The 57,252-nt window shown below is 50.4% G+C and carries 57 protein-coding genes and 6 tRNA genes (1 of these 63 only partly in view); 22 read left to right on the top strand and 41 right to left on the bottom strand.

Annotated features, from left to right (window positions below; genetic code table 11):
* Positions 1–508, bottom strand: the 5' portion of a protein-coding gene (gene ccmA / locus ACCI49_RS12835) for a cytochrome c biogenesis heme-transporting ATPase CcmA (protein ID WP_371839406.1). Its footprint begins 161 nt before the window's first position; 508 of the gene's 669 nt are visible here — the first part of the coding sequence; it begins with the start codon at positions 506–508; its stop codon lies beyond the left edge, outside the window.
* A 316-nt stretch (positions 509–824) separates the two neighbouring features.
* Here ccmA and ACCI49_RS12830 point away from each other — a divergent pair, with 316 nt between their 5' ends.
* Entirely contained in the window at positions 825–1,532 is a 708-nt protein-coding gene (locus tag ACCI49_RS12830) for a 2OG-Fe(II) oxygenase (RefSeq protein ID WP_371839405.1), read from the top strand.
* Between the two features lie 869 nt (positions 1,533–2,401).
* Here ACCI49_RS12830 and ACCI49_RS12825 read toward each other — a convergent pair.
* Positions 2,402–2,584, bottom strand: a complete 183-nt coding sequence (locus ACCI49_RS12825) for a PA3496 family putative envelope integrity protein (RefSeq protein ID WP_371839404.1) — start codon at positions 2,582–2,584, stop codon at positions 2,402–2,404.
* A gap of 444 nt (positions 2,585–3,028) precedes the next feature.
* On the opposite strand from ACCI49_RS12825, the gene ACCI49_RS12820 reads away from it, so the two are divergent.
* Positions 3,029–3,104: transfer RNA gene (locus ACCI49_RS12820), tRNA-Arg, on the top strand.
* 34 nt (positions 3,105–3,138) lie between these two features.
* Here the strand turns inward: ACCI49_RS12820 and ACCI49_RS12815 are convergent.
* The 5 genes from ACCI49_RS12815 to ACCI49_RS12795 form a co-directional block, all read right to left on the bottom strand.
* A complete protein-coding gene (locus ACCI49_RS12815) occupies positions 3,139–3,276 on the bottom strand; it encodes a hypothetical protein (RefSeq protein WP_371839403.1) in 138 nt (45 codons plus the stop codon).
* A gap of 146 nt (positions 3,277–3,422) precedes the next feature.
* A complete protein-coding gene (gene hdeA, locus ACCI49_RS12810; RefSeq protein WP_371839402.1) occupies positions 3,423–3,842 on the bottom strand; it encodes an acid-activated periplasmic chaperone HdeA in 420 nt (139 codons plus the stop codon).
* 655 nt (positions 3,843–4,497) lie between these two features.
* A complete protein-coding gene (locus ACCI49_RS12805; protein ID WP_371839421.1) occupies positions 4,498–6,384 on the bottom strand; it encodes an aconitate hydratase in 1,887 nt (628 codons plus the stop codon).
* A gap of 427 nt (positions 6,385–6,811) precedes the next feature.
* A tRNA-Ser gene (locus tag ACCI49_RS12800) sits at positions 6,812–6,899 on the bottom strand.
* A 140-nt stretch (positions 6,900–7,039) separates the two neighbouring features.
* Entirely contained in the window at positions 7,040–7,606 is a 567-nt protein-coding gene (locus ACCI49_RS12795; protein WP_371839401.1) for a nitroreductase family protein, read from the bottom strand.
* Between the two features lie 241 nt (positions 7,607–7,847).
* Between ACCI49_RS12795 and ACCI49_RS12790 the strand changes: the two genes are divergently transcribed.
* Positions 7,848–9,242, top strand: coding sequence for an adenylate/guanylate cyclase domain-containing protein (locus tag ACCI49_RS12790; protein ID WP_371839400.1), 1,395 nt, complete (start codon positions 7,848–7,850; stop codon positions 9,240–9,242).
* A gap of 38 nt (positions 9,243–9,280) precedes the next feature.
* On the opposite strand, the gene cyoD is transcribed toward ACCI49_RS12790, so the two are convergent.
* The 15 genes from cyoD to msrB form a co-directional block, all read right to left on the bottom strand.
* Positions 9,281–9,601: a cytochrome o ubiquinol oxidase subunit IV gene (gene cyoD, locus ACCI49_RS12785; protein WP_371839399.1), complete on the bottom strand. Its 321-nt coding sequence runs from the start codon at positions 9,599–9,601 to the stop codon at positions 9,281–9,283.
* Positions 9,594–10,226 carry a cytochrome c oxidase subunit 3 gene (locus ACCI49_RS12780; RefSeq protein ID WP_371839398.1) on the bottom strand — a complete coding sequence of 211 codons (633 nt, stop codon included), beginning with the start codon at positions 10,224–10,226 and terminating at the stop codon, positions 9,594–9,596. The genes cyoD and ACCI49_RS12780 overlap by 8 nt, the downstream gene beginning before the upstream one ends.
* 8 nt (positions 10,227–10,234) lie before the next feature.
* Positions 10,235–12,304 (bottom strand): cbb3-type cytochrome c oxidase subunit I, encoded by a 2,070-nt coding sequence (locus tag ACCI49_RS12775; RefSeq protein WP_371839397.1) that lies wholly within the window; start codon positions 12,302–12,304, stop codon positions 10,235–10,237.
* On the bottom strand, positions 12,301–13,335 hold the full coding sequence (locus ACCI49_RS12770; RefSeq protein WP_371839396.1) for a ubiquinol oxidase subunit II: 1,035 nt from the start codon (positions 13,333–13,335) through the stop codon (positions 12,301–12,303). Before ACCI49_RS12770 ends, ACCI49_RS12775 begins: the two co-directional genes overlap by 4 nt.
* Before the next feature lie 515 nt (positions 13,336–13,850).
* On the bottom strand, positions 13,851–14,399 hold the full coding sequence (locus ACCI49_RS12765; RefSeq protein WP_371839395.1) for a hypothetical protein: 549 nt from the start codon (positions 14,397–14,399) through the stop codon (positions 13,851–13,853).
* A 14-nt stretch (positions 14,400–14,413) separates the two neighbouring features.
* Positions 14,414–15,835, bottom strand: a complete 1,422-nt coding sequence (locus tag ACCI49_RS12760) for a DcaP family trimeric outer membrane transporter (protein WP_371839394.1) — start codon at positions 15,833–15,835, stop codon at positions 14,414–14,416.
* Positions 15,836–16,206: 371 nt separating this feature from the next.
* Positions 16,207–17,037, bottom strand: coding sequence for an NADPH-dependent 7-cyano-7-deazaguanine reductase QueF (gene queF / locus ACCI49_RS12755; protein WP_371839393.1), 831 nt, complete (start codon positions 17,035–17,037; stop codon positions 16,207–16,209).
* 10 nt (positions 17,038–17,047) lie between these two features.
* Entirely contained in the window at positions 17,048–17,821 is a 774-nt protein-coding gene (locus ACCI49_RS12750) for an ABC transporter permease (protein WP_371839392.1), read from the bottom strand.
* A complete protein-coding gene (locus ACCI49_RS12745; RefSeq protein ID WP_371839391.1) occupies positions 17,818–18,753 on the bottom strand; it encodes an ABC transporter ATP-binding protein in 936 nt (311 codons plus the stop codon). Before ACCI49_RS12745 ends, ACCI49_RS12750 begins: the two co-directional genes overlap by 4 nt.
* Positions 18,754–19,070: 317 nt before the next feature.
* A tRNA-Gly gene (locus tag ACCI49_RS12740) sits at positions 19,071–19,146 on the bottom strand.
* 39 nt (positions 19,147–19,185) lie between these two features.
* Positions 19,186–19,261, bottom strand: a tRNA-Glu gene (locus ACCI49_RS12735).
* 119 nt (positions 19,262–19,380) lie between these two features.
* Positions 19,381–19,456, bottom strand: a tRNA-Gly gene (locus tag ACCI49_RS12730).
* Between the two features lies 1 nt (position 19,457).
* Positions 19,458–19,533: transfer RNA gene (locus ACCI49_RS12725), tRNA-Glu, on the bottom strand.
* A gap of 135 nt (positions 19,534–19,668) precedes the next feature.
* Positions 19,669–20,475 carry a DUF1499 domain-containing protein gene (locus tag ACCI49_RS12720; RefSeq protein ID WP_371839390.1) on the bottom strand — a complete coding sequence of 269 codons (807 nt, stop codon included), beginning with the start codon at positions 20,473–20,475 and terminating at the stop codon, positions 19,669–19,671.
* Positions 20,472–20,885: a peptide-methionine (R)-S-oxide reductase MsrB gene (gene msrB, locus ACCI49_RS12715; protein ID WP_371839389.1), complete on the bottom strand. Its 414-nt coding sequence runs from the start codon at positions 20,883–20,885 to the stop codon at positions 20,472–20,474. The genes ACCI49_RS12720 and msrB overlap by 4 nt, the downstream gene beginning before the upstream one ends.
* Positions 20,886–21,013: 128 nt before the next feature.
* Here msrB and ACCI49_RS12710 point away from each other — a divergent pair, with 128 nt between their 5' ends.
* Both ACCI49_RS12710 and ACCI49_RS12705 read left to right on the top strand, forming a co-directional pair.
* A complete protein-coding gene (locus ACCI49_RS12710) occupies positions 21,014–22,228 on the top strand; it encodes a pyridoxal phosphate-dependent aminotransferase (protein ID WP_371839388.1) in 1,215 nt (404 codons plus the stop codon).
* Positions 22,228–22,629 carry a hypothetical protein gene (locus ACCI49_RS12705; RefSeq protein WP_371839387.1) on the top strand — a complete coding sequence of 134 codons (402 nt, stop codon included), beginning with the start codon at positions 22,228–22,230 and terminating at the stop codon, positions 22,627–22,629. The genes ACCI49_RS12710 and ACCI49_RS12705 overlap by 1 nt, the downstream gene beginning before the upstream one ends.
* Before the next feature lie 23 nt (positions 22,630–22,652).
* Here the strand turns inward: ACCI49_RS12705 and ACCI49_RS12700 are convergent, their stop codons facing one another.
* The 5 genes from ACCI49_RS12700 to ACCI49_RS12680 are packed head-to-tail and all read right to left on the bottom strand — an operon-like array spanning position 22,653 to position 27,284.
* Positions 22,653–23,591: a class I SAM-dependent methyltransferase gene (locus ACCI49_RS12700; RefSeq protein ID WP_371839386.1), complete on the bottom strand. Its 939-nt coding sequence runs from the start codon at positions 23,589–23,591 to the stop codon at positions 22,653–22,655.
* Positions 23,592–24,740 carry an ATP-NAD kinase family protein gene (locus ACCI49_RS12695; RefSeq protein ID WP_371839385.1) on the bottom strand — a complete coding sequence of 383 codons (1,149 nt, stop codon included), beginning with the start codon at positions 24,738–24,740 and terminating at the stop codon, positions 23,592–23,594.
* The gene (locus ACCI49_RS12690) at positions 24,731–25,861 is read right to left on the bottom strand and encodes a 4-phosphoerythronate dehydrogenase (RefSeq protein ID WP_371839384.1); all 1,131 of its coding nucleotides are present in this window, start codon (positions 25,859–25,861) and stop codon (positions 24,731–24,733) included. Before ACCI49_RS12690 ends, ACCI49_RS12695 begins: the two co-directional genes overlap by 10 nt.
* Positions 25,858–26,751 (bottom strand): 5'-3' exonuclease, encoded by an 894-nt coding sequence (locus tag ACCI49_RS12685; RefSeq protein WP_371839383.1) that lies wholly within the window; start codon positions 26,749–26,751, stop codon positions 25,858–25,860. The genes ACCI49_RS12690 and ACCI49_RS12685 overlap by 4 nt, the downstream gene beginning before the upstream one ends.
* Positions 26,748–27,284 carry an elongation factor P hydroxylase gene (locus ACCI49_RS12680; protein ID WP_371839382.1) on the bottom strand — a complete coding sequence of 179 codons (537 nt, stop codon included), beginning with the start codon at positions 27,282–27,284 and terminating at the stop codon, positions 26,748–26,750. Before ACCI49_RS12680 ends, ACCI49_RS12685 begins: the two co-directional genes overlap by 4 nt.
* A 341-nt stretch (positions 27,285–27,625) precedes the next feature.
* On the opposite strand from ACCI49_RS12680, the gene ACCI49_RS12675 reads away from it, so the two are divergent.
* Entirely contained in the window at positions 27,626–28,312 is a 687-nt protein-coding gene (locus ACCI49_RS12675) for a hypothetical protein (RefSeq protein WP_371839381.1), read from the top strand.
* A 100-nt stretch (positions 28,313–28,412) separates the two neighbouring features.
* On the opposite strand, the gene tusA is transcribed toward ACCI49_RS12675, so the two are convergent.
* Complete coding sequence (gene tusA, locus ACCI49_RS12670; RefSeq protein WP_371839420.1) at positions 28,413–28,643, bottom strand: sulfurtransferase TusA; 231 nt, start codon at positions 28,641–28,643, stop codon at positions 28,413–28,415.
* A 113-nt stretch (positions 28,644–28,756) separates the two neighbouring features.
* Here tusA and ACCI49_RS12665 point away from each other — a divergent pair, with 113 nt between their 5' ends.
* Entirely contained in the window at positions 28,757–29,044 is a 288-nt protein-coding gene (locus ACCI49_RS12665; RefSeq protein WP_020414711.1) for an antibiotic biosynthesis monooxygenase family protein, read from the top strand.
* Here ACCI49_RS12665 and ACCI49_RS12660 read toward each other — a convergent pair.
* The 4 genes from ACCI49_RS12660 to ACCI49_RS12645 form a co-directional block, all read right to left on the bottom strand.
* The gene (locus ACCI49_RS12660) at positions 29,019–29,657 is read right to left on the bottom strand and encodes an alpha/beta family hydrolase (protein WP_371839379.1); all 639 of its coding nucleotides are present in this window, start codon (positions 29,655–29,657) and stop codon (positions 29,019–29,021) included. The two genes, ACCI49_RS12665 and ACCI49_RS12660, sit on opposite strands and share 26 nt — an antisense overlap.
* Positions 29,650–29,874 carry a YheU family protein gene (locus tag ACCI49_RS12655; protein ID WP_371839377.1) on the bottom strand — a complete coding sequence of 75 codons (225 nt, stop codon included), beginning with the start codon at positions 29,872–29,874 and terminating at the stop codon, positions 29,650–29,652. Before ACCI49_RS12655 ends, ACCI49_RS12660 begins: the two co-directional genes overlap by 8 nt.
* Positions 29,875–29,953: 79 nt before the next feature.
* The gene (locus ACCI49_RS12650) at positions 29,954–30,766 is read right to left on the bottom strand and encodes a class I SAM-dependent methyltransferase (RefSeq protein WP_371839375.1); all 813 of its coding nucleotides are present in this window, start codon (positions 30,764–30,766) and stop codon (positions 29,954–29,956) included.
* Between the two features lie 22 nt (positions 30,767–30,788).
* On the bottom strand, positions 30,789–31,088 hold the full coding sequence (locus tag ACCI49_RS12645) for an MTH1187 family thiamine-binding protein (RefSeq protein WP_371839374.1): 300 nt from the start codon (positions 31,086–31,088) through the stop codon (positions 30,789–30,791).
* 131 nt (positions 31,089–31,219) lie between these two features.
* Between ACCI49_RS12645 and ACCI49_RS12640 the strand changes: the two genes are divergently transcribed.
* The 4 genes from ACCI49_RS12640 to mnmC all read left to right on the top strand — a co-directional run bounded on the left by ACCI49_RS12640 (position 31,220) and on the right by mnmC (position 34,883).
* Positions 31,220–31,750 carry a glycine cleavage system transcriptional repressor gene (locus ACCI49_RS12640; RefSeq protein WP_371839373.1) on the top strand — a complete coding sequence of 177 codons (531 nt, stop codon included), beginning with the start codon at positions 31,220–31,222 and terminating at the stop codon, positions 31,748–31,750.
* Positions 31,751–31,844: 94 nt separating this feature from the next.
* Positions 31,845–32,315, top strand: a complete 471-nt coding sequence (trmL, locus tag ACCI49_RS12635; RefSeq protein ID WP_371839372.1) for a tRNA (uridine(34)/cytosine(34)/5-carboxymethylaminomethyluridine(34)-2'-O)-methyltransferase TrmL — start codon at positions 31,845–31,847, stop codon at positions 32,313–32,315.
* 17 nt (positions 32,316–32,332) lie between these two features.
* The gene (gene fldB / locus ACCI49_RS12630) at positions 32,333–32,872 is read left to right on the top strand and encodes a flavodoxin FldB (RefSeq protein ID WP_371839371.1); all 540 of its coding nucleotides are present in this window, start codon (positions 32,333–32,335) and stop codon (positions 32,870–32,872) included.
* Positions 32,873–32,885: 13 nt separating this feature from the next.
* A complete protein-coding gene (gene mnmC / locus ACCI49_RS12625; RefSeq protein WP_371839370.1) occupies positions 32,886–34,883 on the top strand; it encodes a bifunctional tRNA (5-methylaminomethyl-2-thiouridine)(34)-methyltransferase MnmC2/FAD-dependent 5-carboxymethylaminomethyl-2-thiouridine(34) oxidoreductase MnmC1 in 1,998 nt (665 codons plus the stop codon).
* Here mnmC and ACCI49_RS12620 read toward each other — a convergent pair.
* The gene (locus tag ACCI49_RS12620; RefSeq protein WP_371839369.1) at positions 34,869–35,531 is read right to left on the bottom strand and encodes a DUF502 domain-containing protein; all 663 of its coding nucleotides are present in this window, start codon (positions 35,529–35,531) and stop codon (positions 34,869–34,871) included. The genes mnmC and ACCI49_RS12620 overlap by 15 nt on opposite strands.
* 9 nt (positions 35,532–35,540) lie before the next feature.
* Between ACCI49_RS12620 and ACCI49_RS12615 the strand changes: the two genes are divergently transcribed.
* A complete protein-coding gene (locus ACCI49_RS12615) occupies positions 35,541–36,353 on the top strand; it encodes a glutaminyl-peptide cyclotransferase (protein WP_371839368.1) in 813 nt (270 codons plus the stop codon).
* Here ACCI49_RS12615 and ACCI49_RS12610 read toward each other — a convergent pair.
* Positions 36,334–36,765 (bottom strand): hypothetical protein, encoded by a 432-nt coding sequence (locus tag ACCI49_RS12610; protein WP_371839367.1) that lies wholly within the window; start codon positions 36,763–36,765, stop codon positions 36,334–36,336. The genes ACCI49_RS12615 and ACCI49_RS12610 overlap by 20 nt on opposite strands.
* Before the next feature lie 151 nt (positions 36,766–36,916).
* Between ACCI49_RS12610 and recQ the strand changes: the two genes are divergently transcribed.
* Together recQ and ACCI49_RS12600 are read left to right on the top strand one after the other, a co-directional pair.
* Complete coding sequence (recQ, locus tag ACCI49_RS12605) at positions 36,917–38,719, top strand: DNA helicase RecQ (RefSeq protein ID WP_371839366.1); 1,803 nt, start codon at positions 36,917–36,919, stop codon at positions 38,717–38,719.
* Between the two features lie 100 nt (positions 38,720–38,819).
* A complete protein-coding gene (locus ACCI49_RS12600) occupies positions 38,820–40,331 on the top strand; it encodes a CoA-acylating methylmalonate-semialdehyde dehydrogenase (protein WP_371839365.1) in 1,512 nt (503 codons plus the stop codon).
* A gap of 436 nt (positions 40,332–40,767) precedes the next feature.
* Here the strand turns inward: ACCI49_RS12600 and ACCI49_RS12595 are convergent, their stop codons facing one another.
* The 3 genes from ACCI49_RS12595 to djlA all read right to left on the bottom strand — a co-directional run bounded on the left by ACCI49_RS12595 (position 40,768) and on the right by djlA (position 43,228).
* Positions 40,768–41,610, bottom strand: coding sequence for an OmpW/AlkL family protein (locus ACCI49_RS12595; protein ID WP_371839364.1), 843 nt, complete (start codon positions 41,608–41,610; stop codon positions 40,768–40,770).
* Positions 41,611–42,051: 441 nt separating this feature from the next.
* Positions 42,052–42,363 (bottom strand): BolA family protein, encoded by a 312-nt coding sequence (locus tag ACCI49_RS12590; protein WP_371839363.1) that lies wholly within the window; start codon positions 42,361–42,363, stop codon positions 42,052–42,054.
* An 82-nt stretch (positions 42,364–42,445) separates the two neighbouring features.
* A complete protein-coding gene (gene djlA, locus ACCI49_RS12585; protein WP_371839362.1) occupies positions 42,446–43,228 on the bottom strand; it encodes a co-chaperone DjlA in 783 nt (260 codons plus the stop codon).
* 239 nt (positions 43,229–43,467) lie between these two features.
* On the opposite strand from djlA, the gene ACCI49_RS12580 reads away from it, so the two are divergent.
* Positions 43,468–44,094, top strand: a complete 627-nt coding sequence (locus ACCI49_RS12580; RefSeq protein ID WP_371839361.1) for a hypothetical protein — start codon at positions 43,468–43,470, stop codon at positions 44,092–44,094.
* Positions 44,095–44,163: 69 nt separating this feature from the next.
* Here the strand turns inward: ACCI49_RS12580 and ACCI49_RS12575 are convergent, their stop codons facing one another.
* Positions 44,164–45,051, bottom strand: a complete 888-nt coding sequence (locus ACCI49_RS12575; protein WP_371839360.1) for a LysR family transcriptional regulator — start codon at positions 45,049–45,051, stop codon at positions 44,164–44,166.
* Positions 45,052–45,158: 107 nt separating this feature from the next.
* Here ACCI49_RS12575 and ACCI49_RS12570 point away from each other — a divergent pair, with 107 nt between their 5' ends.
* Entirely contained in the window at positions 45,159–45,812 is a 654-nt protein-coding gene (locus ACCI49_RS12570) for a hypothetical protein (RefSeq protein ID WP_371839359.1), read from the top strand.
* A gap of 458 nt (positions 45,813–46,270) precedes the next feature.
* Here ACCI49_RS12570 and ACCI49_RS12565 read toward each other — a convergent pair whose 3' ends face one another.
* The 3 genes from ACCI49_RS12565 to ACCI49_RS12555 are packed head-to-tail and all read right to left on the bottom strand — an operon-like array spanning position 46,271 to position 49,684.
* A complete protein-coding gene (locus ACCI49_RS12565) occupies positions 46,271–47,587 on the bottom strand; it encodes a sodium ion-translocating decarboxylase subunit beta (protein ID WP_371839358.1) in 1,317 nt (438 codons plus the stop codon).
* 16 nt (positions 47,588–47,603) lie between these two features.
* Positions 47,604–49,394 carry a sodium-extruding oxaloacetate decarboxylase subunit alpha gene (oadA, locus tag ACCI49_RS12560; protein WP_371839357.1) on the bottom strand — a complete coding sequence of 597 codons (1,791 nt, stop codon included), beginning with the start codon at positions 49,392–49,394 and terminating at the stop codon, positions 47,604–47,606.
* A 56-nt stretch (positions 49,395–49,450) separates the two neighbouring features.
* Positions 49,451–49,684: an OadG family protein gene (locus ACCI49_RS12555; RefSeq protein WP_020414687.1), complete on the bottom strand. Its 234-nt coding sequence runs from the start codon at positions 49,682–49,684 to the stop codon at positions 49,451–49,453.
* 481 nt (positions 49,685–50,165) lie between these two features.
* Between ACCI49_RS12555 and ACCI49_RS12550 the strand changes: the two genes are divergently transcribed.
* The 6 genes from ACCI49_RS12550 to ACCI49_RS12525 all read left to right on the top strand — a co-directional run bounded on the left by ACCI49_RS12550 (position 50,166) and on the right by ACCI49_RS12525 (position 56,327).
* On the top strand, positions 50,166–51,170 hold the full coding sequence (locus ACCI49_RS12550) for a tRNA dihydrouridine synthase (protein WP_371839356.1): 1,005 nt from the start codon (positions 50,166–50,168) through the stop codon (positions 51,168–51,170).
* A 537-nt stretch (positions 51,171–51,707) separates the two neighbouring features.
* Complete coding sequence (locus ACCI49_RS12545; protein ID WP_371839354.1) at positions 51,708–53,006, top strand: gluzincin family metallopeptidase; 1,299 nt, start codon at positions 51,708–51,710, stop codon at positions 53,004–53,006.
* A 190-nt stretch (positions 53,007–53,196) separates the two neighbouring features.
* Positions 53,197–53,466, top strand: coding sequence for a helix-turn-helix domain-containing protein (locus ACCI49_RS12540; protein WP_371839353.1), 270 nt, complete (start codon positions 53,197–53,199; stop codon positions 53,464–53,466).
* A 3-nt stretch (positions 53,467–53,469) separates the two neighbouring features.
* Positions 53,470–53,958 (top strand): IS30 family transposase, encoded by a 489-nt coding sequence (locus ACCI49_RS12535; RefSeq protein ID WP_371839419.1) that lies wholly within the window; start codon positions 53,470–53,472, stop codon positions 53,956–53,958.
* Positions 53,959–54,447: 489 nt separating this feature from the next.
* A complete protein-coding gene (locus ACCI49_RS12530) occupies positions 54,448–56,013 on the top strand; it encodes a VCBS domain-containing protein (protein ID WP_371839352.1) in 1,566 nt (521 codons plus the stop codon).
* 14 nt (positions 56,014–56,027) lie between these two features.
* On the top strand, positions 56,028–56,327 hold the full coding sequence (locus tag ACCI49_RS12525) for a hypothetical protein (RefSeq protein WP_371839351.1): 300 nt from the start codon (positions 56,028–56,030) through the stop codon (positions 56,325–56,327).
* Positions 56,328–57,252: the final 925 nt, after the last annotated feature.

Here is a 57,252-nt window from a genome sequence, read left to right as displayed (position 1 = left end):
CCGCCACCCCGGCAACATCCAGGGCTGCTAGGGGCTCATCGAGAATCCATAGGCGCGGCGCCAGCGGCAGGAACATCCGCGCTAGAGCCACACGGCGATTCTGGCCGGCGGAGAGGCTGTGGCACAAGCTGTCCTCAAAACCATACAGTTCCACCCTGTCCAGTGCCTGCAGGGCAGACTCGGGATCCGCTCCATACCAGGTGAGGTTCTCCAGAGGAGTCAATCCTGCCCGTACCCCACCCCGATGGCCGATGTACAAAAGGGACTCGCGCATCTCCCGCAAAGCCCTAGGGAATGGATTGCCACACCACAGGATCTCGCCGCTAAAATCGCTGTTACTGCCGATTAGGGTACGCAACAGCGTAGTTTTACCTGCACCATTACAGCCTTTCACTTGAATCGCTGCACCGCGGCAGAGTGAGAAGTCAAGGCCCTCAAACAAACGCCGACCGTCCCTTTCACAGGCAAAGTCGCGCACTTGCAATACAGCTGGGGACTTGGGAGTCACAGACATTGCTTAGATAAAACCGCTTTGACGAAAATCTGAACGGCATTATACCGGCACTTGCGCCAATTGCATGGTATTCAACACAACCGTTTCCATGCGCTCTTGATCTCGCGCAAGGCAGCGCACAATTTAAGCAACTTCTTGGACGCTGGTATTGGCCCCAACGCTTACCTTTGATATTTTCGCTGGGTCGTGAGGCGGCACCTGGTGCCGTTAGCCCGTATGGAACTGGGCAAAAACTCTGCGGTCGACATCATCAATAAAAATCGATGTGAATCGGTGGCAACACCGAACCAGCCTGTAAGGATGCACAATAATGACTAGCCCCGCTGCTGACGCCGACCGCTGGCTTAAGGCCAGCGCCCTAACCGGCGAAGACACACTGATCAACCGCCAGCCTTTCCCTTTTTTCGTTGCCAGGAATGTTTTGACTGAGGAAATGATGCCCTCTTTCCTGGATGACTTCCCTCGCCTAAAAGGTCCCGGCTACCTCCCCCATGAGAAAGACGAGTGCGGAGCTTCCGTAAACACTTTAATCGCGGAATTTACCGATCCAGATTTTGCCGATGCCATAGGGGAAAACCTGGGTATTGAAAAACTCTCACAATACCCGACTTATGTCTCCATCAGCCGCACCTTGAAAAAGCGCCACGGCAGGATACACACCGATGGCAAATCAAAGATTGCCACCGCCCTGCTCTACCTCAACCCCGAATGGACCGTTGACGGTAACGGTTGCCTGCGTTTCCTCAAGCGCATAGACGACTTTGAAGATACCGTTGCACCTGAAGTATCGCCTGTCTATGGCACTCTGGCCGCCTTTAAGCGCGCAGATAATTCTTTCCACGGCCACTTACCCTTTGAAGGGCAACGGCTGGTTATCCAGGTTGCGTGGCTCGTAAGCGCTGCGGACAAGGAACGCAAAGCCAAGCGGGGCAAACTGTCCCACAAGCTCAAGCAGCTTTTCGGATGGTTTGGAGGCAAACAAAGTGAGGGCGGGAAAGGCAGCGCCACCCCCACGTAAACGGTTATAGCTAGAGTGGCCCATTACCCGGGGCCGCTCTGCTATTCAATTGCAAATACTACATTGAATATCTACGTATCAATGCGATAGGTACAACTCCTTGCCTATTATGGTAGAGTCGAAGCTTTTTCTTTAAACACCCGAAGCGTTTTAAGGATGCGTAGCTGCAGACAGGGCACCTTTAAATATTACGTTTTCTATAATTTTATCGCCCTGAAGCCCCCATGAGCCGGCGCTGACGGATACCAAGAAATTAGTTTATAGAGGTGCCCATTAGATAATGGCAAAAAAAAGGGGACCAAACTGTGCGGCGTTTTTTGGTTCAGTCCACTCACAGGTAGTATTTAGAATTTGATCTGACAGCCACCAATTTTTAGAGGCTGTTTTATCAACTCAAGCTCAGTTTACGAGCATTTTCTTGGAGATATTCTTTCCATCTGCCAGCACAAACGATGCATGAATCAATATCTGAATACATAAGGAGCCTTTGATTAGTTCCGCAATGACTCTGCGAAACTTGAAGACTGCAGTTGTTAGGCTTAGCTTGCCGCAAATAACTTTAGTCCATTGCTGGAACTAGGGTCTTTAAGACCTCCGTGGCGGAGCAATCGAAGCCATTCCCCGCTCGTACGGCTTATTGAAAGACCTAAACATTCCTGTAAAGCCGCGCATTATTGATGGTGAACAGTTCCGGCTAGAGAGGTATCACGTACTACTGGGTCAGAAGGAAAGAATACACTGCACTCGAGACGCGCTGTGAATACATCCCTGTAAGCTCGCAATCGGTATCCATGTCTCATACGGTCCCGAGCGCAGTGTATTCTTTCCTTCCCTTTACTAATTATTCAGAGAATCCCGAAAATGGGTTTTTAATTTTCAAACTCATAGTCCATTAACTCTCGCCTCAAGCGCATCTCCTCCAGTTTATCCTCCACCATCCGACGCGCATCGCGCGGTGGCTGTGACGTAGCTTGCTTTAGTACTTCAGTTGCAATTTGTGGAATATCCACACTGTCAAATTCCATGTATTTTTCGTTAACGTTACCGCTCATACGAAACTCCATAAACTTGATCCGCGAAAGCAAAAATATCCTTATTGCACCCAAGGTGCACTCGCAGATTAGCCATGTAAAACATTCGTGGTCAAGCAAAAATTTACACCTAAACAATGACAGAATTACTTCAATCAACACCAATTATCTAGCATGCAAAAACATCCGCCAAAGAGGCATTTCCCAGTAGGGACCTAACAAGTTCAATGAGAAATTTTGTAAAAAAATTTCGAAAATCACCAAAATACAAACAACGGGTAACGGGGTAACTGAAGGAGAAGTATGTTACCAAGGGTGACAGGCAATAAAGCAGACATCAAAGAAAGCGGAAAAAGTACTGGAAAAGCCTTCTGGTTAGGATGACATGACATTTGCTGCCGTACAGGATAAAATGGCCGCCCTTCGCACCCACAGCCAGCCATATATAGTCTGGCCAAAGTGCATGCCCCCGTCGGTTAACAGGATAAACCACGGACCTCCTAAGTCCGGACTGGTGGTTCGAGTCCACCCGGGGGCGCCATTTCCAGCCACTCTTTGCGGGCTGCAGGGAGGACCTACAAAGGAAAGGCCTTGGCTGAGTGCATAAACAGCGCCAAGAAGAGCCCCATTAACAGCACTCCACCCCAAAACATCCTGGCCGAACGGTTAATACTCCGACCACGCTTTGCTTCTTCCCGAACAGTCTTTCCCATAGCGCAACTCCATTTGACTTGCTGTTTACACGGCAACGATAGCAGCTACAACCCTAGCCAGCATAGGTAAATGCTGACAGACCATCTTCCAAGCTTCAAGATAGACAAAGCCCCGCAAGAGCCGGGCTTTGTCCAGCTCAGTGCGATTACTGCTTCTGTTTTTGCTTCTGCTGCGTATTACCAGGGTTATTAGTACCGCTACTGGTACCGCCCTGCATATTCATCTTCTTATTTGCCTTATCCTTGTCGTGATGACGCCCCATTTTATGCCACTCACCCTTAAATTTGGCCCAGAAGGACTCCTTGGGTGCCTGGGTACAAGCGGTAATAATCATCGGCGTCACCTTCTCTGTGCCCTCGACATCCATAACAGCGGCATCTTCCTTACCGCCCTTCGCATAGCCCGTCGCCCAGTAAACGGCCTTGGGCTTAAACTCATCATCGATCGCCAAAAAGTCCGCACAGGTCCAGTCCTTCGCTGGCTTCTTGGAATGGCTATCCGCGAAGGCAGCAGAAGCAGCAAGACTGGCAATTACCAAAGGAAGGATGTACTGCTTGCTTTTCACAATAAGATCTCCAAGGTTTCCAGGGATGTACCCCTGTGAATCAACTGCAGGTAATGTGCAATCCGCTCGCTACCCAGGATCTGGCCGGCTGAGACCAGCCGTTCATGCCTGAAGACACAGTAAGCGATGGGTAATTGGTATACCCGGTCTCAACACCAGTCCTATGACAGCGGAAACGCTAGCCAGGGCGCCCCTCTAAAGACTGCCTGACCCATTGAAAGCATAGACGCTTTTTTCATTTTTTGGCTTTGCAAGCTCATTTCCACAAAATTGTTACGAGGACTATTGAAGGAACAGTTGATACAGGCATCTGATAGAAAGAAAGTGGGGTAGCATCTTCTGCAGTGGGCTGGGATAAATATCAGATCTTCATGGGAATTTGGTTCAACATCAAAACTTATCTCACAATATGCGTCACCACAAATTACCCGTGTTACTAATTCTTATTTGACCATAAATCAAACTCGCCTTTTGGAACTGAACTACTAAAAAAGAAGGAAGGAAAGAATACACTGCGCTCGGGACCGCATGAGGCATGGATGCCGATTACGAGCTTATAGGGATGTATTCACAGTGCGTCGCGAGTGCAGTGTGTTTTTTCCTTCTGACCCAGTAGTGCTAAAGATCATAATGCCGCTAAAATAGCATTTAACCCTCAATGGGCGAATCCACCCTCATTAATATAATTAATCCTACCTCCAAACTTTATTATTTCCACTTCCCTATCAGACAACTCATTCCTCAGCCATACAGTTTTATTCTTGGTAAGATTTCTAAGCTCTAAAAACCCATTGTCGCCTGTACAGCTTGTGAGATCAAAAAACTGCAGTTTATCTCCCTCATTAAAAACCTCATAATCACCTATTTCTCCCAGAGTAAGTATTAGAATCCCGTGATCAATTAAGTTTTTTCGGTAGCTCATCGTAACACTCTTGGCGATCACACAACGCACACCCAAAAAGCGCAATGTAATAGCCGCATGTTCTCGCCCAGAACCAAACCCCAAGTTCTCACCCGCCACAAGAAAAATATCCTCCTCAATTTCTTGGGCCCGCTCATAAAAAGTATTGTCGATCCGGGAAAACGTATGACGACTCAGCTCCGGAATATTTGACCACAACGGCAATGCCTCAGCACCCGCAGGAATAATATCATCCGTAGTAATATTATCCTCCAGCTTCAATAAAACTGGACCGGTAATAACACTGAGCAATTTACCCAGAACAGGCAATGATTTAATATTAGGCCCTTTTCTCAACTCAACTTTTACTGGAATTTCCTGCGGAGCTTCCATTAGCGGCCGCATATCCATTAAATTTTCAGGCTCTTCGAAATCAGGGTAATCCATACCCAAATCCCTGGGATCACTAATTTTTCCAGTAAGAGCACTTGCTGCAGCAGTTTCCGGGCTACACAAATAAACTTGGTCCTCTTTGGTTCCAGAGCGACCAGGAAAGTTGCGTGGTACAGTTCTGAGGCTATTATGGCCACTCGCCGGTGCCTGCCCCATACCAATACAGCCACCACAACCGGTATCATGCAGGTGAGCACCCGCTCCAATTAATTTCTCAAGGTCACCGCTTTTAATCAGCTCATGAAGCACTTGGCGTGAAGAGGGATTAATGTCAAAGGACATATCATCCGGCACATATCGACCACCAACGATACGTGCCGGTATTGAAAAATCACGCAAGCCAGGATTCGCCGAAGATCCTATATAACTTTGAGAGACAGGCCTTCCAATTATCTCTTTTACCTTTACCACCTTATCTGGCCGCGAAGGGCAAGCAATCATTGGCTCGAGTTCAGATAAATCAATAAATTCCTCTTCATCGTAAGTAGCGCCTTCATCAGCACTCAACTCAGTGAAATCTTCCTCCCGAGACTGTTGACGAAGAAAAGACCTAACCTGATCATCAGAAGGGAACACACTGGTAATAGCACCCATCTCATGGCCCATATTGGCGATAACATGTCGATCCATGGCTGTTAAGCTCTCTAAACCAGGACCATGATATTCAACCACTCTATTCCAGCAGCCTTTAACTGTGTACCTACGCAAAAGCTCCAAAATAATATCCTTGGCACTGACCCACGGCTGCAACTTGCCTTCTAAATACACCCCTAAGATTTTCGGCATCACCAATGTAAGCGGACACCCCATCATCGCCAAGGCAACTTCAATTCCACCTGCGCCCATAGCAAACATTGAAAGAGAACCTGCAGCGCAGCTGTGGCTATCAGCACCAAGCAGTGTTTTCCCTGGAATCCCAAAACACGCCATATGTACGGGGTGGCTAATTCCATTTCCCGGCCGTGAATACCAAATACCAAAATTCCGGCAGGCGCTTTGTAGGAAGACATGGTCATCTCCATTCCTATGATCTGCCTTTAAAATATTGTGATCTATATATTGGGCACAAAGTTCTGCCTTTACTAACCGCGCCCCTAAAGCCTCAAGCTCCAACATGACCAATGTACCCGTAGCATCCTCACTAAGAACCTGGTCAATTTTAAGCTGCAACACTTCCCCCGGAGCCATCACTCCGCTCACCAAGTGGCTTTCAATCAACTTTTTAGCAAGGTTCACTCTGCTCATATTCCCCGCCCTAAGACCAATTGGATAAATCCAAAAGCCTTATCTGGAGAGTAAGCTCTTACAATGTAAAACCCCCATTACAGAAAGAATATTGAAGCTTAAAAATACGGGATGGTGCAATCAGATCTATATATAAAGATTGCTTCAGTGATTGATGATCGATTACTGAAATTTTAAATCTGCTAGCAAAATATGCTCAATTTAAACTTTTTTGGGCATTAAAACCCATTCGTTTTACGATCGATAGAAAATCATGGCAACTCTGAAAAAGAGCGTGATTATTAAACTCTTGGAACTAGAGACTAGATTCCCAGCAAATTTCCAAGCAACAACAACGAAAAAGCCCGACATAAGCCGGGCTTTTAAAAGATGGCGGTGAGGGAGGGATTCGAACCCTCGATGCCTTGCGACATACACACTTTCCAGGCGTGCTCCTTCGACCACTCGGACACCTCACCAAATTGTCACCCTCTTTGAGGGTGATCCGCTTTTCAGCGGAGCTCTCTCTTCAGAGAAATCTTCAAGGAAATCAGGAAGATAGCTGCTGTCTCATCGAGAGAGCGCGCACTTTACCCAAATGTTTCTCCATGTGCAAGTCCTATTGTGCACCCCAGTGCGAAAAAAAATCATCTGGCTGCAAATCCGGTGCTGGGCGGGGAGCTTTCTCCGGGGTCCCACAATAAATGAAGCCATCGATCCGCTCATTCTCAGCCAGGCCCAATCCCTCGGCGACCACGGGGTTACTGGCCAGTGGTCCTGTGCGCCAGTAGACCCCCACACCTTCGGCATAGGCGGCTGTCAACATGGCCTGCACAGCACCGGCGGTGGACATATGCTGCTCCAAGTAGGGTACCTTGGGGTGCTCTTGCAGACGGGTGATAGCCACAATGATCAAAGGCGCACGCAACGGCATAGCCAAAGTGCGCTGACGCTGGGCTTCCGTCTGTGGGACTGCTTCAGCCTGTTCGGCCGCCCGTAGGAAGATCTCTCCCAATCGATTGCGCTCCTGCCCCTCTACCAAAAGAAATCGCCAAGGCCGCAGTCCGGCGTGATCAGCTGCGCGCAAGGCAGCGCGAAAGATATTCTGGCGCTGCCGTTCGTTGGGCGCCGGCTCAATGAGCTTACCCGTTGAAACTCTGTTGTGCAGGGCTGTCAGGGCATCCATCATCTTCTCCAATTAAAGCCTAGCCGCGGAGTGTACCCTAACCGGGTCGGGTAGCGAATACGTGCGCCCGGCATAATAACCCTGCATAAACATTGGTTTTTTAGCAATCTGGCTTTTGGAGGAGTACACTTCGTCAGTAAATCACTGCGCAGCCTGCACGGCACCTGGGGAGAATGGAGCCGCTCGTTCACCTGCTCGCGGTATGTATATTTCTGCTAAACGGACAAAAAGATAACCACAAATGCAGGACCAGCTTGAGGGGAACACAGAGCGGGGCATCAATCCCCATTACTCTACCTATTTTCGCACCCTAATCGGTTTTTCAGCTGCGGGCACCCTGGCAATTACTGTCGATTGGTCCTCCCCCTGGCAATTGGACAAGCTGCTTACCGCTGGCATGATGGTCTTATTAATCGCTTACTGTGCCTTTGCCCAACTCCTGCTTTATAAGTCCCACAATAAAAAAGCCAAAAAGATCCGGCGCTGCCTTACCTTTATCGACACCATTTTTGTCGGTATCACGATAGCCTTAGCCAACTTCAGCATGCTGCCATCACTGTTGTTTGTCACTGTGGTTCAGCTGAATGCCCTGACCCAGGGGGGCGGCCGCAAGTGGTTTGAGCACAATACCGGCCTTCTCGTTGGTGTTGTGCTCGGCTACCTGATGCATAAGCCCGCACTATTGATCAAAGCAGACCTCACCATTAGCACAGTGACCCTCATCGGAATCCTAACTTACTTGTGCGCCTACGCATTTTTTACCCACCGGCAAATCCGCCAACTCAAAGAGGCCAATCACTTACTCACTACAGAACAACGTGTAAGCAAGGTACGCTCCTACAAACTCTCCAAGTACCTACCACAACGCTTGTGGCGCTCAGTAACTACCGGCGATGAAGAAGCCCTGACCACACAGCGCAAGCTATTGACCGTTTTCTTCTCCGACATCAAGGATTTCAGCCAACTTACCGAGGAGCTAGAGGCGGAAACCTTTACGCTCCTACTCAACAATTACCTCTCAGAGATGGCCCGTATTGCCGGCCAATATGGCGGTACTATCGATAAATTTATTGGCGATGCGGTGATGGTGGTCTTCGGCGATGATCAGAGTAAAGGCCCCAAATCCGATGCCCTGCGCTGCGTGGCCATGGCCCTGGCAATGCGAAAGCGGGTACGGGAAATGAAGCAGGAATGGTACAACAAGGGCATTTCACGCCCCCTGCAGGTCCGTATGGGAATCAACACCGGGTACTGCACTGTAGGTATTTTTGGCACGGCCAACTACCAATCTTACACCGTAATGGGTACCCATGTGAACCTGGCCTCACGCCTGGAGGGCGCAGCCCAACCGGGGGAAATTCTGATTAGCCACGAGACTTGGGCCATGATCAAACACACAGTCATGTGCCGTGATAAAGGCCATATCACCGTGAAAGGTATCAGCACACCAGTCAAGGTTTATCAGGTGACTGACCTGCGCAAAAATCTCGGCGGTCAGCAGAGCTACCTGGAAGAACATGCTCCCGGTTTCTCTATGCACTTGGACCTGGATAAAATACGTAATTACGATAAGGGTAAGGTGCTGCAATCCCTGGAGAAGGCAACCGCCAGTCTCAAGAGCAAGGTCATAATGTAAAGTCCGGTAGTCAGTTGACGACCAACAAATACATGTCGCTACATCGTCGTATGCATCCGCACAGCCAGGTTACCCATAATCCAGGCGGTACCCAGCACAATAATCAGCAGAATCAATGTTGAGAAAAGGACCAGGGCCAAGTTGTCCCGCCCCTCCTTTTGTGTTGTAACATTCAAGAAGTATTTGAGCTGCACTACCAGCTGCGCCACCCCGAGCAACCCAACCAGCAAAAGCACACTTTTGTTTTCCCGGCCTACAGCGATAACCGCCCAGAATGCGGCGAGGGTGAGCACCACCGACAGTACATAGCCTGTCAGATAAGCACGCAAATGGGCCGCATAACCGGTTTTATTAGCCATATACCCACCCGCCGAAATAGACCACCGAGAAAATCCCAATCCAGATTAAATCCAGGAAGTGCCAAAAAAGGGCCAGGCGCAGAAAGCGCAGCTTGATAATATCCAGCATGCCCACTTTCCATATCTGTGCAATCAGTACCAGCATCCACAGGCAACCGAAACTGACATGCAAACCGTGTAGGGGTACCAGACCGAAAAAGGCAGACAAGTATCCGCTTCGCTGTGGCACCCCACCCTTCGCTGCCATTTCAGAAAAGTCGTACAACTCCAAGGCCAGGAAGCCAAGCCCCAGTATCAGAGTCACTACCACCCAGAACAAAAAGCTGGCCTGACTACGCTGATGTTTCATGGTGACTGTGGCGATACCCACGGTAAGACTACTGGTAAGCAGCAGCATTGTTTGCGCAAACAGGCTGCCAAAATCAAATAGCTCCCTGGGGCCAGGCCCACCCGCTGTCGCGCCGATCATGGTGATATAAATGGCGAATACGACTCCGAAAAAAATCAGGTCGCTCATCATGAAAACCCAAAACCCAAAGATCACCACATCCGGGTCTTTGTGAATTGCCCCAGGCACTTCACCAGGGCTCACGCTTGGGTTATTGGTGGAAGGGTTTCCGTTCATCTATCAACCTAGTGCTCCAATTTGGCGTACCCAACATTGGCAGGTGTATTTTCAAGGTCTCTGCCAATCGCCCTGCTCTTCTTCACCTGCTTCAACCACTTTTCCACATCACCCCTCACCTGACTCGCTGGGATTACCCGCTCGCTGTCCCAGCGATAGGTTGAGACTATCACCGAAATAATAACGGCCAGGGCAGATACCAACGCCAGCCACCAAATGTACCAAACCAGTGCAAACATTAGGATGCCAGTCACCAAGCAAAGGATAAATCCCAGCGGATTATTCTTTGGCACTTCAATATCCCGGTAAATCTTTGGCGGCTGGTAGGCGCGCCCCTGCTCCTTGGCCTCGGTAAATTCATCCCGATCCGTCACCCGAGGTAATTCTGCAAAGTTATAGGAGGGTGCCGGTGCCGGGATTGACCACTCCAGAGACCGCCCATCCCAGGGGTCTCCCACAGGCACGCGGTTTTTATCGCGGTCACGCAAACTGACATACAGTTGCAACACTATAGTGATCAAGGCACACAGAATCACCATGGCACCAATAAAGGCCACCACCATATACGGCTTGAATGTCAGATCCATATAACTAAAAGAGCGCCGCGGCATACCCAACAAGCCTGCACCGTAAAGAGGGAGAAATGTCAGCATAAAGCCAAGCATCCAGAGAAAAGCCGACCACCGCCCCAACCTGTCATTGAGACGAAAACCAAACGCCTTGGGAAACCAGTAGTTATACCCAGCAAGTAGCCCGAACAACACACCCGGAATTAGCACATTGTGAAAGTGCGCTACCAGAAACAGGGTGTTGTGTACTTGGAAATCCACTGTGGGATTAGCCAGTATCACGCCTGACAGGCCGCCAATTACAAATAAAATCAAAAAGCCGATAGCGTAGATCATCGGTGTAGTAAAACGTATTCGCCCCCGGTACATAGTCGCCATCCAGTCATAGACTTTCACCCCAGTCGGGACGGCAATCAGCATGGTCGCAATACCGAATACTATATTGATCGTGGGGCTCTGACCCATAGTAAAAAAATGATGCAGCCACACGGTAAAACTCAATACAGCAATACTCATAGTGGCAAAAACCAGTGACTTGTAGCCATAGAGCCGTTTTGCGGAAAAGGTGGAAAAAACTTCAGAAAAAACACCGTAAGCCGGCAATACCAACAGATAAACTTCGGGATGGCCAAACAGCCAAAACAAGTTGGCATAGTTCATCATATTTCCACCGAGATCATTGGTGAAAAAATGAAAGTCCAAGTACCGGTCGAAACCGAGCATCAATGCCGCCACACTGAGAGGCGGCATTGCAAATATCATCAGGATGGAAGAGCAGAGTACCGTCCAACAAAACATTGGCATACGGAAAAACTTCATTCCGGCGGCACGACACTTGAGGATAGTGACAGTGAAATTAATACCCGTCAGGGTGGTACCAGCACCTGAGAATACTATGGCCCACACCCAGTAATCGGGACCCACTCCGGGATTAAAGTCCCCTCCAGTATAAGGTGGGTAAGCAGTCCAGCCACCGGTCGAAAATTCTCCCACGACCAGCGAAACCATCAATAGCACCCCAGATGAAACAGTAACCGCCAGACTGATCTGGTTAAGCACAGGAAAGGCAACATCGCGGGCGCCAATCTGTAATGGCATCGCAAAGTTAACCAATCCGACAACAAAAGGCACAGCGACAAAAAATATCATAATCGTGCCGTGGGTACTGAATAGCTGGGCGAAGTGGTCGGCATAGAGAAAGCCATCGGGAGCGGCAGCCTGTTGCGCCCGCATCACCATTCCCTCCAGTAAACCACGGGTCATCATCACTAGTGCGAACACTATGTACATGATGCCGATCCTTTTATGGTCGGTACTGGTAAGCCATTCAGACCAGAGAGTACCCCATACCCGAAACCAGGTCAGCAAGCCAAGAATGACGATAGTAGCAATAATTACGATGCAACCCGCCGTACTCGCGACGACCTCGCTCACCGACGGGTTACTAATAAGTTTACTGAAGACAAGGGAGTCCCAATTCAATTTACCCAACCAGCCGTAATCAATCATGGCTGCGCCCCCTCTGCTTCCTTATCCCGACCAAATTTTTCGGTACCAGGCTGCTCCTCAATACTGATTGGTTTACCGGAGTGGTAGCGCATCACTATGCTTTGAAAGAGTTCGACATCAGGGAGTGTAAAATAAATAGCCTGGGCAGGCATTTGCGCCGTTGCCAATGCACTATGTGCCTCCTTACGGGTTGTACGCCTGGCCAGGCGATTGTAAGTATCCACGTCTAAAGCAATACCCGTGGCACGAACCAGAGCCACCCAGGCCTGAAAGTCGTCGTCGCTCTTGATCAGTACATCAAATTTTTGCTCGGTAAACCCTTTGCCGGTAAACTGGGTATTCTCCCCCTGGGTTTTTCCAGTTTTGGTGGCAATAAAATTTAGTTTGGTGGTCATTCCCGGCATTACATAAATTTGTCCTGCCAGCGCCGCAATTAAAAAAGACTGCATAACCGTGTCACTGGTCAGAGTCATAGATATCGGAGTGTGCACCGGGACGACTAACTCCCCCACCGTGGCAATTTCCAGCTCGGGATATATAAACAGCCACTTCCAGTCTAATCCCACCACTTCCACTCGAACGGGAGGCACTACCCCTTCAATTTCCTTGTACGGATCCAGGCTACTGGTAGCACGCCAAAGCATAACCGAGAGCACCAGAATCACCAGGAAAGGAACGCCCCACATAACTACTTCCAGTGGTCCGTAGGATTCCCACTTGGGCGCATAAATACCACTACCTTTTTTGCGCCGGTATTTAATCAAAATGACCGGAACCAGGATAAAAACAGGTAACACCGCCACCATTGTCAGTGCCGTGGCCCAGAAGAAATGCGTTTTCTGCTCATGGGCTACCGGACCCAGGGGCATCAGGAAGCTTTCCGAGGCATAGGCTAAGTGTGTGCTAAGCACAACGAATAGTATCGAGGCAGGAATGGTAAATATAAGCCGGAGGGGCACGCGGAATAACCACTCCCATAACCACATCCGCTTTAGGAAAAGCCCCTCAGGCGCGTCAACTTTCCAATCCATTGTAAAGCCTACCGACGATAGGATTCCGCTGGCACCCGTCTCAGGCTACCGGTTAGACTAGATTCACCGCTCACACATTACACATAAAAAGGGCTCCGCTTGGCTGTGTGCTTCCTGCACCTGCTGCACGGTACTTTGCGGCTCGTCTCACCAGAATAGCTGAATTACCTAAAAGGCGGAGGGGAAGAATACACTTCACCCGGGACCCTATGAGCCATGGATGCTAATTACGAACACACAGGGATGTATTGACAGTGCGTCGCGTGAGAAGTGTATTCCTTACTTCCGACCCACTAGTAATTGCGCTTCAACGCCACCTACTAAAAAGGGGGAAGTAAAGAATACACTGCGCTCGGGACCGTATGAGGCATGGATGCCGATTACGAGCTTACAGGGATGTATTCACAGCGAGTCTCGAGTGCAGTGTATTCTTTACTTCTGACCCAGTAGTATTTACCAGCTAAAACGGTTTTCTGGCGGACAATTATTTTTTCTGGGTTTGTAGAACTCCAACCCTATAAGACACCACCCTGCATCATTTTCTGAATGACTGTCTCAACATACTCGCGTGCGTCCCCCTCACGGGGTCGGCGTATATCACCGTCGATGTAGTTCACCAGGAAGGTCTCAGTCTGTAGTGACCAATACAGCTCCTCGCTCGGGGCGATATACAGTCGGGTTTCAACTATCGCAACTTGAGAGTTTGGAATATTCCGATTTGGCCGCTTGAACTCAATTAGCTGTGTCACCAATAGAGTGTCGAATTGATGTGCCGCCAGTACTTCGGCAATTTCTTGCATAGATGGAACACCTACCCCTACCTCAAAGTCACTCCATGTGTAGGCTTCCACCTCATAGCGGTTCAGTTCCTCAACCCACAGGTCCTCGACATACAATCCTACGATCGGACGAGGAACCAAAGTGTAAGCCAATACCAGGGTTTTCCCCAGGGGGCGCCCAGCTATATAGGGTGAATGCCAGGTATCAATGACTACCGTTCTAGCCGAGTGGCAGCCATACAGACAAAGGCACACCAGTAGAAAGAAGGCGCCTCTTGAAACCATCGCTCCCCCCCCCCTCAAAACGAGATTCGACTGGTAAATTGAGTGCGCCAAACAGAGCCATAGGCGCCATCCTTATCCTCCCGGGTACCGTAGAGCGCCTCAACTCCAAACAGCCATTGGGGTGTCGGGGTCCATGTCAGGTTGATACTGCTGTATTGGGTTTCCCGGAATGCGAAGCCAGGCTGGAAGTCGAAATTATCCTGCTGTACCAGTCCGTAGGTAACGACGGTATACAAGCATGGCGTCCACCAATGTTGGTAACCGACATACCAGGCAAGTGTGGGAATCGCCTCCAGCCGATTTTCATAAAAATCATAAGAGGCATCCGCAGGAAAATCATTCAGGAGCCCCCCATATCCCGCTCCATAACTGAAAGAGTATGAAAAAAAATCTGGGGCTAAGCGCCCAGGCATATCTATGACACCACTTAAATTTACTCCCCATCCGGTATCCGAAACAGCAGACTGGGGCTCTCCACTGCCGCGTAAATCCCGCAATATGAAACTGCCTTGAAAATTTACGCGGTCGGTCTGGGAAATAACAGAAAATACGGCATCGGGCCAGCGCGAAACTTCTACAGCTCCTTCAAAAACCCGCTCATCCGGCGCCTCCAAAGCCACCTGCAGACTAAGTGTCGGGTGATAAACACGCTGCCAACGCACCATTGGATGACGTAGGGACGGCAATGCATTTGGCCCCTCATAGTCCAAGGTATTTGGCCAGGCAGTGAGATTAGTGAATGTGGACCAATCCTGGCCGAGTAATAGGCTCCCTCCGACGAAGATATCACTCACCCGCCCGTAAGCCTTGCGCAACTGCAATATTGGCTCGGCAGTAGTGAAGTCTCGAAGAAAATCCATTGCCATTTCAGTGCTGATTTTCCGCCCACCCCAGGGGGTCCGCGTCTCAAATTTCAACCTCGATACCTGTACAGAAACATTAGTCTGTCCATCCTCGCCCTCTGCTGCGGTGCGGTCACTGGTAACAATGGCACTAGTGATGAATTCTGCCGGGCTTACAATGGCGCCAGTATCGTAGTTGGCATCCAACTCCGCAAACCCACTAATTTTGACCCGAGTTTCACTCCCAAATACCTGGATAGAACCGGGCCAATCCGTTGGCGCTTCTGCAATTGCAACCTCTAGTTCACTTGGAGAAATTTCAGGAGGGTGGTTTTTTAAGCGCGGCGGCAGAGATGGATCATGCGGGATGGCGCGACGCAGCTCCTCAACTTGTTGGCGCAAGGCATCAAGTGCCGCACTTTGTCTCTGTATCTGCGCTTCCTGCTCCTCCAACTGACGCTGCTGGTCTTCGATAACCTGCAACAACTGGTCGGCCTCGACATAGACTTGCGCAAAAAGCGATTGGGAATAAAGGGCCTGGATCGCGAACACAATCGCAGCAGAAATCGCAGGGGATTGTGTATTGTTATCCATGTCTTCGGCTTGACTCCATTCCCCTCGGGGTCGGCCCGCTCAAACGGAAGTGCTATTTCAGCAGCTGATACATATTTCCCAGAATTTGATTCGGAAAGCGTAGTTCAAGTCCCTGGGGCACTGCTATTTACCAGGAAGTTCACCTCAAAGAAACTAGCGGAAAAGTGAAAAAAATTAGAGCGGCGACACTATCAACCCCACAAACTAACAAATTGAAGGGTTACTAAGGGGCGGAAGTAAAAAAATGCACTTCTCTCGTGACATACTGTGAAAACATCTCAATAAGCTCGTAATCAGCATCCATGCTTCTATTTCATTATCAGGCTAATAATTGGCCCGACAAATGCTGAGCCTGCATCGGCTGGAGAATATTATTGACGGGCAAGACGTGGTGGCAACTGTTTCTCAATGCGGGTGGAACGCAGGGGGTTAATATCCAAACCGCCACGGCGAGTATAACGGGCGGACACCGTTAGCTCGGAAAATTCCGCCAACTGTTGGAGATCACAGAATATTCGCTCCACGCAGTGTTCGTGAAAATCCTGATGCTCGCGGAAAGAAACGATATAGGCCAACAGCGCCTCTCGCTTCAACGCCGGCCCTTTGTACTCGACCACCACCGTGGCCCAGTCTGGCTGCCCGGTAACCGGGCAGTTACTGCGCAACAGATGACTGTAGAGTGTCTCACTGACATCCTCTTCGTCCTCAACCAGGGCGAGCAGGGCCGAGTCCGGCTGGTATTTTTCAACTTCTATATCCAGATGGTCCAGACAGTACCCCTGCGGTTTTTCCACCGCCAAAGCAGCATCTTCCACATCCATCAGGGTAACACCCACACTGGTGCCCACTGCGGCACTTAAATCACGCGCCAGGGTATCCTGCACCAAGCGCCAGGATTCGAACTTACTTTGGTTAAAGGAGTTCAGGTACAACTTGAAGGACTTGGACTCCACCATGCAGGGGCTCTCAGCGGGAAAGCTAAAGCGTACCACCGCCACCTGGGGCTTGCCCCTGGGGTTCAACCAGGAAAGCTCGAACCCCCACCATTCATCCTCGCCAAAGAAGGGCAGGGCTCCGGCCGAAAGCCCCAGTTGCGCTCGGGAGACCGAGCGCTGGATCGGGTGCAACAACTTGGGATTATAAGTGGACTCATAAGTGGTCTCCCGGCCAAGTGGGAGGTTCTGCCAATCTTCTCTACTCATATTCTTCACCTCAATGCCTCAATCGCTTGCCATGGCTCATCAGGTAAAGCCCCCAGCCCGCGAGAAGTGCAATAAATACCAGAACCCCCAAAAAAGCCCAAGCTACATTTATATCCGAAACCCCCAGTATGCCGTATCGAAAGGAATTCACCATGTAGAGAATTGGATTCAGTTTCGACAGCCCCTGCCAAAATGGCGACAGCAACTCAATCGAATAAAAAACACCTCCCAAATAGGTAAGCGGGGTCAAAACAAAAGTGGGAATTATGGAAATGGCATCAAAGCTGTTGGCATAGATAGCATTGATATATCCCGCCAGGGAAAACAACACCGCGGTCAGGAATACAATCGCCACGGTAACCCCTAGATGTTCAACATTGAGTGAGGTAAAAAACATCGCCACAAGGGTAACTATCAGGCCGACAATCAAGCCGCGCGCTACTCCCCCGAGCACATATCCGGCCATCACAGCCCAGTTGGGCGTGGGCGAAACCAGGAGCTCTTCAACACTACGCTGGAATTTCGCGCTGTAAAACGAGGACACCACATTGGCGTAGGAGTTGGTGATCACCGACATCATAATTAACCCCGGAACCACAAACTCCATATAAGGAAAGCCACCCATATCACCGATCCGGCTACCGATCAGGGAACCAAAGATCACAAAATACAGGGACATGGTGATTACCGGTGGCACCAACGTCTGCGGCCAAATACGCATAAAGCGGCGCACTTCCCGACGGAAAATGGTGCTGAACGATACCCAAGTTAATTTACCGCTCACTCGTCCACGCCCTCCATTTTCTCCTCAGACAGCATGGAAATAAACAGCTCCTCAAGGCGGTTGGCACGGTTGCGCATGCTGGTCACGGTAACACCCTGGGCTTTGAGCTCGACGAAAACCTCTGTTAACGACTGTCCTTTTTCAACAGTGACCTCCAAAGAGTGGTTATCTAACAGGCAGCACTCGAATCCTGTGATTTCTGGGGCCTTAGTCAAGTATTCGCTGCAATCGAGAATAAACGTCTCGCGGTTGAGCGTCTTCAACAGGGATTTAATTGAGGTGTTCTCAACAATAGCGCCCTTGTCGATGATCGCAATATTGCGGCACAGGCTCTCAGCCTCTTCCAGGTAGTGGGTGGTGAGAATAATAGTAGTGCCCAGCGCGTTAATCTCCTCCAGGAATGCCCACATAGAGCGGCGCAGCTCGATATCGACTCCGGCAGTGGGTTCATCGAGAATCAGTAGCTTGGGCTCATGTATCAGCGCCCGTGCAATCATCAGGCGGCGCTTCATACCACCAGATAACATACGCGCCTGAGTGGCCCGTTTATCCCACAAGCCGAGTTGTTTCAGGTATTTTTCTGTACGCTCTTCGGCCTGTTTGCGCGGCATTCCATAGAAACCGCCTTGGGTGGCCACGATATCAAACACCTTCTCGAACTGGCTGAAATTAAATTCCTGCGGCACTACGCCCAGCAGGCGCTTGGCTGCAGGGAAATCACTGTCAATATCGATTCCAAAGATCGACACGCTACCCGCAGTTTTGCGTACCAGTGAGCAAATAATGCCTATGGTAGTGGACTTGCCCGCACCATTGGGCCCCAAGAGGGCAAAGAAGTCCCCTGGCTGCACCTCAAAGCTGATGCCCTTCAGGGCCTGGAAGCCGTTCTCATAGGTCTTCTGTAAGTTCTGGATAGATAGCGCGGCTGTCATCTCTCTTCCTTTCACTAGAAGCGCCATTCAACGCGCTTGCCTGGATGATTTCAACTGGGGGAAATGCCGGGATTTGACAGTGTGGCCCAGCCGAGCAGTAGTCGAAAGCCCCGGGCGAACATCTATAGTCCGGGGAGCACTGGCGCAAACGATAGACTAGGGCCTGTTAACACTAATTTGATTGCACTGCCAGAGGCCACTTTTTTGTCCAGCAGGGCAGAGGGAGCGCAGTGTAGTCACCCTACATAAGCGACTAACGAACTAAGAAGCAATATACCGGAAAATTAAAAAGCCGCTCGATTGAGCGGCTTTTTAATTGGAGCGGGAAACCGGGTTCGAACCGGCGACCTCAACCTTGGCAAGGTTGCGCTCTACCAACTGAGCTATTCCCGCGTTTTGGGTTGGCCCCACAGCACTGCTGCCCGGCCATATTGGCATCCCCAAGGGGAGTCGAACCCCTGTTACCGCCGTGAAAGGGCGGTGTCCTAGGCCTCTAGACGATGGGGACAGAAACTTTGCACTACAACCTCTTCGGTCCCGTGCTGCCACGCTGTCCATGGCAGTGCCACTAAAATCAGTGGCTTCGCTTAACAAAACAGCCCTAAAGCTATGCTGCAAAGCAAAATTTGGAGCGGGAAACCGGGTTCGAACCGGCGACCTCAACCTTGGCAAGGTTGCGCTCTACCAACTGAGCTATTCCCGCGTGGCATCCCCAAGGGGAGTCGAACCCCTGTTACCGCCGTGAAAGGGCGGTGTCCTAGGCCTCTAGACGATGGGGACCCAGAATCGCCTCTGTCGTCATCGCTGCGCTTTAAAGTGTAGCTCTGCGTCAGAAGAGGGGCGCATTCTATGTACCGTTCGGAGTGCTGTCAACACCCGAATTAAAATTTTTTCCTTTTATTGTCAGGCACTTACCTAACCCGGTGGATTCCGGGGAGCAGATTTCCGACTCTGGGACAGCGCTCTATTCTCTGCACTGACAGCATGCAGGTGCAACTCTTCCAGGAATTCACGGATGCGCTTTGCATTGGTGCCCAGATCACTCACCCCAACCCGGGAACTGGACCGGACATCCACACGAGAGCCGTCATCACTCTCCGGCCTCACCCGCACGACGATATCATCTGTGAACCCCAGCAGCAGGGTGCGATCCACGGCTTCAAGGTGGCCGCGCTCCGGTTCATAGGAGACGATTTTCCAACCCAGTTCTTCAGCTACCTCCGCGGCCAGCTCAGTGGTCCGCTCGACGGGAAGATGCACATGTAAGGGATAGATATCAGCGTAAACATCGGCCTTCCGTTGCAGCCGTGCCACCGGCTCCCCGGCGTATTCTGCACTGTTCTCCCCAGGCTTACGCAACCCCAGCACCACGCGATACTGGGGTGGGTTGCGGGTATCTGTGGTGATATCGTGGATTCTCGGCACAGTAAAGCTGCCCTTACCCACCGTGATCAGTGGAATGGCCACAGGCAACAGGCCCAGAAGTACTGCCCACAGGGCATTGCTGCGAGTTTCAGCACTATGGCTGCGCATTCCCCAAACAAAGATCAGTAAACTAACCAGCGCAATCGCCAGGGCTAAGGCACCTGCATAGGTAAATACCTTGAAAGCCACACTGAAGTGCAGCAATCCAAATCTCAGCGCAAGCCCGGCCAGAACAATTGCCACGAGCAGCACCCATTGGGTCCACAATAGCCAGCGACTCCAGTGTTTTTCGGTCACTCTTTTTCCTCTTCCCCGCTGTCCTTTTTATCCAGCTGTACTGATAAGGAATTAATACAGTAACGTAAGCCGGTCTCTGTCGGGCCATCGTCAAATACATGCCCAAGATGGCTGTCACACTTGCTGCACAGAATCTCAACTCGCTGCATGCCGAAACTGTTATCGGGAAGCTCTCGCACTATCCCCTCGGCAAACTCAGCATCAAAACTGGGCCAGCCGCAGTAACTCTCAAATTTCGCTGCGGAATCAAATAGAATTTCACCACAACACCTGCAACGATAGACGCCTTCGTCAAAAACATCCCAATATTCGCCAGTATATGGAGGCTCTGTCCCCCCCTTGCGACATACTTCAAACTCCTCATCTGTCAGCTGATCGCGCCAGTAGTTATCGTCTTTTGGTTTTGACATACTCTCTTGTCCCATTTTTACCAGTTCCCGCAGGAGCGGCGCCCGCTGCCAGCGAACTTCCCGGCTTTCGCGTAGCTCGCACGCGGCCCAGGACCGCTCTTGCCAAGCTACAGGACTGCCGAGTTACCATGAAGGACATCCATAAATCTGAAAAACTGCACGGCGTCTGCTATGAGATCCGCGGCCCTGTTATGCAGCAGGCCTACCGTATGGAAGAGGAAGGCCACCGAATTCTCAAACTGAATATCGGCAACCCCGCCCCCTTTGGTTTCGACGCCCCGGATGAGATTATCCAGGATGTCATCCACAACCTCTCCCACGCTCAGGGTTATGTGGAGTCCAAAGGCCTGTTTGCAGCGCGCAAAGCCATTATGCAGGAGAGTCAGACGCTCGGTATTGAAGGGGTAGAAATAGACGACATTTACCTGGGAAACGGCGTCTCCGAGCTGATTTCCATGGCCACCCAGGCACTGCTCAACAACGGCGATGAACTCCTTCTACCAATGCCCAATTACCCTCTGTGGATGGCGGCAACAAACCTCGCTGGGGCCAACCCGGTACTATACCGCTGTGACGAGGAATCAGACTGGTTGCCGGATATCGAGGATATCAAATCGAAGATTACCCCGCACACCCGCGGTATTGTGGTAATCAACCCCAACAACCCTACCGGCGCCATTTACCCGAGGGAACTGCTGGAGGATATCGTCGAAGTGGCACGTAGCCACAAGCTGGTGATTTTCGCCGATGAAATTTACAGCAAAATTCTCTACGACGATGTTGAATTCACTCCGATGGCCAAACTGGCCTCTGATGTGCTCTGCCTGAGCTTCAACGGCCTATCTAAGTCCTACCGTTTAGCTGGTTTCCGCTCCGGCTGGATGATTGTGAGCGGCGCAAAACATCGCGCCAAGGGATTTATTGAAGGCATGGATATGCTTGCCTCCATGCGTCTGTGTGGCAACGTACCCGCAATGTTTGCGATACAGACCGCGCTCGGCGGCTACCAGAGTATTAACGACCTGGTATTACCCGGCGGACGCTTGCGCCAGCAGAGAGACCTGGCCCACAGCATGCTGAATGACATCCCTGGAGTTAGCTGCGTTAAACCCAGCGGCGCTATCTATCTATTTCCCAGACTAAACCTGGATCACCACAAGATCGAAAATGATGAGCAGCTGGTACTGGAGTTCTTACGCCAGGAGAAAATCCTGCTGGTACAGGGCAGTGCTTTCCACTGGGATGCGCCGGATCATTTACGTATAGTTTTCCTGCCGAGGGCAGATGACCTATCCCACGCTATTACCCGCCTGGGCTACTTTCTGGAGCGATATTCCCGCTGATGTTGGACGATTTACATATTCACGATTTTTACCGCGACGCCGGCAGGGTTCTGCTGGCGCTATTCGGCCAGTTTCCCATGCCCGCAACGATTTATATCGAGGATATCGCCGGCCCCGACAGCCCCGATGAATTCGGTTTGCATTCCCCGCGCCATCTGGCCTGCCTGGGAGCAATCAGCTGGCTAAAGCAAAGCGGCTATATCAATTTCTCCCAACTGGTTCGCCAAGAAGCCGCGGAAGAAGTAGTATTAAGCCACCGCGGGTTTCTGTTGCTTATCAATACCGACGCGGATTCCAAGCAGAGCAACGCACAGCTGCTCAATAGTGCGGTGCGTGGTGCTTCATCTACAAAATTACAAACGCTAATGGAACGCCTGATGCGAGAGTTTGCTGCTCACTAAAATACACTAAGAAAATTGCGCCGCTATTTCTGGCGGCGGTATTTAACATGCAACATTTTTAACGCGGCATCCGGATCCCGATCGGGAAAATCCGGATTCTGCGCTAAACGAGTCACTATTTCGTATCCTTTATCAGCGCCGAGGATCAGCTCGCGGAAATGCGCCTCACTATGACGGGGGGAATTGATGACCATCAGCAAATCTGCCTCATCTGCAAGGCAGGCCGGCAATTGTCGTACGAGTTTTTCGTAATTGTGACTTACATCAAAACGGCCTTTCTGGCGTGTAGGCGGATCTACGATACCCAACTGGAAAGGGCCTCGGCGGTCAAAACGCTTGAATTGACGCAGCGCGTCAAATTGCAGGAATTGAATGCCTTTCAGGGACAAGCCATTCACTTCGTGGTTTTCGCGCCCGCGATTTAACACGCCGCGATTCACATCCACATTGACGATTTCAATATCCCCTGCTGCACGAGCCACAGCAGAAAAGGCACAGGTAAAAGCAAACAGGTTCAACATTTTTACAGCCCCCTGTTCCGCCCGGGCACGAACCTGTTCTTCCAACCAAGTGCGCCCCGGTTCTATATCCAGGAAAAACCCAACGTTCTGTCGCTCAAAGGTCAGGGGAAACCTCAGTTCACCACGCTGTGCCATCGGAGCTGCCACAGGCTCACCACACTGCCACTCTATCGGAGCGCCAGTCTGGTAGCGGCGCTGAGTAGCAATACCACGGTAACCGCGCGGCTCTGCCAGTTGCCAGAGCGTTTCGCACAATTCCGCTTCTCCTTCATACTCTTCGAAAAAAGTCACCAGCAGCGCTGGAAAAAAACTGTCGACACAAACCTGCTCCAACCCCTCATAGCAACGGCCACGGCCGTGGAACAGACGACGACTGTCTCTGCCACCCTGTGCTATTTTGGACTCAACCAGCTCCAGTAGCTGCTGCCAATTGGTAGACACTCAAACTTCTCCGTTACTTAATGGGTATAAAATCGCATCCCGGTAGCCGGTAACTACCCGGATAAAGCCGCTCCACTCCCGATCTAATTCCGGCTCACCGCTGTCCACCAACAGGGGGCGTCCTCCAAGTTGAGTTATTTTGGTTTTGGTAGCGACAACCATTAAATTATCACGCCCGACTTCCCGTAGAACTTTTGCGGAAAACTGCTGGTTGCCACGGCCAATCAAATGCCCCTGGCCACCAATAGCAGTGAGCAAGATTTTTATTGGGCCCTGGTGCGCAGCGATCGCCGCCTCGATCTGTGGTGCACCCACATCCGCCTGTTGTAAGGCACTGTCGATCAGCAGATCCACCCCCAACAAAGTACCTTTACAGCCCAGCTCATTCATTATCGCCAGGGTCGTTGAGCCAGGGCCAACAATGTACAGGGTACCGGGGTCCAGCTCTTCAACAATCTCAGCGGCAATGTCTGCCACAGCCAGTTCTTCCACCTCACGCCCGGCATTTTTTACTGCCTGTAAAAAATGCCCCTCCTGGGGCACCAACAATTCGCCGTAATAACGGGTGCTCACTCTACCCTGGCGAAAAGATTGCTCGTCGATATCCCGCACTTCGCGCTCACACAAATCCACCAGCTGACCGGACATGAGGCGTCGTAAAACCTCGCCGCCAGCTTTGGGGGAAATAGCAAAACAAGCGGAATGCATCTTGACTCCGGCAGGAATACCCAGCACAGGGAAATTCTCTCCAAGGGCATTAACCATATTGCGTGCAGTGCCATCTCCACCGATAAAAACAATTAGGTCAGCACCGGCATCGCGAATCGCTTTAGCTGCTTTTTCCGTGTCTGCGGGAGTGGATGGGCTGCTATCGGCAGTCCCCACCTCATTGACAGAGAAACCGAGCGCGCGAGCGGTATCTGCACCCATATCACCGGCAAAACACAAAAGCTCCAATTGCTCGCGAAAAGAGGCTAATGCCTCCAGGGCGATTGCAGCGCGCTTGTGGGATTGGGGCTCGATCCCCGCAGCCAGTGCCTGTGCCACCGTCTCAGCCCCATCACTGCCCTTAAGCCCCGCCGGGCCACCGACACCGGCCCAGGGGTTGATAATCAGCCCCAGTTTTTTTACTTGCTTGTCTAATTGCACTTAAGCCCCAACACCGCTAACTGCTCTTTATCACTTTCACTCAGGTTTTGCGCCGACGAACTGTAATGAGAAAATTCCAGGCGCTTGGGGTATTCTCGGCGCAAACGGTCGAAGGCTTTAGACATGGGCTCAGGGCCTTCCGCCGCTTCACGCAGACGGCAATCATCATTGCGGGGATCATACATTTGCAACAGCAGTTCTGTCTGGGCGCCTCCTGAGACAATTCTATTTTGCGCTGCCTCACATTCCGCACTTTTATCCAACGCAGGTAGTGACAGGTCTAGCGCATTCGACAGTGCCTCTCGAATCATGTGAGTACCCGCAAGCTTGCCGTCCAGGCTATAGCCGGCAATATGCGGCGTGCCCAGGTCAACCAATTTCAATAGTTCAGTATCAATTCCCGGCTCATTTTCCCAGACATCCAGTACTGTGCTAAAACGCCGCTCTTTTTGCAGGAGTTGAAGCAGCGCACGGTTATCTACCACCGCACCCCGCCCGGCACTAATCAGCACCGCTCCATCGCGGATATGTACAAGCTGCTCCGCACCAATCATATGTAAGCTCGGGTAAAGGCCGCTTTTAACCAGAGGGGCATGCAGGCACACAATATCCTGGCTAAGCACCTGCTCCAACGGCGCATAGTCTGGGTTCTCTGGTAGCCAGGGATCGTAAACAGCGCAGGTAGCGCCCAGGTTATGCAGCCGCTTCTGCAGCAGGCCGCCAACATTGCCGCAACCGACAATTCCAAAGCTGCGCCCACGCCAGTCGGCCCCCAGGGCCGCCAGAGCACAGAAGACATATTCCACAACGGAGTTGGCATTACAGCCCGGCGCGGCACTCCAATAAATACCATTGCGCTCCAGCCAGTTGGTATCCAGGTGGTCAGTGCCAATTGTGCAGCTACCAACAAAGCGGACTGGCGTACCTTCCAACAGGCTTTGGTTTACTCGCGTGACCGAGCGCACCAACAGGATATCGGCGTCGGCAAGTTGCTCTCGGGCAAGGGTTCGGCCAGGGTAACGTACCAGTGTGCCCAGATCCCCGAAGTATTGCTCTAGGGCCGGAATATTTTCATCCGCGACGATCTTCAGGCTGGCACTATTCGTTAAACTTTTACTCATGCAAGCTCTCCATCCATACGGCTCAAGGTCCGCTCCATCTTCCCTTTCAGGCCACCGATACCAAACTCTTCTGCCAGGGCCTGGGCCAGATCCAGGTCCACTACTTGCGGGCGTAGATCTGCCACAGTGATACCCAAGGGGATATTCTCTTCCAGGCTGGTGAGGCGCTTGGCCATACGTAACTGCTCTTCAAATTCCTGCAAGCGCTGGGCAAGTCCCTTGGCACCGCGAATAGGTAGTGACGCCACCTGCTCGAGCTGCACCAGGAGCATCTCTATGCCCTCAAAAGCCTCCAGTAGACGCGCCGCTGTCTTGGGACCAACACCTGGGATTCCGGGGATATCGTCACGGCTGTCTCCTACCAGTGCCAGGTAATCGGCAATCTGTGCCGGTTTCACCCCAAATTTTTGCTCCAAGGCTTCACTATCCATATGCCGATCCGCAGCGAAGTCCCAAAGGGAGGAGGCCCCTCTAGCCAACAATTGCCCCAGATCCTTGTCGCGGCTCACAACAATCGGCTTGTGCCTGCGCAGCTTTCGGGTGAGGGTGGCAAGAATGTCGTCTGCCTCATAACGCTCGCTAGAGAAGCTGGCAATTCCCAGGGCCTCCGACATCTCTCGGCACGCCGCCAGCTGGAAGGCCAATGCCTCATCGGGCATAGCGCGACTGCATTTATAGTCCGGGTACAGCTCATTGCGGAAGCAACTGCCCAGAGACTCATCAAAAGCACAGGCTATATGGCGCGGATCTCGCGCTAACATATCCAGCAGGAAATTAGTGAAGCCATAAACGGCTTCGGTGGAGTAACCGCTACGGCTCTCCCAGTTGGGCGGCAGCGCAAAGTAATAGCGGAAAATATAGACGGAGGCGTCAATCAGATAGCTGCTCACGATAACTCCACCAATTGATAGGCATCCTTATCGAGCGGGTCCGGGCACTCAAACTCCTCAGCCAGTGCCAGGGCAAAAGTCCTCGCCCGAGCGTTTGGTCCCTGGGCACAGTAGTCCTGCACCTGCTCCCAGATTGCCTTTTTAAAGGTGTCACTAGGGCCCAAGCCGCTTTTTAGGTTGTCTGCACTGACCCGAAACCTGAAACCACAGGCGCGAGCGAAGACCCACTCCAGCGCCTGAGGCTTGACCTCCACAAGCTCAAATTCAGCCTGCTGCTCACGGCTACGCCCGTCCGCTTCATACCAATAGCCGTAGTCAGGTAGCAGGCGGCGCGCCTCCCCGGCCACACACCAATGGGCCACTTCGTGCAGGGCGCTGGCGGCATAATCCAGGGTAAATTCCACCTGGTGAACCCCCTTTTTCATGGCGGCGGGGCGGTAGTAGGGTTCGGGAAAACCGCCACAAAGTCGGGTATTGAGCCCATTTGGGTCCGCAAAACAGCGATTAAAAACGCCAATTATGCGATCCGCCATAGGTAAACTTGTAGAAACTGAAGCCATTTCTGGGTTAGGAACGGGCAAGGTGTTCTCCGGGGTACCGCAAAGGCGGGGACTATATCAACGCAGACGCCTCGATCAAAGCTGTGCCGCTGTGGAGCCAATTGACAGCGCTGGTTGTATTTCCGCAAATCAACATATACCTTTACTGGCAGGGATGCCGCCTTGGGCACCTGCCCTTTCAGCGAACTCCCGGAGGAGGGATAAAGCAGTCAAATACCCTCCTGATTCAGTCTTCCCTTAGAGATAGGGCATAGGTAGTCGCACCTTTGTCTGAGTGGAGACGGTATACAACCGGCCCTGCCAGGAGGTGTTCCATGACAGACCACAGCATTAACAATGTGGTAGACCTCTTCACCGGCGAGCCGATCGAGACTTCTGCGGACCGGCGCTTTATCCGCCTGTCGCCAGAACTCGACGGCTTGGAAATGCTCTACTCCAACAACTCCAGCGGAACAGATTTCTACAGTCTGAAAGTGCTGTGTTGGGGGCTCAAAGCAAATGGCGAGGTCGTAGGCCTCGTTCCCTGGTTAAACTCAATAGTGGCCTGTCCAGACATCAAGGACCCTTTAGATGGACGCTTTGAGGGCTACTACGATCCCGGCATTGAGGAAATCTTCCACCACCCACCCATTCACAAAGTCGTCGAGCTGGAAACTGCGGCGGAATACTTTGAGTTTGAGAGCAGCAAAGCTGAAGAAGTGCTGCAGGAGATCCCCGATACCATTGGCACCCACGCGGTGTTTATGGATGAGGATCGGGAGAACCTGACGTTAATTGAGGTGATCAGCTGGCGCCTGCACGCCGATGGCGTGATCCATGGCATGCTGATCGACCACGATATCGTTGAGACCACCCCGGTACTGCCGGGTGACCATTGCCTGTACCCCGCACAGGAGAGCGTGGGCTTTCGCTACTTTTTCCAGCACCATATCGCCAACAAGATCAAATCAGAGGACCCGGAGGCATTGGCCGCCATCGCCGCTTTGGTAACGGCGCCATAATCTATTCGACCGACCACTTAGTCGGCAGAGAGTTGTATCCAGGAGTGTGTTGCCGTCCCCGCCATTACGGGCTGGGGCGGCAGCAAAAGATCCCGACCGACTATTCCGCTTTCCTAATCCAGAAAACGAATTCGTCATTCTCCTCAGCGTGTTGAACCAGCTCATAGCCTAGAAATTGGCAAAACTTAGGTACATCCCGCTGGGTGGAGGGGTCTGTGGCAAGCATTTTCAGTACTTCCCCATCGGCGACATTCCGCACCGCTGAGTGCAACATCATTACAGGCTCCGGGCACAAGAGGCCGCGGGTGTCGAGAGTGTGATCAAACTTCATATAGCCAATTGTGCGCAATTTAACGGGCTTCGTCACCCGAAAACTGGCAGTCACCTAAATCCAGGACTGACGCACTAAACTCCTCTAAGGCCCTATCGCGATTTGGGTACACAATGATTTATGTATTGATTGAGCGGGAGATCGCTGCCGAAATGCAGAGTAGCTATGAGGAGGCGGCGCGTAAGGTACTAACCTGCGCCTACCGCACCATAGGCTTTATCGAAGGGCAGACCTATATCGAAAAAGGCAACCCGCTGCGCCGTTTTACCTTGTCGAAGTGGCAATCCGAGCTGCACTGGCAGCACTGGTACACCAGTGAGGAGCGCCGCGCCCAAATGGCTATGTTGAGCCCCTTATTGGTTCAGGAAGAGCGTATTATCGTCCTTGAGACCGCAGCATAAATTGCGCCGCTATTTCCACCGCAGACTGCCAATGCCCTGCTTGAGTAAAACCACTGGCACGGCGTGGCTTAAAGTCGTGATCACCATCCTCCAGCCACTCAACCTCAATAGTGGCTGCTAATCCGTAAGTATTTACTTCTACACGGTTACCTAGACGGTCTCTATCTCCCTGAACAATAAGCATCGGGCAGGAGATCGCCTGTAAATGCTCGGTGCGCAACTTATCCGGTTTGCCCTGAGGATGGAACGGATAGCCCAGGCAGACAACCCCTGCAATCAAACCCTCGGCAAAGGTTTCATCAGCAAGCAGGCTCGCCACCCGCCCCCCCATGGATTTACCACCAATAAATAGGGGTAAGCCTCCCGAAAAACGCTTAATCTGTTCGCGAAAACACTCCTCGAGCTGGGGCATGGTATTAGGCGGGCGCTTACTACCACCGGTGCGACGTTGGGCCATATAGGGAAACTCAAAGCGCATCACCTCTACACCCTGTCCACATAGCCCCTGGGAAAGAGCCTGCATAAATTCACTATCCATGGGCGCGCCAGCACCATGGGCAAACAGAAAGCGGACTTTGGGTGACTGGGGGCTATCTATCAGGTAATCAGACATCGGTGGGCAAATCCTGGGCGAGCACAAGGTTGACGCTCTCCTCACCCGGTTCAAACCAGATGACTACCTCACCGGACTGAAGCTGACGGCGTAAACTCGTAACCTTCTCCGACAACTCCACTTCGCACTCACCATATTCGGTACCTTCGCGAGTGGCGTACTCTTCCAACAAGTTCTGCAGGGTGCTGGCATCCAACTGCTCAAAGGGAATGATCATACAACTATCAAGTAAGATGAGATGGGAGCGGCCTTCACCGCTCCCAATATTGACGATATCAGCGAGGTAGGATTGTGGCTTAGGACTTTGGCTTGCGGAAGCGCAGGGTCATGCGGTCGCTCTCACCAATGGCCAGGTACTTATCCTTATCCTCATCCCCCAGGCGCAGGGAAGGCGGCAGGGTCCAAACACCTTTCGGGTGCTTGGCAGTATCTTTCGAGTTGGCATTTACTTCACTGGCTTCCTCCAGCTCGAAACCCGCCTTCTTGGCCACTTCAATCACATACTCTTGGGTGACATAACCACTCTTGATCATATCCTCCATGCTGGTACCTGGCTTGGCGCGATGCTCAACCACACCCAGAATACCGCCGGGTTTCAGGGCGGCAAAGAAGCTGTCAAATGCCTTATCCTGATAATCGCGGTACATCCAGTTGTGCACATTGCGGAAGGTCACAACGGCATCGGCACTGCCGGCAGGCGCAACTTCACGGCCAGTCTGGGGTGAGAACTCGGTAATGATTACGTTTTTGTAGGCTTCTTTATTGCCCGCGAGCTTTTCCTTAAAGTTTTTCAGGGAGCGCTGGTAATAAGCGGACTCACTGTCTTCGGGGAAATGCGCCGCGTAGAGCTTGCCTTTCTCACTCAGATAGGGACCGAGAATTTCCGTATACCAACCACCTCCGGGAGTAATCTCCACAACAGTCATATCCGGCTCAATTCCCATAAACTTGAGGGTTTCTGCGGGATTGCGGTACTGGTCACGAGCAGCGTACTCCTTGCTGCGCTGGTCCCCCTTGATTACCGAATTCAAGTCGGCAGCCTGGGCTCCAGCGGCCATAGCCAAAGCACCAGCAAGCGCTACCAGGGATTTCTTGATATTGATCGTCATAATCGTTCCTGTGTTGTTATCGTTAATCCAGCTTTGATCGCACGCTGTCGATCTTATCCTGTAATGACTGGTCCCGGTCTATACGAGTTCCCAATTTCAGGCTGGTGGTGATACGCTCAGCACCCATAGCGTGCACCCGCTCATGACAGGCTTTAACTGCTGCCATCACCTCATCCCACTCCCCCTCAATGTTGGTGCCATAGGCATGTAAACGGTGGGTAAGCCCGGCTTCTGCCAACGCTTTCTCGCATTCCGCAACATACTTACTAACGGACACCCCAACACCCATGGGAATCACACATAAATCGGCAAGTACCTTCATCGACAGTCCCTCACTAAGTTACCTTTTACCAGAAATGGAAATAATAGCTTTGAGATTGACCGATAGAGTTATCGGACGAGATCCTATTACAATGCAATCTACACGTCTCTACTGAAGCAAAGGAACTTTACATGCAACAGCATCTCGTTATCTCCATGATTGCTGACGATAAGCCCGGCGTTGTGGAAAAGCTTTCGACAGTCATTGCGGATAACGGTGGCAACTGGGAAGACAGCCATATGGCACACTTCGCAGGGAAGTTTGCCGGCATTCTGCGCGTCGCCGCACCTGGAGACAAAAGCCAGTCCCTAAAAGATGCCCTCGCCACCCTTGCGGAGGACGGCTACAACCTGGTAATCGAAGATGCCGTGGCAATTTCCACGTCACCCCAGCAGACCCTGACCCTGAAGCTGGTGGGGAATGACCGTCCAGGCATAGTGCGCGAAATCTCTCGAGCGCTCACTGCCCACCATATCAATATGGAGCAGCTGGAAACCACTTACGGCAGCACCCCTTGGAGTGGCGAACCGCTATTCAGTGGCGAGTGCACTATCAGTGTGGACGAAGATATGGACCTCGATGGCCTGCGCGATGAACTCGACCAGATTGCCAACGAATTGGGGGTGGAAATCGACTGCGAGGAGATCGCCACCCCTATCTAATTGTGGAATAATCCGCAGCCATACAAGGCTGGGCACTGCCGCCCGGCCCGATTCAGCCAAGCCATATAGCGCCACAACAGGCGACTACCAGCGAATGTTCAAGATTGTTCTGTACCAACCGGAAATTGCCCCCAACACCGGTAATATTATTCGCCTCTGCGCCAATACCGGCGCCGAGTTGCACTTGATTGAGCCCCTCGGTTTCGATATGGACGATAAGCGCCTGCGCCGCGCTGGACTCGATTACAGTGAATACAGCCGCGTGGTTCGCCACCAGGACTGGCAGGCTTTTCTCGACAGCGAAAAACCGGCCAGGGTGTTAGCCCTGTCCACCAAAGGCAGCCATAGCCATACTTCGCTCGAGTATCAAGACGGCGATGCTATTGTCTTCGGCCCCGAGACCCGCGGACTGCCGGCGGAATTTCTGCAGGAAGTAGGCCCGCAAAACACCCTGCGCATCCCCATGCGCGCAGAGAGCCGCAGTATCAACCTGTCCAATGCCGCCGCTATCGTCATCTACGAAGCCTGGCGGCAATTGGACTTTAGTGGCGCCCTCACCAAGTAGTAAGAATTTCAGTTGTTATGCAAAGTTCTCAAGCCCCAATAGGGCTCTTTTACGGCTCCAGCACCTGCTACACCGAAATGGCCGCGGAGAAAATTCGCCGGTGTATCGGGCCACATTGGATTGACCTGCACAATGTGGCCGAGATAGATATCGCTCAGGCAGAGGGTTACGACTTCCTGCTGTTCGGTATACCCACCTGGGATTATGGAGAATTGCAGGAAGACTGGGAGAATATCTGGGACGATCTAGCACAGCTGGACTTGCAGGGCAAAACTGCAGCCCTGTTCGGCCTTGGCGACCAGGAGGGCTACCCCCAGTGGTTTCAGGACGCTCTGGGCTACCTGCACGCTCAACTACAGGCGTGCGGAGCCCGCATGGTCGGCTACTGGCCTGCAGAGGGCTATGAGTTTGAGGAATCCAAAGGCCTTACCCCCGATGGCAGCCAGTTTGTAGGCCTCGCTCTTGATGAGGAGAACGAATTCGACCTCAGCGAAGAGCGCATCCAACGCTGGTGCGAGCAGGTAATGCGCGAGTTTGGCCTGCAAGAAGGAGCCTGAAGGAAGCATAGTTGTGACCAAACCCATTAATAAACACGCGGATATCGAGTGGCGCGAAGGTGGCCAACCCCTGTCCCGCGCCTATGACGATATTTATTTCTCCACTGCCTCCGGCCTGGAGGAAACCCGCTACGTTTTCCTACAACAAAACCTCCTTGCAGAGCGCTGGGCAAACCTCGCAGAAAACAGCACCTTTATTATTGGTGAAACCGGCTTCGGCACTGGCTTGAACTTTCTCGCCGCCTGGGAACTTTGGCAACAAACGGCTCCTCAAAGTGCTCGCCTGCACTTTATCTCTGTTGAGAAACTCCCACTGCGGCCCAAAGACCTGAGCCGTGCCTTGACACTTTGGCCGCAACTGCAAGCATTTTACCAGCAACTTATCGACAACTACCCGCCACTACTGGCTGAGGGGGTGCACAGGTTGCAATTCGGTCGTGTGGACCTGACCCTGGTCATCGGGGAAGCCAGCGAGGCCCTGGGCAATTTATACCTACAACAGGAATCCCGTGATCGATTGGTGGACGCCTGGTTCCTGGATGGCTTTGCCCCGGCCAAAAACCCGGATATGTGGACACCGGAATTATTTGCAAGGTTGGCCGCCCTGAGTAAACTCGGCGCCACCTTTGCCACATTTACCTGTGCGGGGCTTGTTAAACGCGGCCTGCGCGACGCCGGCTTCAAGCTGGGTAAAATGCCCGGCTTTGGCCGCAAGCGGGAAATGCTGTGCGGCTCGCTGGAAAAGCTTCACACCAACGAGGTCTCCACCACACCCTGGCACCTGCCGACAGCAACTCCAAAGCGCCCCCAAACTGCCGCCGTCATCGGCAGTGGCATCTCCGGCGCCACTATCGCCAGGGCCTTAGCCGAGCGGGGCATCCAGGTACAGCTGTTCGAACGGGGAGACTCCCCCGGCAGCGGTGGCTCGGGTAACAACCAGGGTATTCTCTACGGAAAGCTATCCCCCAAACCAGGACCGAATGGCGACTTCAACCTGCACGCCCTGATGTTCGCCCAGCGCTACTATCGCCAGCACTGCCCCCAGCTAGGGCATTTCAGCGGCCTGCTGCAATTGGCCCAGACAGAAAAAGAACAAAGTCTCCAGGCACAAGTCGCAACAGCACTGGAGGCATACCCTGGGCAAACTCTGGCCCGTGCGGTAACTTCAATCGAAGCCAGTGCGCTGGCTGGAGTAAGCCTGCCCTTTTCTGGGCTCTATTTCCCTGACGCAGGCTGGTTGGAACCACAGAAAGTCTGTGGCGCCCTGTTGGAACACAAAAATATTGAAAGGCATCACGCTAGCAATGTAGAACTACTGGAGTACTCAGGTGACAGCTGGCTAGTACAAACTGACAGCAGAAGAATCAAGGCCGAGCTAGTGGTGCTTTGTGGCGCCAATGATATTCGCGGTTTCGCCCCAGCGACTGCCCTGCCCCTACGCCCAATAAGGGGCCAAGTATCTCGGGCACTGGCTACAGAAGCCTCTTCCAACCTCAAAATGGCGCTGTGTGGTGAGGGGTATATCACACCAGAATATGAGGGCCGGCAATGCTTTGGTGCGACATTCAAACTCAAGGAAACTGCTACAGAGTTACGTGACAGCGAACACCGGGAAAACCTGCAAACCCTGGCCGCTCTGCTGCCCGAAATCGCCGAGGACTTCTCAGCCCAAAAACTTAGCGGCCGGGCCGCCCTGCGCGCTGCGACGCCAGACTACCTGCCACTGGCCGGCCCTCTCCCGAAATGGGATTCTCTTGAGAGCACCTATCGCGGCCTACGTAAAAACCGCAAGCTGTTCATCAATAAGCAGGCCGATTACCAGCCTGGGTTATATGTGATGGGCGGATTGGGCTCCCGCGGATTTACCTATGCCCCGCTAACAGCAGAAGTTCTCACTGCCTGGATACTCGGCGAGCCGTTGCCAATCAATGTGGACCTGGTTAAAGCCCTACACCCGGCAAGATTCGCCATTCGCGATCTGGGTAAAAATCGTCACTCAGACGGGACTTGACCCGGCCTGAGTATACCCTTCTTGTTTTCCCGGGAGTTTCGCCGGTGCCGCCAGTAGATTGGCACTGCCGGCGCCACAGGCAACTATAGTTTTCATAGCAGCCTCCACCGTCACCCCCGGCAAAATTTCCACACACTCCGCTGGTACATGGAACACAAAGCCGGAAGTGGGAACCGGTGCAGTAGGTACATAGACTGTCATATCCCCACTGGCATGCTGGGAAGTCACAATGGCGGTGACCGCCAGCGGGTTATCGGCCCCATGAATTCGTACTCTGGCGACGGGCCCTGACAACACTCCTTCCCCGCCACCTCCAATAAACTGCAGCACCAAATCCTTGATAGTGCTATATCCCGGCGCCAAGCGCCCCAGCCAGTGATCCACGTGGTGATGCAGCCAATGGCCGATACTGGTTTTTACCAGCAAGCCAATCAGGAAACAGCTGCTCAAAATCAAGGCTATCACCACAAGCCTCGCAAGGGTATCCTTAAACTCCGTATGGGCCTCCAGCCAGACGACTGCTGGGGCCACAATTTCACTGATTTGCCCGAAAAGCCACTGAAACAGCAGCACAAAGATGGCAATAGGCAACACTACCGCCAGGCCGCCCAGCAGGGTCAAAGTGACAAATGTTTTTACTCTGGTCATAGATTATTGATGTACCGAATTGGAATTCGCAGTTGGACACTGCTACTACTTTCTATCCTGCTGCCGCTGGCGGCAGAGGCGCAACTCCAGTTGACCCCATACTCCATCCTGGAAGAGCGCCTGCGCGGTGGGAATCACTTCACCCAAGGATTTTTCTTTGACGGCCAGCGCTGGTGGGAGAGTAGCGGATTATACCGCCACTCCTGGCTTGCCGAGTATACCGACCCCACAACAAAGCCCGTAAGACGCAAATGGCTGCCCCGAAAACTGTTTGCCGAGGGCCTCACGGTTCTTGGAGACAAGCTCTACCTGCTGACCTATAAAGCGGGTGAGGCACATATATACAGAGCCAGTGATCTGCATCACCTGGAAGTCCTCAGCTACAGTGGTGAAGGCTGGGGACTTACCAGCAATGGTACATACCTGATTATGAGCAACGGCAGTGACGAGCTGACTTTCCGTGACCCGGATACCTTCGAGGTGCTTCGCCGCCTTAAGGTTCAAGGTGGAGGGGAGGAATGGTCCAACCTGAATGAACTCGAATTTGCCAAGGGCCTGATCTGGGCCAATATCTGGCAGGACAGCCGCATTGTTGCCATCGACCCACAAACTGGCGAAGTGCGCGGCGCTATCGATCTAATAGCACTGAGCCCGGACATACGCAGCCATCCGGATACCGTCGCCAATGGTATCGCCTGGGACAAGGCTCGCAACGGACTGTGGGTAACGGGAAAATACTGGAAACAGATCTATCTTATTCGTCCCGAGGGGCTTGGCTTTAAAACGAAAGCAGCCTCAGAAGTCAACGCCAATAGTCAATAACCGTAAGCACACCACCAGCACGGATATAGTCCATGGAAGAAAGCTGCAACTGCAGGCGAAAACCATGTCCGTGACTCTGTAAACTGACGCCATCCAACCCAATCTCCCCATCGTAGAGCAAAGTGGACTGGCCATTCCCATCCCTCCACTGTACCCCTTCCACCTTCCGCATGCCGGGAAGCTCAAGAGTAACCAGAGTGAAGCTCTCAGGTAGTGGCTGCAGCTCCACCTGTGCAATACCTGATGCAGTTGCCAGGGAAAGCGCCAACTGGTTTTCCGGTGCAGAGCGCCAACCCAGGTGGGTATCCGCCACAACTGATTGCGCTAAATTACGCGGGGTACTGGAGGAGCAACCCAGGAGCCCTACTAGAGCAGTCAACCACAACACAAAATACAGGATCAAAGTGCGCATAGCCCTATCCTTAACCAGTCGCTGTGAAAGAGTGGGATTATAAACCGCGAATCACGTCACAAAAGAAAACTGCCATTGCATTTTATTTCAAGGGAAAACCGACAAATAAACCCACCACACAAAACCGCCCCGCAGGGTATACTCCGCCGCCATGAATTCCCCACAACATATTCTCGAGCACGTCTTCGGTTACACCCATTTCCGCGATCCACAGGAAAAGGTAATTAATACACTGATGGCAGGCAACGACGCGCTGGTTTTGATGCCCACCGGCGGCGGCAAATCCCTTTGCTACCAGATCCCCGCACTGGCCAGGTCCGGTTGTGGTGTGGTGATTTCTCCACTGATAGCCCTGATGCAAGACCAAGTGGAAGCGCTGCAGGAGGCTGGCCTTCGCGCAGCCTTCCTGAACTCCTCGGTGCCCTATGACGAAGCCCATTCCATAGAGGAGCAGCTGTTGCACGGCGAGCTGGACCTACTTTACCTGGCACCGGAACGTCTACTGCAACCTCGTACGCTCTCACTGCTACAGCGCATTGAGTTATCCCTGTTCGCAATTGACGAAGCCCACTGTGTATCCCAGTGGGGCCATGATTTCCGCGCCGACTACCTCCAGTTAAACTGCCTGCACGAACAATTTCCCAGGGTGCCGCGCATTGCCTTAACTGCTACTGCCGACAAGCGTACTCGTGCAGAAATTGCCCAACGGCTCGGCTTGGAAGCTGCCCGGCATTTTGTTAGCAGCTTTGACCGTCCCAATATCCAGTATCGCATTGAGCCCAAAGACAACCAGCGCCGCCAGTTACTACAATTTTTGAATAACGGCCAGAAAGACAATGCCGGGGTTATCTACTGCCTATCTCGCGCCAAGGTGGAGAGCACTGCCGAATGGCTGAGCCAGCAGGGCTACCCTGCCCTGCCTTACCACGCCGGCCTGCCAGCAGAAATCCGTGCAGAGCATCAACGCCGCTTCCTCCGTGAGGAAGGAATGATCGTTGTAGCCACCATCGCCTTTGGTATGGGGATCGACAAGCCGGATGTGCGTTTCGTTATCCATTTGGATCTACCTAAAAGCATCGAAGCCTATTACCAGGAGACAGGTCGCGCAGGTCGCGATGGCGAGCCATCCACAGCCCTGTTGCTCTATGGCCTGGAGGACGTGGTGAAGCTCGGACAAATGGTCGAGGCCTCTGAAGGCAGTGAAGAGCACAAGCGTCAAGAACGCGGACGCCTTAACGCCATGTTGGGCCTGTGTGAGATCACCAGCTGCCGCCGCCAATCATTGCTGCGCTATTTCGCTGAGGAGCTGGCAGAGCCCTGTGGTAACTGCGACACCTGTCTTGAACCCCCGGCAACCTGGGATGGTAGTGAGGCAGCAGTTAAACTGCTCTCTTGTGTGTACCGCACTGGCCAGCGCTTTGGCGCCAGTCATGTAATCGACGTACTGCGCGGCTCAGAAAATGAAAAAGTGCGCAAGTTTGCCCACGATCAACTTTCCACCCACGGCATTGGCAAAGACCTTTCCGGTACTGAATGGCGCGCGGTGGTCCGACAACTTATCGTAAGGGGGTACCTTGAGGTTGAGGGGGAATTTCAAGGGCTGAGGCTCACAGAAATCTGCCGCCCGCTCTTGAGGGGTGAAGAGACTTTATTACTTCGCAAGTTACCGCCAAAGGCAGAACGCACGCAAACCCGCAACTCATCCACCCTCGAAGACCTGGGCCCAGCAGACCAGCCGCTATGGGAGGCCCTGCGCAACTGCCGCAAGCAACTGGCCGAAGAGCGCGGCGTACCACCGTATGTAGTATTTCACGATGCCACTTTGCGCAGCATGATAAAAGCACATCCCCAAACGCGAAATGAATTACTGGCAGTATCCGGTGTAGGTGACAGCAAGCTGGAGCGTTTTGGCGATGCCTTTCTCGCCGTTTTGCGTGACTTTCCCAAACAATAAAGCTCTCCACTCATCGGGACTTTTTCCACCTTGGGTTTACCTATGTTAAAAAGGCGGAAAGCAGTAAAAATAAAGCATAATTCCCGAGCGAGAGAAACTTATGAAAATAATCGGACACCTGATTAACGGCGCGCTGATTCATAACGACAGTAAACCAACAAATTCCCAACTATTGGATGTCACCAACCCATCCACGAATGAAGTCATCGGCAAGATCTCACTGGCCAGTAAAGCTACCGTGGAAGAAGCCATCGTCGCTGCAGAAGCCGCCTACCCAGCTTGGCGCAACCTCCCCACTGCCAAGCGTGTACAAATTATGTACCGCCTGAGAGACCTACTGGAACAAAATGCGAGAAAGATCTGCGAGCTGATCACTCAAGAGCATGGTAAAGTGCTGAACGATGCGATGGGGGAGTTGCAACGCGGCATTGAGAATATTGAGTATGTCTGCTCCGCCCCCGAGATGCTCAAGGGTGAACACAGTAAAAATGTTGGTCCAGCCATCGACACCTGGAGTGAATTCCAGCCCTTAGGTGTCTGCGCCGGCATCACCCCATTTAATTTCCCAGCAATGGTTCCCCTGTGGATGTGGCCTATGGCTATTGCTTGCGGCAACACGTTTGTGCTCAAACCCTCTGAGCGAACCCCTTCATCAGCCCTGTTTATTGCCGAACTGGGGATCGAAGCCGGCATTCCAGCGGGCGTTTTAAATGTAGTAAATGGCGGTAAGGAAGCAGTAGATACCCTGCTAACTGACAAGCGCGTCCAGGCTGTAAGCTTTGTAGGCTCCACCCCAATCGCTGAATATGTCTATACCACCGGCACTGCCCACAGCAAACGGGTCCAGGCTTTTGGCGGAGCTAAAAATCACGCAATCATTATGCCGGATGCCGACTTGGACAATACCGTGGCTGCCCTGATGGGAGCCGCCTACGGCTCCTGTGGAGAGCGCTGTATGGCCATTTCAGTTGCTGTCGCCGTAGGTAACGACATAGCTGATGCCCTTGTAACGAAGCTTCAGCAGCAAATCTCTGCACTCAAAGTCGGCGACGGCATGGACAACCAAAACGATATGGGCCCACTGGTAACACCCTCCCATTTAAAGAAAGTGGAAAGCCTTATCGCCAAAGGTATAGAGGAGGGAGCAAAGCTTGTAGTGGACGGCCGGGAATTACAGGTCCCTGGCTTTGAACAGGGCAATTATTTAGGGGCCTGCTTATTCGACCATGTAAAACCAGAAATGGTAATCCATAGCAGTGAAATATTTGGACCGGTCCTCTGTGTTGTTCGGGTAGAAACCATGCAGGAAGCTATGGACATCATTAATGCCCATGAATACGGAAATGGAACTTGCCTGTTCACTCGCGATGGAGAAGCAGCCCGTTATTTTAGTGACAATATTAAAGTCGGTATGGTGGGTATCAATGTCCCCCTTCCCGTTCCCGTCGCCCATCACAGTTTTGGCGGTTGGAAGCGCTCACTCTTTGGCGACTTACATGCTTACGGCCCGGACTCAGTCCGTTTTTATACGAAACGTAAAACCATTACTCAGCGCTGGCCAACGAGCGGTGTAAGAGAAGGGGTACAATTTAGCTTCCCAAGTAATGGATAACGCCTAAATTTCTAAAAAAGCGGAGAGGAAGAGTGCAATTTACTCGGGGCCGCATAAGGCATGGATGTTGATTACAAGCTTACAGGGATGTATTCACAGCGTGTCACGAGAAGCGTTTTCTTTACTTCCAACCTAGGTAACGGAAAATCAAACTCAACCATATCCGCTATTCCCACAGTACATTCGGTAATATTTATTCCGGGTATTCAGTCCGTTTAATTAAACTAATCAGCAGCGGCTGCCCTTCTCTTCAATTTATCCCATAAAAACACAAGGCAGGGCACCTCTAAAAACCGCCTAATTTCCGACAAGAGAAAAGCAACCAACTTAAACTAGGGGCTTCCCCTTAACCCTCAACATTTCTAAGATTATTATCTACCAGTAATTATCGATAAAAAAAGGGCGCCATGCGCCCTTTTTTAAAAAATAAGAATGATTACCAGTGGAAATCAAACTTATAACCTACACCGATATTAAAGACCCAAGGGTCAAATAAATAATCACCACCAAACCTATGACGATAGCTTTGCTGTCTTGGAACATCAGTAAAGAATGTATCAACTTCAATGTCAGTATCAACATCGTAATAGATAACAGCAAGATTAATCAGCCAGCTGCTATCATGACCAAAATTAAAGTCAACACCCAGCTGCCAAGTGTATCCCCAGTTATCACCCAAATTAAGCCGACCAGGCCAATCTTCAGCTCTATTAGTAAATGGGTTAATCCAACCCCAGTGTCTTAGGCGCTCACTACTGAAATCGGTATAGTTAAGACCAACTCCCATATAAGGTTGTATCAGGCAACTAGGGTCCAAGGGATACCAGTTCAGATATGCGGCCGTCATCTGGGGCTCCCAGCGGGCAAAGTTACGGCGACGGCCGTCATAAGGCAGGCCAAACCGATCATGCCAACCACGGCGATGTCCACCTGAATGACGGTCACCATCAGTGTAACTCAATGAAACACCCCAGTGGTCCATTGGCTTCCATTCGGCATTAATAAACCAGCCCCATTCGTCACTTGGGTCGATGTTAGCTCGAAAAGCACCCCATTGACGATTAAATTCAGGATTAATGGGGTCCGGCCAGATGAGCAAACTATCAGCAAAGGTCACATTATCCGAATTCGGAGAAATGTAAGCAGCACCAATACGGATCTTAAACTCCTGGGTGGGCGGGGGAGGTGGGGCATAGCCAGCAGGTCCTGCCGAAGCGACACTAGAGATTGCTAAGGCGAGGGGCGTCATTACGGGGATCAGAATACGCGTCATCTTCATTTGTGGTAACTCCATTGATATTCAGCAGATCAAACAGCAATCAGCCCAATCAATGGTCAGTCTAGTCGCACGAAATTACGGGTGTTGAAAAAACGTTCAAATGTTGGCGTATAAACTTAGATTTATATTTATATGGCGGACAGAAAATCTTCTGGCGCAGAATTTATTGACTTCGAGGCTTAACCAAACGTATTTTTTTGTGCCTAGTTTAATTTTATTTACTGATTTCATTCAGCACCGCAATATTTCCATAGCGACAAATTTCAACTGTAGAAATATGAACAGATTATGAACAACAAAAGCAGACAGCAGTGTGGGGAACAATGCCAGGTTCCGGTGGAACCTGGCGCCATATACAGTACTCGAATAGCTTTTTGGTGCGGCTGAAGTAGAAAGATATTAACGTGAAGGGAAAGCAACGCCATCTTCTGGTGCAGAAAATCAGTTTTGTTTTTTACTTCCACCTTGACACTCTGGGCTTTTAGGAGCTTCTCCCTCCCATTCATCCGGCGCGTATGTGTGGAGTGCAAGGGCATGAATAGGGCCCGCCATTTCATCCGAAAGAGCGGCATAGACTTTCTGGTGCCGCTGAACTTTCCTTATTGACTTAAAGGTTTCGCTGACCAAAACCACTCGAAAGTGCATTTCAGATCCTACTGGCACATTGTGCATGTGGCTTTCACATTGGACATCAATATACTGCGGATTAAAAGTGGCACTCAATTTATCTTTTATCTGCTGTGCAAGACTCATAGAATATCTCGAAAATTTATCGACTGACTGTTTGTAATGTAAATTTTACAAAGCAAACACAAAAGTTATTAATATTTCACAATCAGCTTACAACCTTTGCCTGACGCTTCCGGGTTTCAACAATCGCTTCATAGGCAACAGTGATGCTTTTCATTTGGTCTTCCGCATGGCGCATAAATTCTTCCGGCAACCCCTTGGCAGCTATTTTGTCTGGATGATACTCAGCGGCCTTACGACGGTATGCTAACTTCAAGTCCTTATCAGTGGTATCTGGTGAGCAGCCAAGTACTGCATAATGTTGTTGCAGTTCAGACGCATTACTACCGCTACGATGTCCAAATTCATTTTGCAATGCGGCAAAAAGAGTCTCGTGCAAGCCCAAATCACTAGTGATCCGGCGTAAAATCTGCTCCTCCGCAGCATGTAACTCACCATCAGCGTAGGCAACAGCGAACAATAAGCGGTAAACCATTTCTCGCATTGCCTGATCATGCACCAGCATTCGATACTGTTTGGCGTAGTCATAAATGGTGTACTTATCGCTCTTCGCATTCTCAAAAATACGAATTGCATGCTTACGCTCTTCCGTCCCAAGACGCAGGTTATTCTGAATAAACCCTTCAATCAGCTGAACCTCAGCCTTGGATACCAACCCGTCTGCCTTGGCCATCTTAGCCAGCATTGAAAACAGAGTGACTATAAAAATGGTTTGGGCTCCATCCCGGTTCAGTACCGCCTTGGCTCCGCCAAGGCGCCGTAGGCCTGAACCAAAGGAGCTACCAACCCAGGCGCCCAAGGCTGCCCCAATAGGCCCCCCAAACATAAATCCGAATCCGGCGCCAATACCCGCCCCCAACCAGGACATATACTCTCCTCTGAGCGCGAATCAGCGCTCCTGTATCAGATAGATCTATTTAAAAACGCGAACATAATAACACGAGCAACGGCACGCCACTTTTCAGGAGTGACCAATTGGTCACAAATGAGGCAGCCTTCAAATGGTCAGATCGCTCTTCTCTCTTTCTTATTAAATGCTCAAGCTGCCGCTGCCTTTCTGCCACAATTATGCTTCGAGCATTCTCAACGGAATTGGAGAAAGGCTAAATGAAACTCGGGCAAGTGACACGTTTCTTGCGCCACCTAGCATTAGGCACATCACTATTAATGGTGTTAGCCGGGTGTGGAGACCAAAAAGACCGATCAGATCAGGCCACCAAAGTACAGAGCCAAGACTCTCAGGTTGACAGCACGGGGCACCAGGACTGGGAGACTGTAGTAGAGGTTCTTCTACACCCCAGATGCCTGAATTGCCATCAGCTGGAAATGCCTCTCATTAATGAAGGCTCACCCCATATACCACGCGTGGTGCGAGGTCCCGATAATATGGGCTCGGGAACTATGCGTTGCAGTAACTGCCACTCCAACCAAAACAATCCCGTCACAAACGCTCCCGGTGCACCTGGCTGGGCTATGGCGCCTATCACATTGAACTGGTCACATATGTCGTCGGCACAAATCTGTAATCTGCTTACGACACCCCAGGACAATGGCGGGCGCTCCCCCGAAAACCTGTTGCAGTTTATGAGTCAGAACCCCCTCTCACTTTGGGGGTGGAACCCAGGGGGGAAGCGGCAACCGGTAAACATTCCTCACGAAAAGTTGGTTGAAGCAATGAAGGGATGGATTGCTGCGGGAACTCCTTGCCCCACTGAACACACCCCAACTGATTGAAGTGATCATACCTGAAAAGGCGCAAGGCCAAGATTGGGCCTTGCTTGCTGGTGAAATACCGGCTCACGTTCATAGGGATTCCGCCAGGTGGTCTAACCACCCCCCACGCCCTCCCCTCCAGGCAAATAGTAGGTGTTCAGTGGTATCTTGGCGGGTTCCAGCGACCCTCAACTTTACCGCCCCTATTTCCTCAATAAGCTCTTCTGGAAGGAAGGCAAGCAGCTCCCCCCTCATAACAAAGTAACTGAGCACCCCATAGTCATTAACCACAACCTGGACTTTGCGCGGCAAGAGATCCTCACGCCATCCATCACTGCCTATTCCACGCTCCTCACCACAGAATGGTGATCTCCGAGGTGCTGCAAATGAGTACTCTCGGATAGTCGTAACCGGTACTTCAATCTCAGGCACACCTCTTTTTCTTGCTATCGCCAATGGATGGTTTGGGCTAGCAGCAATACACATTGCTGTCGAACCTACTCTGCGTGTAGAAAAATTAGAGGGCACCTGTGCCGAGATGGCCTCTGTAATCAGTGCCGCGTCAACCTCACCCTGGAGTAACATTCGAAGGGCCAAAGATTCATAGGCTGTAGTGATTGATAGACGGGCTCGGGGTTGCTGCGCCGCTAACTTTTCTTGGATTTTCAACGCCCAATTAAGCTGGAGCATCGCTGGAGCGGCCACTCGACAATCCGGTATGCCAGAACCACCCAACTCCGCTTGGATCTGCCGGGCAGTGGCAACCATTTCAGCCGCACGACTCTGTAGACGCCGCCCATCATCATTGAGCTTCAGCTGCTTGCCAATCCGGTCAAACAAGCGCGTATCAAGCTCCACTTCAAGTCGACGCAAAGCCTTACTAAGCCCACTGGCCGTTGTGTCCAGCCGGTCAGCAGCGCGCTGCAAGTTTTCAGTGGCAGCTATAACCAAAAATTTTTCAAGATCCACTATTTCCATTTTGGAAATAATACCACACAAAAAGGGATCGTTTAGTAACTAATATAACGCTAATATCTCAACCAACCAAATGGTATCAATAGCCAGTAAAGGAAATCATTTTAAAGGTGAAGACAACAACTAAAATCTCAACCCTTCTAAGAGTGGTTTATCTGGTTTTGGCTGCTCCAATAGTGTTTGCTGAAGAAGATAACTCCATAGGTATTCATGGCATGGCTTTAATCCCAGTGGGCGGTGAGCTGATCGCCTCTCATATGCCACTGCATGGTGGCCGCCATAGCTATCAGGTTTTGCTTTCACTAGACACTGATCACCAGTCAAAGATTGAAGCACTTTCAGCTGATGGAAAACTAATCACTTTAGAGCCAGAGCGATTCTCCCTGAACAAACTGAGAAACGGTAACCTCAAAGCATTCAATGCCAGGGTTTTTACTGGCCACTTTGAGCGCGACGGCAAGCCGATCTCCGAGCCTATCAAGTTTACCATTAAGAGAAAGCTCCTGGATCAAGACCTACGCAATCAGACAAGTGGAAACTACATCCTACTTAACCTTGAAAACACCGCCTTACTTATTCATGAAATCGGTTCTGTCGCAAGCTTTGATCAAGTATTAGAAGTGAAAACGAACGGCTCTCTCATAAAAAATGTTTATATTGGGAATACTGAACCACTCAAAGAAAAAAACTGGCCTAAAAAACTCTCAATGGAAGGTATCTCTTTCAAAAAGCAGCTGTATCTGGAAACACAGGATTTTCAGTAAAATGCGTCAACCCGCATTAATTATTCAAAACCTGAGACCTACCACCTGATGGTTACGAGCAAAAATGGGGAAAAAAATAATTTTCCACGCCAACCCGTTAACTTATTAATTTGCCGGATCAACAAATACAATTTTGACTGAATACAAATAATTCCCAAAGGGTCTAATCAGTTGCAGATCAATAGTAAGCCTATCGACTTGCCTGGCAAAATTATACTTGCTGGCTACTCGGACCTACTTTTTATTCAAACAGGAAATACAATTTTTAGAGCAAGCGATCTATCGATTGAACAACCATCAATGTCCACTAAAATATACCGGCACCCCAGGCGCTATTAATCTGGAAATTCACTTTATTATGTCAAAAATAAATTAGTAGCATTCTTTTTAATCGTTCGCTATGGATTAGGCAATAAAAAGGCGAATTCAGGTTCGCCTTTTTATTGCAACAAACTATATCAACTACCAGTAAGACTGCGAACCATACTGATCATCACACCAGCTGCCACCGCTGAACCAATTACACCGGCCACATTTGGGCCCATCGCATGCATCAACAGAAAATTGTGTGGGTTAGACTCAAGCCCAACTTTATTAGACACGCGCGCAGCCATGGGCACAGCAGAGACACCGGCGGAGCCAATCAATGGGTTCACCTTGTGCTTGCTAAACACATTGAGCAACTTGGCCATCAAAACACCTGCGGCAGTACCAATAGCGAAAGCAATAATGCCCAGAGCGAGAATGCCAAGGGTTTTTGGATCCAGGAATTTATCGGCGGCAAGCTTGGATCCGACAGACAGCCCCAGGAAAATTGTAGTTATGTTGATCAGGGCATTCTGAGCAGTGTCGGATAAGCGAGCCACTACACCACACTCTCTCATCAGGTTGCCAAAACAAAACATACCTAACAGTGGAGCCGCCGCCGGCAGAAACAGGGCAACCAGGATCAACAATAGTAGTGGGAAAGTAATCTTCTCTCTCTTGCTCACATGCCTCAACTGCACCATCTCGATGCGACGCTCCTGCTCTGTAGTTAGGGCACGCATAATCGGCGGTTGGATCATAGGGACCAACGCCATATAGGAATAGGCTGCCACGGCAATTGCACCAAGGAGATCTGGAGCTAGCAGGCTCGAGACATAGATGGCTGTAGGACCGTCCGCGCCGCCGATAATCCCGATAGCCGCTGCATCAGCAATTGAGAAATCCATAATCCCAGCTACAGAAAGACCAACCGCCCCAAGCACCGTGGCAAAAATACCAAACTGAGCGGCTGCCCCCAGGAACAAGGTGCGAGGGTTGGCGAGTAGCGGGCCAAAATCCGTCATGGCACCAACCCCCATAAAGATCACCAGGGGTGCCACACCGGAAGCAATAGCTACCGAATAAAAATTGTACAGCATTCCATTGTTGAAACCGGCATCCCGTGCAAACTCTGCTGCCTGGACCTGCACTGCAGCTGGCGCACTACCTAAGGCCTCCTTCAATGTCCCCAAGCTCGCCCCGCTCTCCAAGCCGAGAATCTGCGCCATCTGAGCCAGAACAGTAGCATCTCCCTGGGTCAGTGCTGTCTCTGCAGCAGAAAGTGCTAGATCAGCCCCAGGAATATTTGCCAGGATTCCACCAAAGCCGATAGGAACCAGCAGCAGCGGCTCAAATTTTTTGCGAACTGCAAGGAATAGCAATCCCAGCCCCACAATAATCATGACAAACTGGCCAGGCGCCATTTGAGAAACGCCGGACGATTGCCAAAGACTGATTAAATTATCCACTTGCGACTCCTACCTGCTATGCGATAGACAGCAGGGCATCACCCACCGCCACGGAATCGCCCTCTTTTACTGCCACATTGGCAACATTGCCGCTTCGGGGAGCACTCACCACAGTTTCCATCTTCATAGCTTCCAGAACCAGGATGGCCTGACCTTCATTGACCTGGTCACCTGGTTTCACCATTACCTTGAAGATATTACCTGCGAGCGGCGCATTTACTGGCTCTCCGCCAGTTGCAGATATTGGACTGGTATTAGCAGCAGGAACAGGGCCAATACCATTTACCGGAGCAACACCAGTCAGGTCACCACCATCCGCAACTGTAACCGTGTAACTCTGCCCTTCTACAGTAACTGTATAGACCTCCTCACCTTTATCATTCTTGACCGCACTATTCTCCTTTCCGGTTGGAACCGGCTCAAAAGCATCAGGGTTATTGCGGTTTTTCAGGAACTTCAAACCAATCTGCGGGAAGAGTGCATAGGTGAGTACATCGTCGATTTCACTCTCTCCATTGATGAGTGCAATATCCTGCTCGCCGGCCCTCTCCTGCAGTTCTAAAGTGAGCTTATCCAATTCAGGGGTGATCAGGTCGGCCGGGCGGCAAGTTACTGGGGTTGCTCCATCGAGCACACGGGTTTGCAGCTCTTTATTGACCTCGGCAGGAGTTGAGCCGTACTCCCCTTTTAGAACAGCAGCCGTTTCTTTAGAGATAGATTTATAACGCTCGCCGGTCAGCACATTCAGCACCGCCTGGGTGCCGACAATCTGTGAGGTGGGAGTTACCAGTGGGATATACCCCAAATCCTGACGCACTCGGGGAATTTCTTCGAGAACTTCATCGAGGCGGTCCCCTGCGCCCTGCTCACGCAATTGGTTCTCCATATTGGTCAGCATTCCGCCCGGAACCTGGGCCACCAGGATACGGGAGTCCACGCCTTTCAGAGACCCCTCAAACTTCGCGTACTTCTTGCGCACCTCGCGGAAATAAGCCGCAATCTCTTCCAGCAGGTTGATATTCAGCCCGGTATCGCGCTCAGTGCCCTCCAAAATAGCTACCAAGGCTTCAGTAGGGCTGTGGCCATAGGTCATAGACATTGAGCTGATAGCCGTATCGACATTGTCGATTCCGGCCTCGATACACTTAAGAGCTGTCGCGGTAGAGAGGCCTGTCGTTGCATGGCACTGCATGTGGATGGGGATATCCACTGCCGCCTTCAAGCGAGTCACCAGCTCATATCCCTCGTATGGACGCAAAAGGCCAGCCATATCCTTAATGGCGATAGAGTCCGCACCCATATCCTCAATTTGACGACCCAGGTCTACCCATAGATCCATGGTATGCACTGGGCTCACTGTATAAGAAATAGTGCCTTGAGCGTGCTTATCCTGCTTCTTAACCGCGGCCAGCGCAGTTTTCAGGTTACGCATATCATTCATTGCATCGAACACGCGGAACACGTCCACACCATTTTCCGCCGCACGCTCAACAAATTTTTCAACCACGTCATCCGCATAATGACGGTAACCGAGAATATTCTGGCCGCGGAATAACATTTGCTGAGGCGTATTGGGCATAGCTTTTTTCAGCTCACGAATACGCTCCCAAGGATCTTCGCCGAGATAGCGAATACAGGAATCAAAAGTAGCGCCACCCCAGGATTCCAGTGACCAGAATCCTACTTTATCCAGTTTTTCCGCGATGGGCAGCATATCGTCCAGTCGCAGACGTGTTGCGAACAGTGACTGGTGGGCGTCGCGCAGGACTACATCGGTAATCCCCAATGGCTTTTTAACCTCAGTCATGGGTTATCTCTCTCGGCAGAAATGATTAAATGTTGTTCAGATGCGAATTAATACGGCTAGCGTTTTTTTCTATGTTGTTCGATTGCCGCTTTGATAACAGCATGCAGACGCGCGTTATCGCCTGATGGGGAGTTTGTTGAAGATACGGCCGGCTCGGCCTCGGGAAAATAACGTGTGATAACTCGGGACATAATACTGGTACCAATCACCAGCAATAACAGGAAAGTAAAAACAATCCCCATCCCGAACAGCGTAATATCCAGTCCCTGTTGAAAAAGTAAATCTTGCACTATCTTATTCCCCCTAAGTTTTCAGGCGCGATCAAAACCATCCCCACTCGTGCCTGCCCCTATAATTTTTGCGCCAGCTTGAGGTCAGCCTCGCCCTTACAGGAGTCTTTTCAAACCCTCTATCGCATGTGCCTACCCGTCCCGCAATCTAATTCCCGAGACTTGCAAATACAACCACCCCAAAACTTCCCTGGGCACAATTTACAAAACTATCTACTATCTGAGCCCCATTCAGCAGCATGGAAGCTTGAACAATTTTCTATTATCAATACAAGTTGCTTTTAAAATCAAACACTTAATAGTTTCAGAGGCAACCGTGACGCATTGTTCAACATGCTCAATTTTAGTGCACACCCCCTCCACATAGAGGCTGATCCTCCTAAATAAAACTACGTATGAATGAGTGTTTTTACAAAACCTAACCAACTAGCTGATAGAATATGCGCCAACTTTTAGCCTTCACTTCTCCGTTTTCAACTTTATGACCAGTAAGACAGTTTCCCAGCAGCCAAAGATTTACCAGGCCCCTATGGAGGGAGTTATCGACCACCATGTGCGCGAACTGCTCTCAACTGTCGGAGGCGTCGATGTCTGTGTCACAGAGTTTGTGCGAGTGACAAACACCCGGTTGCCCCGCCGTGTATTTACAAGACTCTGTCCCGAGCTGCTGCAAAATGCCGAAACAACCACCGGCACCCCGGTGCGTCTGCAACTGTTGGGCGGAAACCCGGAAGCTATGGCCGCTAATGCCATAAAAGCCGTCTCTGTTGGGGCAAAAGCTATCGATCTGAACTTTGGCTGCCCGGCAAAGTCCGTCAATAACAGTGATGGCGGTGCCTGCTTATTGCAAAGCCCTCATCGGGTGGAAGCGATTGTTGGCGCTGTGCGCCGAGCCATCCCGGAAAACATCCCGGTTACTGCTAAAATCCGCCTGGGTTTTAATGACAGATCCTCTTATCTGGATAACGCCATGGCGGCAGCCGCGGGGGGCGCCAATGAACTGGCAGTACACGCGCGCTCAAAGGTAGACGGTTACAAGCCACCCGCTTATTGGGAATATATCAGGGAAATTCGCCAACAGTTGGAAATACCTGTTATCGCCAATGGCGATATTTGGACTCTCAAAGAATTTCAGCAATGTCGCGAGGTAACAGGCTGTAGCGCATTTATGTTTGGGCGCAGCCTTTTGGCCAGGCCGGACCTCGGCTTACAGATTAAAGCCCATTGTTCAGGGGAGAACTATATCCCTATGGCCTGGCAGCAAGTATTGGAACTGCTCTGGGGGTACTACCAAACAACCAGGGAAGTCTATCCGGCTAAATACCTGGGCAACCGAATCAAACAGTGGCTGGCATATCTCAAACTCGCCCTTCCTGAAGCTCAATTATTTTTTGACAAAATTAAACGTTTGCGAGAAGCGGAAGACATTGAGAACCTCTTTTTCCAGGAGCGCTGTGGTGGCCTAGAGAAAACTGAGGCTGCTTGAAGTTAATAAAGAGCTCCTGCACGGACGTTAACTTGTTAGCGTAGAAGATTATCAATTTACTCTACAAAGTATTAACTGACGGCTAAGGTGCACTAGCTCAGACTTGATCTGACAGTTACTGGTTTTTCAGAATGTGCTCTGTCAGGTTAAGTTCAGTTTACAAGCTTTTCCTTCCAGATTTTTTTACCATCTTAGCGAAAAAGTCTGGAAGGATTAGACCACTACAGCAGGCTTACTCTTCCTTTAGGTTTCCTCATGAAAAGTATTGGCTCCATTTATTACTTCTATTACTTCTATTACTTCAGCACCATAATTAAATTGAGTCGCTTATCAACCAATCTAATACTGTTAGAACGGTACTATATTTAGTACCCTTTGTAAGCCCTTTACTCGGCGAGAAATAACTTACTGTTGCTTGAGCACAAGGAAATTTCAATTAGGTTTTCTCAAAGAGTTGAACTGGCAGGTCATCCTGAGGTCTAATGAGGGCTTATAACAAAAAGTTGCTTTCTTTTTCTGTTCTCTAAGTAAGAGGGGGTGCAGAGTTTGTTTGTGTGTAGACTTGCTGCTATCGTAATCTTTTTTCTAAATAGTGCTATTGTTACAGCAAATGATGTAAGTATTTTTCTTGAGAAGAACCAAAAAGGTACTTGGTCTGTTACTTATAATTCTTTGAAACCAGTAAAGAGTATAGTGTTTAAAAGATCTCCGGATAATTCACGAGAAAAACGGTGGAAGCCCACTTCCAAGGCGTTTAGGTTTAAATACGATGGTAATATAGAAAAAGTTGCCAGAGTCGATGGCGAGTCGTTTAAGCAGGTTACTTTCCTGTTGGAGGCTACTTATACTTCCTTGCCAAAAGAGTATGCTCCTTTTTCACCATACTCCGATGGAGGGATGTTGTTCCATACTGGTCGTTTCTTTGCTTGTGCTGATATTTGCCTGCCACAGAATAATCAATGGTCTATAAAGGTTAAATCGGCTAAGTCAGATAATATCGTCGTACGGGGACAGATCCATACCGAAAAGGCAGAGTGGGTGGATGGTGATGATGGCATAAAGGTTTATGTTGGTAGAGCTACTCCTCAGCACGATAGTAATTTTGTTAGCGTTATAGATCAAAATCTTCCAGAAGTACTAAAGAGTGAAATCTCATCACAGCTCCCGCTATTAATGAATTTCTTTGCTCTTAACATGAGCGAGCTTGAATATAGGCCAGCCCTCTTTGCATCCTATAGTTCGACAAATGATGGTACTTTTGGACACAAAGGTGGAACCCTTCCCAAGCAGATATTTCTGCATTGGTATGGTGACAAAGCCATTGAAGGTATTAACAATGATGAAGTGTTCTGGTTTTTCTCTCATGAGGTTGCACATTTATTCCAAAGAGAGGGCGCAGATATCAGTGATCTTAAGGATCATTGGGTACATGAGGGTGCTGCAGATTTTTTTGCAGGTTTAGCTTTCGAAGCAATTCATGAGAGTGAGCTTTTTAAGTATAAGTTAAAAAGATCTCAAGAGGCTTGTCTCTCTGCATTAAAAGGCTCACCTCAGTATTCAACTTCCTCGAAGAAAAACCCAAGGCTTCACTATGATTGCGGACTTCTTATAATGAATGCAATTAACTACGAACTTGAGCATTTTGACTCGATGGATATGTTTGGGCTTTGGGGATTATATATTAAAAGAGTGCAAAATGGAGCCAGGGCGGGGGCAAGTGAGTTCTTAAATACAGCTGAGCCTTACTTATCTAGTGAATTTTATATCAGCTTAAGAAAACTTCAAGATGACTCATTCAATGCGTTTGAATTCTTTGAAAGCTTGAAGCCGCATTAATTTAATCAGCTTGCCAGAAATGCTAAATGGATAAGCTATTATTGATGATATTCTAATGAAAGGCATTGAGCTAAATTTCTATTAACATATATATCCTAGATTCCCACAATAATCTACACACTTGGTAATAGCAAAGAGGGCCAGCTGGCTGTAGGCTGGTTAGCTTCGAGACAAACAAGCCAGGAACCACATGGAAATCCATACCAACCAGCTGACCCTGAAGGAACGATACCAGATCGAGGCTCTCAATGGGCAGAACCATTCAACCCGAGCAATTGCGCTACAGCTCAATCGATCTAACAAGACCATCTCCCGTGAGCTAAATCCTTGCAACCCCTACTGTGCCGAGAGCGCTCATCAGCAGACGCTGCAGCGGCGCCATGGAGCGCACAAGTACGCCAAGCTCGATTTCACCATGAAAATGCAAATCGACCACCAGCTGAAAAATGCAAGTCCTTAACAAATTTCCGGCCGCATGCAGCTTGAGAAGTGCGATAAAACTGTCAGCTGTTCAACCCTTTACCGCTGGGTCAACCGGTTCAACTGGCGTCCACACTTGCCACGAAAGGGCAAGCCGTACCGTAAGCGTAATAAATCTGGTGCTGGGATGCGATTAATACCAGAGAGGGTAGACATTGATGAGCGACCCTTGATTGTTGATGAAAACAAAGAACTAGGCCACTGGGAAGGCGAAACTGTCCATGGACAAGATGGCTATTTTTTAACTCTTGTAGAGCTTGTTTCAAAGTTGTTGCTTAACGTACGGGTGCCAACAAAAAATAAGGTGATAGTGAGCAAGGGGATTAAGCGTATGCTCAAGCCTTATAAAGCGATGTGTAAAACAATCACCCTCGACAATGGTGGAGAGTTTGTGGACCACAAATCAATAGCTCGAGCATTGAAGTGCAAAGCTACTTTGCCAAGCCTTATCACTCCTGGGAACGGGGTTTGAACGAAAATAGCAACGGGCTTCTAAGACGTTTTTCCCAAAGGGTATGGCGATCGGCAAGCTCTCAAAGAGAGAAATTGATGAAGCGGTATCCCGTATAAACACCTGTTAAGTTATTGGAGCCCACTGGAGTTTTTGGTGGGTAAGCGTGTGTCACTTATTCCTGGGGATCTAGCGTTAAATCTATTACTCCTCTCTAGAAGTCAGCCCTAGATCCCCCCATAGCTGACTTAAGAACACAAAGCAATGTCATCAATAGATAATTTTATGTGCCGTGTAAAAAATACTGAAAGTGAACCCTAAGCCTTCAATTCAAGCTCTATTAAGTTACTTATCATCAATAAAGAGGACTGATTTATTGCATAAGGTGACTATTTGCCCCCTTTAAGTTACCAAGGAGCCAAATTGCAGGAACCGTACCAAATAAGAGGGGTCCACTAGATACCTCTTTTCATCAGCTACCAATGCATCTAGAAATAAGTAGAGAGAGCAATGCACGGTTCACTTAAGATATTTACCGCATTCACCTTATCCGCCCTCTTAGCCGCTTGTAGTGGCGGCTCCAGTGGTGGTAAAAGTACAGACACCCCCCAAGCAGACACCGGTACCAATACAGGATCAGATACTGGAACAAATGGGGGGAGTAATGATACAGGCGAATATACATTCAACCCGGATAGCCCATTGGCTACTTTAGTTGTAGGCACCAGCGAATACGCTGAAGGTACTTTGAAGCTGGAGAACACAGACAGTAAAAGTCCTACTTTCCAGGCTGCAACTATTGAAGGTCAATATGGCCACTTTAAGCTCTACGATAGCGGCAACTGGGAGTACCAGCTAAATACCACCACAAACAGCCTCAACAATGGCCAATCTGTAGAAGATATCATCACAATTCAACTGACGAATGGCGATCAGCATTCCGTTACCCTTGCAATACAAACCATTGCAGCCACCGAGAGCAGTATCGTTTTTATTCTGATGAATTTTTCAGATGCTGAGGTTACTGACGACCTAAGTATTTCCCAGCTTGCCAATATGACTTTCAACGATACAGATTCCCTGGATAACACTTACAAGGAAAACTCTCTCGGTCAACTGAAATTTCAACGTCACCTTAGTAATGACCAAGCCCTTGCACAATACTGCTATGGAGAGGCAGAGAATGAAAATAGCTCCATTGACTGTTTTGTCTACAGTATCCCCGATAATCAAAATGGAGGGGTGCTGAGCATTGGGAACGCTCAAAACCGTGCTGCCTCATCAAATGATGGCCAATACTCTGATGGTGGTTATACTTGGAGAGATAACGCCACTAACTGGATCGAGAATAACTTTAGGGATTCAAATAACCGTCCTGTTGATCTAAGCAACTGGAGGCATCGGGTATATATTTTTCCCAAAACTGCAAATAACGCCGGCCTGGTTGGTACTGGCGTAGCTTCTGTACGTGGCAGTTGGAGTATTATTACCGCAGATAGCGACCAGTTAATTATGGGGCACGAACTGGGCCACAATATTGGCCTCAGCCATGCGGGTAATGATGACAACAACGACGGTGACACTAACGATCGAGGTGAAAGTGAGTACGGTGCTGGTGGTGCCTTTATGGGCAACAGCTGGGAGTCACGCCTGTTCGGCAGTGCCCACCGTGAATATATGGGTTGGTACGATAGTTTTCCTGGCTACGCTACTACAGTCGAGCAATCATTCAACACCACCAGTGAAGTAGAAATTCAAGCAGTTGAGCTTACTGCCGGTGAGCTGAGTGGCTCCCAGCCTCAGCTTCTAAAAGTCCAGAGCAATGGAAGCAGTAATGGCGAAGATTACTACTATGTTGAGTATCATATCGCTCACAAGATACTTAATCCACGCTCCCACCATGCAAACATGGTTACCATACACTATTTAAGTGGAGGAACTGCCAACCAAGTCGCCACCTTGGAGGCACCTGGCGATTCTTTTACTGATACTGCTGCCGGGGTAACTATGGAGTTTAAATCAAGAAATTCAGATAAAAGCAGTGCTACCATTTCCGTCAACTATACAAACCAGTAATCTAGGAGATATCTATGAAAAACTTGGCTGCATTATTCATTACCCTTTCGTTGATATCTTATGCAGAAGCAGAGGAGACTATCACTGGTGTATTAGAAGAGGAAATATCTGAGAATTTTGAGACCGGAGAGATAGACCACCGATACTCGATTAAGGATGAGAATACTGGAAAATACTACTTTGTAGATGCCAAGGAGATTAAAGATAAAGGTATGAAGTCTGGAGAAAGAGTAAGAATTCGTGGAGATAGAGAAACTAAGCAACGAATTCGTATTCGGGAATCCCAGAAATTGGAGCTTGAGCGAGAAAGATAAGTTAAACTGATAAATTGGATTAGTTCAGATAAATACAGGGTGGTTGCGAACCATCCTGCATACTTTCCAATTCATTTTATAATTCAACCATTTCTAGCTCTGAAAAATATTCTTCTTTAGAAACTAGGCAAGCTCAAGACTAAACCAATCAGCAGATAAATTTGTTGTGGAGCTACTTACAACAAAGCGAATAGCTCTAAGATTTCATTTGCAAACCATATAGAACTCACTTCTAGATTTTTCATAAGATCCATGCGGTACCCCTTATCACAGCAGCCCCCGTGAAGGAAGCGTTCAATCTAACAACCCGATAAGCGGTAGCATTTGCAGACCGAAGAAAAAAATTTCACACCAGTTACAATTATTAAGAATTAATTCATTTGTAATTTCGCATACATGTGACCAATGACATTTTCAACTAATATTTTTTATCAAGCCTAATATAATACCCTACAGCCAGCACCTCTCAAAACGGCACTGCAATCTCGGTAAGCCCCCTTTACCCCCTATAACAGTCAACTTATCTCATTCCTATTGATGAGTTAGGAAATTAAATTCACTCTTATTTTTGATAATACTTCTCAATAAAAATTGCCTAACCCATAGCTATTCAGTATTAACCTACTCTTAACACAAATAAGAAGCTTTCAGGGATGAAAAAAGACACCTTAATAAAGCCAAGTTTGTCTGTATTTTCCATATCTATCTTATTGCTAAGCTTATCCAGCTTCGCTTCCGAGGCACCAAAAGTCCAGGTCGAGGTAGCCCTTGATTGGCAGCAGGTTAATCGGGAGACCTTGTACTGCACCGTCAACTCACCTCCCCTATTACAGATTTCTAGCGAGTTATTGTCAATTCTGGTGTTTAGCCAGTCTGATCAAGCAGCGCTCTGATCGGTGGTTGTCGCTTCCTCTCCATCCGTGAA

The organism is Microbulbifer epialgicus, assembly GCF_041447265.1.
In the GTDB taxonomy this organism is placed as follows: domain Bacteria; phylum Pseudomonadota; class Gammaproteobacteria; order Pseudomonadales; family Cellvibrionaceae; genus Microbulbifer; species Microbulbifer epialgicus.
Note: the sequence above shows the minus strand (reverse complement) of the source record. Positions and strands in the feature narration are given on the sequence as shown.

Coding starts and splice junctions, on each gene's coding strand:
- ACCI49_RS12575 (WP_371839360.1), bottom strand. CDS start 45,051: ATGGAAATAGTGGATCTTGAAAAATTTTTGGTTATAGCTGCCACTGAA.
- ACCI49_RS12610 (WP_371839367.1), bottom strand. CDS start 36,765: ATGCGCACTTTGATCCTGTATTTTGTGTTGTGGTTGACTGCTCTAGTA.
- ACCI49_RS12690 (WP_371839384.1), bottom strand. CDS start 25,861: ATGAGTAAAAGTTTAACGAATAGTGCCAGCCTGAAGATCGTCGCGGAT.
- ACCI49_RS12780 (WP_371839398.1), bottom strand. CDS start 10,226: ATGAACGGAAACCCTTCCACCAATAACCCAAGCGTGAGCCCTGGTGAA.
- fldB (WP_371839371.1), top strand. CDS start 32,333: ATGCAAAGTTCTCAAGCCCCAATAGGGCTCTTTTACGGCTCCAGCACC.
- ACCI49_RS12790 (WP_371839400.1), top strand. CDS start 7,848: ATGCAGGACCAGCTTGAGGGGAACACAGAGCGGGGCATCAATCCCCAT.
- ACCI49_RS12705 (WP_371839387.1), top strand. CDS start 22,228: ATGTTGGACGATTTACATATTCACGATTTTTACCGCGACGCCGGCAGG.
- ACCI49_RS12825 (WP_371839404.1), bottom strand. CDS start 2,584: ATGAGCGGTAACGTTAACGAAAAATACATGGAATTTGACAGTGTGGAT.
- ACCI49_RS12660 (WP_371839379.1), bottom strand. CDS start 29,657: ATGTCTGATTACCTGATAGATAGCCCCCAGTCACCCAAAGTCCGCTTT.
- ACCI49_RS12540 (WP_371839353.1), top strand. CDS start 53,197: ATGGAAATCCATACCAACCAGCTGACCCTGAAGGAACGATACCAGATC.
- ACCI49_RS12765 (WP_371839395.1), bottom strand. CDS start 14,399: ATGGTTTCAAGAGGCGCCTTCTTTCTACTGGTGTGCCTTTGTCTGTAT.
- msrB (WP_371839389.1), bottom strand. CDS start 20,885: ATGTCAAAACCAAAAGACGATAACTACTGGCGCGATCAGCTGACAGAT.
- ACCI49_RS12665 (WP_020414711.1), top strand. CDS start 28,757: ATGATTTATGTATTGATTGAGCGGGAGATCGCTGCCGAAATGCAGAGT.
- recQ (WP_371839366.1), top strand. CDS start 36,917: ATGAATTCCCCACAACATATTCTCGAGCACGTCTTCGGTTACACCCAT.
- ACCI49_RS12830 (WP_371839405.1), top strand. CDS start 825: ATGACTAGCCCCGCTGCTGACGCCGACCGCTGGCTTAAGGCCAGCGCC.
- ACCI49_RS12650 (WP_371839375.1), bottom strand. CDS start 30,766: ATGACGATCAATATCAAGAAATCCCTGGTAGCGCTTGCTGGTGCTTTG.
- oadA (WP_371839357.1), bottom strand. CDS start 49,394: ATGACTGAGGTTAAAAAGCCATTGGGGATTACCGATGTAGTCCTGCGC.
- ACCI49_RS12590 (WP_371839363.1), bottom strand. CDS start 42,363: ATGAGTCTTGCACAGCAGATAAAAGATAAATTGAGTGCCACTTTTAAT.
- djlA (WP_371839362.1), bottom strand. CDS start 43,228: ATGTCCTGGTTGGGGGCGGGTATTGGCGCCGGATTCGGATTTATGTTT.
- ACCI49_RS12795 (WP_371839401.1), bottom strand. CDS start 7,606: ATGGATGCCCTGACAGCCCTGCACAACAGAGTTTCAACGGGTAAGCTC.
- ACCI49_RS12580 (WP_371839361.1), top strand. CDS start 43,468: ATGAAACTCGGGCAAGTGACACGTTTCTTGCGCCACCTAGCATTAGGC.
- ACCI49_RS12530 (WP_371839352.1), top strand. CDS start 54,448: ATGCACGGTTCACTTAAGATATTTACCGCATTCACCTTATCCGCCCTC.
- cyoD (WP_371839399.1), bottom strand. CDS start 9,601: ATGGCTAATAAAACCGGTTATGCGGCCCATTTGCGTGCTTATCTGACA.
- ACCI49_RS12645 (WP_371839374.1), bottom strand. CDS start 31,088: ATGAAGGTACTTGCCGATTTATGTGTGATTCCCATGGGTGTTGGGGTG.
- ACCI49_RS12615 (WP_371839368.1), top strand. CDS start 35,541: ATGTACCGAATTGGAATTCGCAGTTGGACACTGCTACTACTTTCTATC.
- ACCI49_RS12675 (WP_371839381.1), top strand. CDS start 27,626: ATGACAGACCACAGCATTAACAATGTGGTAGACCTCTTCACCGGCGAG.
- ACCI49_RS12680 (WP_371839382.1), bottom strand. CDS start 27,284: ATGGCGGATCGCATAATTGGCGTTTTTAATCGCTGTTTTGCGGACCCA.
- tusA (WP_371839420.1), bottom strand. CDS start 28,643: ATGAAGTTTGATCACACTCTCGACACCCGCGGCCTCTTGTGCCCGGAG.
- ACCI49_RS12745 (WP_371839391.1), bottom strand. CDS start 18,753: ATGACAGCCGCGCTATCTATCCAGAACTTACAGAAGACCTATGAGAAC.
- ACCI49_RS12805 (WP_371839421.1), bottom strand. CDS start 6,384: ATGGCTCCGGGGGAAGTGTTGCAGCTTAAAATTGACCAGGTTCTTAGT.
- ACCI49_RS12655 (WP_371839377.1), bottom strand. CDS start 29,874: ATGATCATTCCCTTTGAGCAGTTGGATGCCAGCACCCTGCAGAACTTG.
- ACCI49_RS12600 (WP_371839365.1), top strand. CDS start 38,820: ATGAAAATAATCGGACACCTGATTAACGGCGCGCTGATTCATAACGAC.
- ACCI49_RS12640 (WP_371839373.1), top strand. CDS start 31,220: ATGCAACAGCATCTCGTTATCTCCATGATTGCTGACGATAAGCCCGGC.
- ACCI49_RS12550 (WP_371839356.1), top strand. CDS start 50,166: ATGACCAGTAAGACAGTTTCCCAGCAGCCAAAGATTTACCAGGCCCCT.
- queF (WP_371839393.1), bottom strand. CDS start 17,037: ATGAGTAGAGAAGATTGGCAGAACCTCCCACTTGGCCGGGAGACCACT.
- ACCI49_RS12710 (WP_371839388.1), top strand. CDS start 21,014: ATGAAGGACATCCATAAATCTGAAAAACTGCACGGCGTCTGCTATGAG.
- ACCI49_RS12760 (WP_371839394.1), bottom strand. CDS start 15,835: ATGGATAACAATACACAATCCCCTGCGATTTCTGCTGCGATTGTGTTC.
- trmL (WP_371839372.1), top strand. CDS start 31,845: ATGTTCAAGATTGTTCTGTACCAACCGGAAATTGCCCCCAACACCGGT.
- ACCI49_RS12775 (WP_371839397.1), bottom strand. CDS start 12,304: ATGATTGATTACGGCTGGTTGGGTAAATTGAATTGGGACTCCCTTGTC.
- ACCI49_RS12525 (WP_371839351.1), top strand. CDS start 56,028: ATGAAAAACTTGGCTGCATTATTCATTACCCTTTCGTTGATATCTTAT.
- ACCI49_RS12595 (WP_371839364.1), bottom strand. CDS start 41,610: ATGAAGATGACGCGTATTCTGATCCCCGTAATGACGCCCCTCGCCTTA.
- ACCI49_RS12815 (WP_371839403.1), bottom strand. CDS start 3,276: ATGGGAAAGACTGTTCGGGAAGAAGCAAAGCGTGGTCGGAGTATTAAC.
- ACCI49_RS12770 (WP_371839396.1), bottom strand. CDS start 13,335: ATGGATTGGAAAGTTGACGCGCCTGAGGGGCTTTTCCTAAAGCGGATG.
- ACCI49_RS12620 (WP_371839369.1), bottom strand. CDS start 35,531: ATGACCAGAGTAAAAACATTTGTCACTTTGACCCTGCTGGGCGGCCTG.